Origin of the sequence: Streptomyces sp. CY-1 (genome assembly GCF_047218265.1) — a bacterium.
GTDB lineage: Bacteria > Actinomycetota > Actinomycetes > Streptomycetales > Streptomycetaceae > Streptomyces > Streptomyces niphimycinicus.
This window is the reverse complement of the sequence record NZ_CP178393.1, coordinates 5,419,091-5,476,423: the sequence shown is the minus strand read 5'-3', so window position 1 is coordinate 5,476,423 and position 57,333 is coordinate 5,419,091. Positions and strand designations below refer to the sequence as shown.

At 71.5% G+C, this 57,333-nt stretch carries 49 protein-coding genes, 3 tRNA genes and 1 pseudogene (2 of these 53 only partly in view); 31 read left to right on the top strand and 22 right to left on the bottom strand.

The annotated features are described in order from the left end of the window. The 3 genes in view from nuoL to nuoN are tightly spaced (at most 3 nt apart) and all read left to right on the top strand, a layout consistent with a single transcriptional unit that may run on beyond the window. Positions 1-1,594, top strand: the 3' portion of a protein-coding gene (gene nuoL, locus ACK1X7_RS23455) for an NADH-quinone oxidoreductase subunit L (protein ID WP_382954168.1). Its footprint begins 302 nt before the window's first position; only the last 1,594 of its 1,896 coding nucleotides appear in the window; its start codon lies beyond the left edge, outside the window; its stop codon occupies positions 1,592-1,594. A 3-nt stretch (positions 1,595-1,597) separates the two neighbouring features. Next, positions 1,598-3,262 (top strand): NADH-quinone oxidoreductase subunit M, encoded by a 1,665-nt coding sequence (locus ACK1X7_RS23450; protein ID WP_385141525.1) that lies wholly within the window; start codon positions 1,598-1,600, stop codon positions 3,260-3,262. Continuing rightward, a complete protein-coding gene (gene nuoN / locus ACK1X7_RS23445; protein WP_390794409.1) occupies positions 3,259-4,911 on the top strand; it encodes an NADH-quinone oxidoreductase subunit NuoN in 1,653 nt (550 codons plus the stop codon). Before ACK1X7_RS23450 ends, nuoN begins: the two co-directional genes overlap by 4 nt. A gap of 223 nt (positions 4,912-5,134) precedes the next feature. Here the strand turns inward: nuoN and ACK1X7_RS23440 are convergent, their stop codons facing one another. The 8 genes from ACK1X7_RS23440 to fahA all read right to left on the bottom strand — a co-directional run bounded on the left by ACK1X7_RS23440 (position 5,135) and on the right by fahA (position 14,172). Further along, complete coding sequence (locus ACK1X7_RS23440) at positions 5,135-7,912, bottom strand: fumarate reductase/succinate dehydrogenase flavoprotein subunit (RefSeq protein WP_385147511.1); 2,778 nt, start codon at positions 7,910-7,912, stop codon at positions 5,135-5,137. Between the two features lie 58 nt (positions 7,913-7,970). Next, positions 7,971-8,762: an ABC transporter ATP-binding protein gene (locus ACK1X7_RS23435; RefSeq protein WP_390794410.1), complete on the bottom strand. Its 792-nt coding sequence runs from the start codon at positions 8,760-8,762 to the stop codon at positions 7,971-7,973. Beyond that, entirely contained in the window at positions 8,759-9,670 is a 912-nt protein-coding gene (locus tag ACK1X7_RS23430; protein ID WP_390794411.1) for an ABC transporter permease, read from the bottom strand. Before ACK1X7_RS23430 ends, ACK1X7_RS23435 begins: the two co-directional genes overlap by 4 nt. Further along, positions 9,667-11,025 carry an ABC transporter substrate-binding protein gene (locus tag ACK1X7_RS23425; protein ID WP_413115600.1) on the bottom strand — a complete coding sequence of 453 codons (1,359 nt, stop codon included), beginning with the start codon at positions 11,023-11,025 and terminating at the stop codon, positions 9,667-9,669. The genes ACK1X7_RS23430 and ACK1X7_RS23425 overlap by 4 nt, the downstream gene beginning before the upstream one ends. Before the next feature lie 11 nt (positions 11,026-11,036). Next, positions 11,037-11,264, bottom strand: coding sequence for a 4Fe-4S dicluster domain-containing protein (locus tag ACK1X7_RS23420; RefSeq protein ID WP_362430974.1), 228 nt, complete (start codon positions 11,262-11,264; stop codon positions 11,037-11,039). Between the two features lie 101 nt (positions 11,265-11,365). Further along, entirely contained in the window at positions 11,366-12,136 is a 771-nt protein-coding gene (locus ACK1X7_RS23415; protein WP_390794413.1) for a GntR family transcriptional regulator, read from the bottom strand. Positions 12,137-12,361: 225 nt separating this feature from the next. Beyond that, positions 12,362-12,871, bottom strand: coding sequence for a hypothetical protein (locus tag ACK1X7_RS23410; protein ID WP_413115599.1), 510 nt, complete (start codon positions 12,869-12,871; stop codon positions 12,362-12,364). A 50-nt stretch (positions 12,872-12,921) separates the two neighbouring features. After that, complete coding sequence (gene fahA, locus ACK1X7_RS23405) at positions 12,922-14,172, bottom strand: fumarylacetoacetase (RefSeq protein WP_413115598.1); 1,251 nt, start codon at positions 14,170-14,172, stop codon at positions 12,922-12,924. Positions 14,173-14,390: 218 nt separating this feature from the next. Here fahA and ACK1X7_RS23400 point away from each other — a divergent pair, with 218 nt between their 5' ends. The 6 genes and pseudogenes from ACK1X7_RS23400 (at position 14,391) to ACK1X7_RS23375 (ending at position 22,153) form a co-directional block, all read left to right on the top strand. After that, positions 14,391-15,629, top strand: a complete 1,239-nt coding sequence (locus tag ACK1X7_RS23400; protein ID WP_413115597.1) for an ATP-grasp domain-containing protein — start codon at positions 14,391-14,393, stop codon at positions 15,627-15,629. A gap of 36 nt (positions 15,630-15,665) precedes the next feature. Next, positions 15,666-16,819: pseudogene (locus ACK1X7_RS23395) on the top strand (FAD-dependent oxidoreductase). A gap of 789 nt (positions 16,820-17,608) precedes the next feature. Then, positions 17,609-18,619 carry a polyprenyl synthetase family protein gene (locus ACK1X7_RS23390; RefSeq protein ID WP_390794415.1) on the top strand — a complete coding sequence of 337 codons (1,011 nt, stop codon included), beginning with the start codon at positions 17,609-17,611 and terminating at the stop codon, positions 18,617-18,619. 278 nt (positions 18,620-18,897) lie between these two features. Beyond that, a complete protein-coding gene (locus tag ACK1X7_RS23385) occupies positions 18,898-20,166 on the top strand; it encodes a LolA family protein (protein WP_390794416.1) in 1,269 nt (422 codons plus the stop codon). 48 nt (positions 20,167-20,214) lie between these two features. Beyond that, positions 20,215-21,198 carry an ABC transporter ATP-binding protein gene (locus tag ACK1X7_RS23380; RefSeq protein ID WP_413115596.1) on the top strand — a complete coding sequence of 328 codons (984 nt, stop codon included), beginning with the start codon at positions 20,215-20,217 and terminating at the stop codon, positions 21,196-21,198. Next, complete coding sequence (locus ACK1X7_RS23375) at positions 21,185-22,153, top strand: ABC transporter permease (RefSeq protein WP_385147535.1); 969 nt, start codon at positions 21,185-21,187, stop codon at positions 22,151-22,153. The genes ACK1X7_RS23380 and ACK1X7_RS23375 overlap by 14 nt, the downstream gene beginning before the upstream one ends. A gap of 83 nt (positions 22,154-22,236) precedes the next feature. Here the strand turns inward: ACK1X7_RS23375 and ACK1X7_RS23370 are convergent, their stop codons facing one another. The 9 genes from ACK1X7_RS23370 to ACK1X7_RS23330 form a co-directional block, all read right to left on the bottom strand. Next, positions 22,237-23,184 carry a M28 family metallopeptidase gene (locus tag ACK1X7_RS23370; RefSeq protein WP_385147538.1) on the bottom strand — a complete coding sequence of 316 codons (948 nt, stop codon included), beginning with the start codon at positions 23,182-23,184 and terminating at the stop codon, positions 22,237-22,239. Between the two features lie 242 nt (positions 23,185-23,426). After that, positions 23,427-24,590, bottom strand: a complete 1,164-nt coding sequence (rarD, locus tag ACK1X7_RS23365; protein WP_385147541.1) for an EamA family transporter RarD — start codon at positions 24,588-24,590, stop codon at positions 23,427-23,429. 95 nt (positions 24,591-24,685) lie between these two features. Then, positions 24,686-25,543, bottom strand: coding sequence for an SDR family oxidoreductase (locus ACK1X7_RS23360; protein ID WP_385147544.1), 858 nt, complete (start codon positions 25,541-25,543; stop codon positions 24,686-24,688). Positions 25,544-25,683: 140 nt separating this feature from the next. Then, positions 25,684-27,648, bottom strand: coding sequence for an APC family permease (locus ACK1X7_RS23355; protein WP_385147547.1), 1,965 nt, complete (start codon positions 27,646-27,648; stop codon positions 25,684-25,686). Positions 27,649-27,845: 197 nt separating this feature from the next. Next, the gene (locus ACK1X7_RS23350; RefSeq protein ID WP_385147550.1) at positions 27,846-28,928 is read right to left on the bottom strand and encodes a 2-oxoacid:ferredoxin oxidoreductase subunit beta; all 1,083 of its coding nucleotides are present in this window, start codon (positions 28,926-28,928) and stop codon (positions 27,846-27,848) included. Continuing rightward, on the bottom strand, positions 28,921-30,873 hold the full coding sequence (locus ACK1X7_RS23345) for a 2-oxoacid:acceptor oxidoreductase subunit alpha (protein ID WP_390794419.1): 1,953 nt from the start codon (positions 30,871-30,873) through the stop codon (positions 28,921-28,923). The genes ACK1X7_RS23350 and ACK1X7_RS23345 overlap by 8 nt, the downstream gene beginning before the upstream one ends. A gap of 235 nt (positions 30,874-31,108) precedes the next feature. After that, positions 31,109-31,780, bottom strand: coding sequence for a response regulator transcription factor (locus tag ACK1X7_RS23340; RefSeq protein ID WP_014054096.1), 672 nt, complete (start codon positions 31,778-31,780; stop codon positions 31,109-31,111). A 131-nt stretch (positions 31,781-31,911) separates the two neighbouring features. Next, positions 31,912-33,255 carry a sensor histidine kinase gene (locus ACK1X7_RS23335; RefSeq protein ID WP_413115595.1) on the bottom strand — a complete coding sequence of 448 codons (1,344 nt, stop codon included), beginning with the start codon at positions 33,253-33,255 and terminating at the stop codon, positions 31,912-31,914. 216 nt (positions 33,256-33,471) lie between these two features. Further along, positions 33,472-34,707 carry a sensor histidine kinase gene (locus ACK1X7_RS23330; RefSeq protein ID WP_390794421.1) on the bottom strand — a complete coding sequence of 412 codons (1,236 nt, stop codon included), beginning with the start codon at positions 34,705-34,707 and terminating at the stop codon, positions 33,472-33,474. Between the two features lie 178 nt (positions 34,708-34,885). On the opposite strand from ACK1X7_RS23330, the gene ACK1X7_RS23325 reads away from it, so the two are divergent. The 12 genes from ACK1X7_RS23325 to ACK1X7_RS23270 all read left to right on the top strand — a co-directional run bounded on the left by ACK1X7_RS23325 (position 34,886) and on the right by ACK1X7_RS23270 (position 46,641). Further along, positions 34,886-35,308 (top strand): NADH-quinone oxidoreductase subunit A, encoded by a 423-nt coding sequence (locus ACK1X7_RS23325; protein WP_059149010.1) that lies wholly within the window; start codon positions 34,886-34,888, stop codon positions 35,306-35,308. After that, positions 35,299-35,982 carry an NADH-quinone oxidoreductase subunit B gene (locus ACK1X7_RS23320; RefSeq protein WP_385138388.1) on the top strand — a complete coding sequence of 228 codons (684 nt, stop codon included), beginning with the start codon at positions 35,299-35,301 and terminating at the stop codon, positions 35,980-35,982. Before ACK1X7_RS23325 ends, ACK1X7_RS23320 begins: the two co-directional genes overlap by 10 nt. Further along, positions 35,979-37,328 carry an NADH-quinone oxidoreductase subunit C gene (locus tag ACK1X7_RS23315; RefSeq protein WP_413115594.1) on the top strand — a complete coding sequence of 450 codons (1,350 nt, stop codon included), beginning with the start codon at positions 35,979-35,981 and terminating at the stop codon, positions 37,326-37,328. The genes ACK1X7_RS23320 and ACK1X7_RS23315 overlap by 4 nt, the downstream gene beginning before the upstream one ends. Further along, positions 37,325-38,290 carry a complex I subunit 1/NuoH family protein gene (locus ACK1X7_RS23310; RefSeq protein WP_208515729.1) on the top strand — a complete coding sequence of 322 codons (966 nt, stop codon included), beginning with the start codon at positions 37,325-37,327 and terminating at the stop codon, positions 38,288-38,290. Before ACK1X7_RS23315 ends, ACK1X7_RS23310 begins: the two co-directional genes overlap by 4 nt. Continuing rightward, positions 38,290-38,973, top strand: a complete 684-nt coding sequence (locus tag ACK1X7_RS23305) for a NuoI/complex I 23 kDa subunit family protein (RefSeq protein ID WP_413115593.1) — start codon at positions 38,290-38,292, stop codon at positions 38,971-38,973. The genes ACK1X7_RS23310 and ACK1X7_RS23305 overlap by 1 nt, the downstream gene beginning before the upstream one ends. Continuing rightward, positions 38,970-39,554, top strand: a complete 585-nt coding sequence (locus ACK1X7_RS23300) for an NADH-quinone oxidoreductase subunit J family protein (RefSeq protein ID WP_382954119.1) — start codon at positions 38,970-38,972, stop codon at positions 39,552-39,554. Before ACK1X7_RS23305 ends, ACK1X7_RS23300 begins: the two co-directional genes overlap by 4 nt. Then, positions 39,554-39,955, top strand: coding sequence for an NADH-quinone oxidoreductase subunit NuoK (gene nuoK / locus ACK1X7_RS23295; protein ID WP_059149004.1), 402 nt, complete (start codon positions 39,554-39,556; stop codon positions 39,953-39,955). Before ACK1X7_RS23300 ends, nuoK begins: the two co-directional genes overlap by 1 nt. Continuing rightward, positions 39,952-41,970, top strand: a complete 2,019-nt coding sequence (locus ACK1X7_RS23290) for an NADH-quinone oxidoreductase subunit L (RefSeq protein WP_413115592.1) — start codon at positions 39,952-39,954, stop codon at positions 41,968-41,970. Before nuoK ends, ACK1X7_RS23290 begins: the two co-directional genes overlap by 4 nt. A gap of 3 nt (positions 41,971-41,973) precedes the next feature. After that, complete coding sequence (locus ACK1X7_RS23285; protein WP_385138378.1) at positions 41,974-43,611, top strand: complex I subunit 4 family protein; 1,638 nt, start codon at positions 41,974-41,976, stop codon at positions 43,609-43,611. After that, entirely contained in the window at positions 43,608-45,167 is a 1,560-nt protein-coding gene (locus ACK1X7_RS23280; protein ID WP_385138376.1) for an NADH-quinone oxidoreductase subunit N, read from the top strand. Before ACK1X7_RS23285 ends, ACK1X7_RS23280 begins: the two co-directional genes overlap by 4 nt. A 221-nt stretch (positions 45,168-45,388) precedes the next feature. Beyond that, positions 45,389-46,252 (top strand): zinc metalloprotease HtpX, encoded by an 864-nt coding sequence (gene htpX / locus ACK1X7_RS23275; RefSeq protein ID WP_078642888.1) that lies wholly within the window; start codon positions 45,389-45,391, stop codon positions 46,250-46,252. After that, positions 46,249-46,641 carry a YccF domain-containing protein gene (locus ACK1X7_RS23270; RefSeq protein WP_361495452.1) on the top strand — a complete coding sequence of 131 codons (393 nt, stop codon included), beginning with the start codon at positions 46,249-46,251 and terminating at the stop codon, positions 46,639-46,641. The genes htpX and ACK1X7_RS23270 overlap by 4 nt, the downstream gene beginning before the upstream one ends. 72 nt (positions 46,642-46,713) lie before the next feature. Here the strand turns inward: ACK1X7_RS23270 and ACK1X7_RS23265 are convergent, their stop codons facing one another. Next, positions 46,714-47,202, bottom strand: a complete 489-nt coding sequence (locus tag ACK1X7_RS23265) for a YajQ family cyclic di-GMP-binding protein (RefSeq protein WP_059148998.1) — start codon at positions 47,200-47,202, stop codon at positions 46,714-46,716. A gap of 189 nt (positions 47,203-47,391) precedes the next feature. Between ACK1X7_RS23265 and ACK1X7_RS23260 the strand changes: the two genes are divergently transcribed. Beyond that, positions 47,392-47,473 (top strand) — tRNA-Tyr (locus tag ACK1X7_RS23260). A 91-nt stretch (positions 47,474-47,564) separates the two neighbouring features. Here the strand turns inward: ACK1X7_RS23260 and ACK1X7_RS23255 are convergent. Next, on the bottom strand, positions 47,565-49,076 hold the full coding sequence (locus ACK1X7_RS23255) for a glycoside hydrolase family 30 protein (RefSeq protein WP_390794425.1): 1,512 nt from the start codon (positions 49,074-49,076) through the stop codon (positions 47,565-47,567). 364 nt (positions 49,077-49,440) lie between these two features. On the opposite strand from ACK1X7_RS23255, the gene ACK1X7_RS23250 reads away from it, so the two are divergent. Beyond that, positions 49,441-49,869: an MscL family protein gene (locus tag ACK1X7_RS23250; RefSeq protein ID WP_385138374.1), complete on the top strand. Its 429-nt coding sequence runs from the start codon at positions 49,441-49,443 to the stop codon at positions 49,867-49,869. An 18-nt stretch (positions 49,870-49,887) separates the two neighbouring features. Here ACK1X7_RS23250 and ACK1X7_RS23245 read toward each other — a convergent pair whose 3' ends face one another. Beyond that, positions 49,888-51,108 carry an amidohydrolase family protein gene (locus tag ACK1X7_RS23245; protein WP_390794426.1) on the bottom strand — a complete coding sequence of 407 codons (1,221 nt, stop codon included), beginning with the start codon at positions 51,106-51,108 and terminating at the stop codon, positions 49,888-49,890. A gap of 195 nt (positions 51,109-51,303) precedes the next feature. On the opposite strand from ACK1X7_RS23245, the gene ACK1X7_RS23240 reads away from it, so the two are divergent. Both ACK1X7_RS23240 and ACK1X7_RS23235 read left to right on the top strand, forming a co-directional pair. After that, on the top strand, positions 51,304-52,122 hold the full coding sequence (locus tag ACK1X7_RS23240) for a DUF1206 domain-containing protein (RefSeq protein WP_413116903.1): 819 nt from the start codon (positions 51,304-51,306) through the stop codon (positions 52,120-52,122). A gap of 253 nt (positions 52,123-52,375) precedes the next feature. Continuing rightward, positions 52,376-52,900, top strand: coding sequence for a DUF3574 domain-containing protein (locus tag ACK1X7_RS23235; protein ID WP_413115591.1), 525 nt, complete (start codon positions 52,376-52,378; stop codon positions 52,898-52,900). A 104-nt stretch (positions 52,901-53,004) separates the two neighbouring features. Here the strand turns inward: ACK1X7_RS23235 and ACK1X7_RS23230 are convergent, their stop codons facing one another. Further along, positions 53,005-53,673 (bottom strand): NAD(P)H-binding protein, encoded by a 669-nt coding sequence (locus tag ACK1X7_RS23230; protein WP_390794428.1) that lies wholly within the window; start codon positions 53,671-53,673, stop codon positions 53,005-53,007. Between the two features lie 24 nt (positions 53,674-53,697). Then, positions 53,698-54,984 (bottom strand): hydrolase, encoded by a 1,287-nt coding sequence (locus ACK1X7_RS23225; RefSeq protein WP_390794429.1) that lies wholly within the window; start codon positions 54,982-54,984, stop codon positions 53,698-53,700. Between the two features lie 220 nt (positions 54,985-55,204). Here ACK1X7_RS23225 and ACK1X7_RS23220 point away from each other — a divergent pair. From ACK1X7_RS23220 to ACK1X7_RS23195, 6 genes are all read left to right on the top strand, one after another. Then, positions 55,205-55,277, top strand: a tRNA-Thr gene (locus tag ACK1X7_RS23220). A 60-nt stretch (positions 55,278-55,337) separates the two neighbouring features. Continuing rightward, positions 55,338-55,410 (top strand) — tRNA-Met (locus tag ACK1X7_RS23215). An 86-nt stretch (positions 55,411-55,496) separates the two neighbouring features. Continuing rightward, entirely contained in the window at positions 55,497-55,661 is a 165-nt protein-coding gene (rpmG, locus tag ACK1X7_RS23210) for a 50S ribosomal protein L33 (RefSeq protein ID WP_009715907.1), read from the top strand. Between the two features lie 84 nt (positions 55,662-55,745). After that, positions 55,746-56,216 (top strand): MaoC family dehydratase N-terminal domain-containing protein, encoded by a 471-nt coding sequence (locus ACK1X7_RS23205; protein ID WP_216344726.1) that lies wholly within the window; start codon positions 55,746-55,748, stop codon positions 56,214-56,216. Then, complete coding sequence (locus ACK1X7_RS23200; protein WP_361495474.1) at positions 56,213-56,650, top strand: MaoC family dehydratase; 438 nt, start codon at positions 56,213-56,215, stop codon at positions 56,648-56,650. The genes ACK1X7_RS23205 and ACK1X7_RS23200 overlap by 4 nt, the downstream gene beginning before the upstream one ends. A gap of 165 nt (positions 56,651-56,815) precedes the next feature. Beyond that, positions 56,816-57,333: the 5' portion of a UDP-N-acetylmuramate dehydrogenase gene (locus tag ACK1X7_RS23195; protein WP_385138362.1), read on the top strand. It continues 538 nt past the right edge of the window; only the first 518 of its 1,056 coding nucleotides appear in the window; it begins with the start codon at positions 56,816-56,818; its stop codon lies beyond the right edge, outside the window.

Here is a 57,333-nt window from a genome sequence, read left to right as displayed (position 1 = left end):
CCACATCTATTCGATCGGCTATATGGAGCACGACGAGCGCCGCCGCCGCTTCTTCGGCTATCTCAATCTCTTCCTCGCGGCCATGCTGCTGCTCGTCCTCGCCGACAACTACCTGCTGCTGTACGTCGGCTGGGAGGGCGTCGGCCTCGCCTCGTATCTGCTGATCGGCTTCTGGCAGCACAAGCCCAGCGCGGCGACGGCGGCGAAGAAGGCGTTCATCGTCAACCGCGTCGGCGATGTGGGCCTGTCGATCGCGATCATGCTGATGTTCACGACCTTCGGGACCTTCACCTTCGCCCCGGTGCTGACCAACGTGGACCATGCGAGCGAGGGCAAGCTCACCGCGATCGGGCTGATGCTGCTGCTCGCCGCCTGCGGCAAGTCGGCCCAGGTGCCGCTCCAGTCCTGGCTCGGGGACGCGATGGAGGGCCCGACCCCGGTCTCGGCCCTCATCCACGCGGCGACGATGGTGACCGCGGGCGTGTATCTGATCACCCGCTCCGGCGCGATCTTCAACGCGGCGCCGGACGCACAGACCGCGGTGGTCACGGTCGGCGCGGTCACGCTCCTCTTCGGTGCGATCGTCGGTTGTGCCAAGGACGACATCAAGAAGGCCCTGGCAGGGTCCACCATGTCGCAGATCGGCTATATGATCCTGGCCGCCGGGCTCGGCCCGATCGGCTATGTCTTCGCGATCATGCACCTGGTGACCCACGGCTTCTTCAAGGCGGGGCTCTTCCTCGGCGCCGGTTCGGTCATGCACGCCATGAACGACGAGGTCGACATGCGCAAGTACGGCGGCCTGCGGAAGTACATGCCGGTCACCTTCGTCACCTTCGGGCTCGGCTATCTCGCGATCATCGGCTTCCCGGGGCTCTCCGGCTTCTGGTCCAAGGACAAGATCATCGAGGCGGCCTTCGCCAAGGGCGGCACCGAGGGCTGGATCCTCGGCGGCGCGGCCCTGCTGGGCGCGGCCATCACCGCGTACTACATGACGCGGGTGATGCTGCTGACCTTCTTCGGCGAGAAGCGCTGGGTGCCCGATGAGGCAGGCCAGGAGCCGCATCCGCACGAGTCGCCCTCGTCCATGACCATCCCCATGATGGTCCTGGCCGTGGGATCGGTCTTCGCGGGCGGGCTGTTCAGCCTCAACGACTCGTTCCTGAAGTGGCTGGAGCCGGTCACCGGCCACAGCCACGGCGACTCCCCGCTGAGCGCCGCGGCGGTCACCGGCGGGACGATGGTGGTGCTGCTGATCGGAGTGGCGCTCGCCTGGATGCAGTACGGACGCCGGCCGGTGCCGCGCACCGCCCCCCGCGGCTCCCTGCTCACCCGAGCCGCCCGGCGCGATCTGCTCCAGGACGACTTCAACCATGTCGCGCTCGTCAAACCCGGCCAGTACCTGACCCGCGGGCTGGTCTATGTCGACCACAAGCTGGTCGACGGAGTGGTCAACGGCACCGCGGCCGGAGTCGGCGGACTCTCCGGCCGGCTGCGGAAGCTCCAGAACGGCTACGCCCGAACGTACGCGGTCTCGATGTTCGGCGGTACGGCGGTGCTCATCGCCGCGACCCTGCTGATGAGGGCGGTCTGAGTCATGTCATTTCCCCTGCTGACGGCCACGGCCGTGGTGCCCGCGCTCGGCGCGGTCGTCACCGCCGCCGTGCCCGCCGCCCAGCGCGCCGCCGCCAAGTGGGTGGCGCTGGGCTTCTCCCTGCTCACGCTCGCCCTCGCCGCGGTCGTGCTGGTCCGCTTCGATCCCGGCGGCGCCCGCTTCCAGCTCACCGAATCCCATGCCTGGATCAAGGACTTCGGCGTCCGCTACGAACTGGGCGTGGACGGGATCGCGGTCGCGCTGATCGCGCTCACCGCGGTGCTCATCCCCTTCATCATCCTGGCGGGCTGGCATGACGCCGATCCGCTGGAAAGCGCCCGGCCCAACAGCCGCTGGCGGCCGACCCAGGGCTTCTTCGCCCTGATCCTGATGGTCGAGGCGATGGTGGTGATCTCCTTCGAGGCCACCGATGTCTTCCTCTTCTACATCTTCTTCGAGGCCATGCTGATCCCGATGTACTTCCTCATCGGGGGCTTCGGGGACCGGGCCGGGGGCCGCTCCGAGGAGGAGACGGCCACTCAGCGCTCGTACGCCGCGGTGAAGTTCCTGCTCTACAACCTGGCGGGCGGGCTGATCATGCTGGCCGCGGTGGTCGGGCTGTACGCGGTCACCGCCGATCAGCTCGGCACCGGCACCTTCTCGCTCCAGGAGATCGTCCAGGCGCGGGCGGGCGGCCATCTGGACATGGCATCCAGCACCGAGCGGCTGCTGTTCCTCGGCTTCTTCTTCGCCTTCGCGGTGAAGGCGCCGCTGTGGCCGCTGCACACCTGGCTGCCCAACGCGATGGGGGAGGCCACCGCCCCGGTCGCCGTGCTGATCACCGCGGTCGTCGACAAGGTCGGCACCTTCGCGATGCTCCGCTTCTGCCTCCAGCTCTTCCCGGAGGCCAGCAAGTGGGCCACCCCGGCGATCATGATCCTGGCGCTCATCAGCATCATCTACGGGGCGCTGCTGGCGATCGGCCAGCGGGACATCAAGCGGCTGATCGCCTACGCCTCGATCTCCCACTTCGGCTTCATCATCCTGGGCATCTTCGCGATGACCACCCAGGGCCAGGGCGGCGCCACGCTCTACATGGTCAACCACGGCGTCTCCACGGCCGCGCTGATGCTGGTGGCCGGGTTCCTGATCACCCGGCGCGGTTCACGGCTCATCGAGGACTACGGCGGTGTGCAGAAGGTCGCCCCGGTGCTCGCCGGCACCTTCCTGATCGGCGGCCTCGCCACCCTCTCGCTGCCCGGACTCGCGCCGTTCATCAGCGAATTCCTGGTCCTGGTCGGCACGTTCAGCCGCTACCCGGCCTTCGGCGTGATCGCGACCGTCGGAATAGTGCTGGCGGCGCTCTACGTCCTGATCCTCTACCAACGCACCATGACCGGTCCGGTGAAGGCCGAGGTGCGCTCCATGCCCGATCTGCGGGTGCGTGAGCTGGTCGTCGTGGCCCCGCTCATCGCGCTGCTGATCTTCCTCGGCGTCTATCCGAAGCCGCTGGCCGACATCGTCAACCCGGCGGTCGACCACACGATGTCCGTGGTGGACAAGAAGGATCCCAGGCCCGATCACCCCGTCACCGACGCGGGCTGGTTCAACTACAGCCCGAAGTCCGACGGTGCTTCCCACGACGGTGCTTCCGGAGGTGCCAAGTGACCCACGCGGCCACTGTCCACAGCCTGTGGACAACAGCGGCGGCGGCGCCCGACAAGATCCCGTCGCCCGATATCGAGTACGGCCAGTTGTCGCCCACGCTGATCGTGCTCGGCGCCGCGATCGTCGGCGTCCTGATCGAGGCGCTCCTGCCGCGCCGCCAGCGGTACGTCGCGCAGGTGTTCGTCTCCGTGGTCGCCCTGGCCGCGGCCTTCGCCGCCGTCATCGGTCTCGCCGCCGGGGACTACGGCACCAGCAAGGCCCATGTCGCGGCCATGGGCGCGATCGCGGTCGACGGCCCGGCGCTCTTCCTCCAGGGGACCATTCTCCTGGTGGCGCTGGTGGCGGTGTTCACCTTCGCCGAGCGGCGGCTGGATCCGCTGGTGCACGGCAACCGCGTCGACTCCTTCGCGGCCCAGGCCGCCGCCGTGCCCGGCGGCGACGCCGAAAAGGCCGCGGTCAAGGCGGGCTTCACCACCACCGAGGTCTTTCCGCTGGTCCTCTTCGCGGTCGGCGGCATGCTGGTCTTCCCGTCCGCCAACGATCTGCTGACGCTCTTCGTGGCACTGGAGGTCTTCTCCTTGCCGCTGTACGTGCTGTGCGCCCTCGCCCGGCGCCATCGCGCGCTGTCCCAGGAAGCCGCCGTCAAGTACTTCCTGCTGGGCGCCTTCTCCTCGGCGTTCCTGCTCTTCGGCATCGCCCTGCTGTACGGCTACGCGGGCACGGTCACCTACTCCGGGATCGCCGACGTCGTCGACGGCCAGGTCAGGAACGTCACCCCGGCGCTCGCCGGGACCATGGGCAATGACGCGCTGCTGCTGATCGGCGGGGCGATGGTGCTGATGGGGCTGCTGTTCAAGATCGGCGCCGTGCCGTTCCACATGTGGACCCCGGATGTCTACCAGGGCGCCCCCACCCCGGTGACCGGCTTCATGGCGGCGGCCACCAAGGTCGCTGCCTTCGGCGCGCTGCTGCGGCTGCTGTACGTCGTACTGCCGGGGCTGCGCTGGGACTGGCGCCCGGTGATGTGGGGCGTCGCCATCGTCACCATGCTGGGCGGTGCGATCGTGGCCGTCACCCAGACCGATGTGAAGCGGCTGCTGGCGTACTCGTCGATCGCCCACGCCGGGTTCATCCTGGCCGGTGTCATCGCCACCACCCCCGACGGCATCTCCTCCGTCCTCTTCTACCTCGCCGCGTACTCCTTCGTGACCCTCGGCGCCTTCGCGGTGGTCACCCTGGTGCGCGACGCGGGCGGCGAGGCCACCCACCTGTCCAAGTGGGCCGGACTCGGCCGCCGTTCGCCCCTGGTGGCCGCCGTCTTCGCGGTCTTCCTGCTGGCCTTCGCCGGTATCCCGCTGACCAGCGGCTTCGCCGGGAAGTTCGCGGTCTTCAAGGCGGCGGCCGACGGTGGGGCGGGCGCGCTGGTAGTGATCGGTGTGATCTCCTCGGCGATCGCCGCGTTCTTCTACATCCGGGTGATCGTGCTGATGTTCTTCAGCGAGCCGCGCACGGACGGCCCGTCCGTGGCCGTGCCCAGCCCGCTCACCTCGTCGGCCATCGCGATCGGCGTGGCAGTCACGCTGGTCCTGGGCGTCGCCCCGCAGTACTTCCTGGACCTCGCAAGCCAGGCGGGCGTCTTCGTCCGCTAGCCCTCGCCCATCCCGCCCCCCGGCCGGGCACGGACACCACGACGGTGCCGTGCCCGGCCGGAGCGTTTCCAGCGCCTCCGGCGTTTGAGGAGCGGGGTCCGGGGCGGAGCAATTCCAGCCCCTCCGGCGATTGAGGAGCGGGGTTCGGGGCGGAGCCCCGGTGGGGGCTGGGGGCGCAGCCCCCGGTTCGGGAAGGGGCGGGGTGGGGTGGGGTGGGGGAAGGCTAGGCCCTTGCCGCGTAGGCCCGTACGTCCGCGTCCGGGTCGGACCGAACCGAGGACAGCGCCTCCCGCGCCCCCACCTCCCGCTCCGCCAGGGGCAGCAACGCCAGCACCGCCGCCTTCCGCACATCGGCATGCGGGTCGGCCAGGGCGCGCGCCAGCGCCGGGACGCCGAGCTCCGGCGCGGCAGCGGACAGCGCCGTAGCCGCCCCCTTGCGCACCTGCCAGGCGGCGTCGCCGAGCGCCGCCACCACCTCCGCGTCCAGCGGCGCGGGACACCCCGCGGAGGCCAGGGCCTCCAGGGCGGCGGCCCGTACGAGGACGTCCGGGTCCCGCAGCAGCGGCGTGAGCAGCCGCCGGGCGGCGGACGCCCGGCCGCCGCCGGGGGCCAGGGTGCCCAGCGCCCCCGCCGTCGCCACCCGCACCTCTCGCGCCGCGTCCGCGGCCCCCGGTTCCAGCGCGGTGAGCGCGTCCACCGACACCAGCCCCCGTACGGCCTGGATACGGACCCCGATGGCCGCGTCCGTCAGCGCCCGGGCGAACAGTTCCGCGTCGCCGAGGCCCAGCGCCCGCAGGACGTCCAGCGCCGCCGCCCGTACCACCGGATCGGCCACGGCCAGACCCTGGACCAGGGGGGCACGCAGAGCCGCTTCCGGAGGCAGCACCTCGACCAGCTCCCGCAGCGAGGCCGCCGCATCGGCGCGTACGCCGCCGTCCGTGTCGGCCAGGGCCGCCGCGAGGGCCGGGCCGGTGCCCGGCGGTGCGGTCTCGGTGAGGGTGGCGACGGCGGCCCGGCGCACCGCGGGGTCGGGGTCGGCCAGATAGGGCCGGAGAGCGGGGAGTTCCGGCTGCTCCTCGGCGAGGGCGAGCAGTTCGAGGATGCGCGGGGAGGCGGCGGTGAGGGCCTTACGGACGTCGGGGGCGCCCGTGCCCTCCTTAAGGTCGTCATCCAGCCGTCCCGCCGGCGCCCCCGCCCGCGGAGCGCTCTCACGCGGCCCCGCCGTAGCCACCTGCTCCGGCCACACCTCGCCCAGCGGCCGGGACGGCCCGCCCGTCGGCACGTACTCCGCCACCGGGACGAGATACGGCGCGACCGGACGCGCCGTGAACTCCATCGCCCCCGAAGCCGACTTGCGCAGATCCAGATGGTGCAGCCAGCCCTCGTCGTCGCGCAGCGGATGGTCCGTGCGCTCGTGATAGAGCCCCCACCGGCTCTCCGTCCTGGCCAGCGAGGAGCGTGCGGCCATCTCCGCGCAGTCGCGGATGAAGGTCACCTCGGCGCAGCGCATCAGCTCATGGGGCGTAGCGGCGCCCATCGTGGCGAGGTCCCCGCGCATCCGCTCGAACGCCTCGATGGCGAGCGAGAGCCGGGCGCCGCTCTTGGGCGGGGCCACATAGTCGTTGACCAGGCGCCGGAGCTTGTACTCGACCTGCGGCTGCGGCGGCCCCTCGGGGTTCCGCAGCGGGGCGTAGATCAGCTCATGCGCGTCGGCGAGCTGATCCGGGGGCAGTTCGCCCTGATACGCCTGGTGCGCCTGGTACCGGGCGGCGTCCGCGCCCGCCAGGTCGCCGAAGACAAAGGCGCCGATCATGTAGTTGTGCGGTACGCAGGCCAGGTCACCGGCCGCGTACAGCCCCGGGACGGTGGTCCGGGCGTGGGCGTCGACCCGTACCCCCGAGGCCGAGTGGCCGCCGCACAGCCCGATCTCGGAGATGTGCATCTCCACGTCATGGGTGCGGTAGTCATGGCCGCGCCCCGCGTGGAAGGTGGCGCGGGTGGGGCGTTCGGTGGAGTGCAGGATGGACTCCAGCGCGGCCACCGACTCCTCCGGAAGATGGCTGAGCTTGAGGTAGACCGGGCCGCGTTCGCTCGCCACCTCGGCCGCGAACTCCGACATCATCTGCCCCGACCAGTAGTCGGAGTCGACGAACCGCTCACCGTGCCGGTTGACCTGGTAGCCGCCGAAGGGATTGGCGACATAGGCACAGGCCGGGCCGTTGTAGTCCTTGATCAGCGGATTGATCTGGAAGCATTCGATCCCGGTCAGCTCGGCCCCGGCGTGATACGCCATGGCGTAGCCGTCGCCCGCGTTGGTGGGGTTCTCGTACGTCCCGTACAGATAGCCGCTCGCGGGCAGGCCGAGCCGGCCGCAGGCGCCGGTGGCCAGGATCACCGCACCGGCGCGCACGGTCACGAAGTGGCCGGTACGGGTGTGGAATCCGGCGGCGCCGACGGCCCGGCCGCCGGCGGTCAGGACCCGGACCGGCATCACCCGGTTCTCGATGCGGATCCGCTCGCGCATCTCACGCCGCCGCAACTGCCGGTACAGGACCTTCTTGACGTCCTTGCCCTCGGGCATCGGCAGGACGTACGAGCCGGAGCGGTGCACCTGGCGGACCGCGTACTGGCCGTGCTCGTCCTTCTCGAACTTCACGCCGTACCGCTCCAGCCGCTGGACCATGGCGAAGCCGCGGGTCGCGGTCTGGCGGACGGTGGACTGGTCGACGATGCCGTCGTTGGCGCGGGTGATCTCGGCGACGTAGTCATCGGGTTCGGCCCGGCCGGGGATGACCGCGTTGTTGACGCCGTCCATGCCCATGGCGAGCGCGCCCGAGTGGCGGACATGCGCCTTTTCCAGGAGGAGGACGGAGGAACCGTGCTCGGCGGCGGTGAGCGCCGCCATGGTGCCGGCCGTGCCGCCGCCGATGACGAGGACGTCGCAGGACAGCTCCTCGGCCGCGCCGAGGGCGGGGATCTCCATGGGCGCGGAGGGCGTCATGTGCTCCCCGCGCTCCCTGTCTTCCCTGTGCTCCCTTGTGTTCACGGAGTCGGGCCTTTCACATACCGAGGGATTCGAGGACCTGACGGCGCAGCGTGACGGTCGCCGCCGCGTCATGGGCGGCGCGCTCGCGCGGATGCGGTACGTCCAGCACCCGGCCGCCGCCCTCCGCGCCGCCCAGCAGCGCCACCCGGTCGCCGAGGAACAGCGCCTCGTCCACGTCGTGGGTGACGAAGACGACGGTGGCGCGGGTGCCCGCCAGCACCTCGACCAGCAGCCGCTGCATCCCGGCGCGGGTCTGTGCGTCGAGGGCGCCGAACGGCTCGTCCATGAGGACGGCGCGTGGCGTGCCGACGAGCGCCCGGGCGAGCTGGGCCCGCTGCCGCTGGCCGCCCGAGACCCGGTGCGGAAGCCGCCCGGTGTGCTCGGCGAGCCCGACGCGCTCCAGCCAGGCCGCGGCCCGTTCGCGCCGCGCCGTGCGCGATACGCCCCTTATGGCGAGCGGGAGTTCGACATTGGCGCGCAGGGTGCGCCAGGGCAGCAGCGCGTCCTCCTGGAAGATCAGCGCCCGGTCGGCGTCCGGCCGGGTGATCGGCGTGCCGTCCTGGGTGACTCGCCCGCCGAGCGCCGGCAGCAGCCCGGCGAGCGTGCGCAGCAGGGTGGATTTGCCGCATCCGGACGGGCCGACGACCGTAAGGATGTCACCGGGCGCGACCTCCAGATCGAGACCGTGGAGGACGGGCGCGCCCGGGCGGCCGAGGACGGTGTCCTCCAGGCGCAGCCGTACGCCCGGCGGGGCGGCTTCGGCGGTCGGCGGGGCCGGGGTGGTGGTGACGTCGGATGTGCTCACGGGGTGGCCGCCTCCTTGCGCGAGGGCGCCGGCCGGCCGGTGGCCTCCGTACGGGGCAGCCAACGGGTCAGCCGCCGTCCGGCCAGCTCGACCGCCGTGGAGGTGAGCCAGCCGAGCACGCCGATGGTGGTCATGCCGACGAAGACGCCCGGGTAGTCGACGATCGTGTAGTCCTGCCAGGTGCGGTAGCCGACCCCGTAGGCGCCGGAGATCATCTCGGCGGAGATCACACAGATCCATGAGACGCCGATGCCGACGGAGAGCCCGCCGAGGATCCCGGGCAGCGCCCCCGGCAGGACGACCGAGACCAGGACGCGCCCGCGCCCGCCGCCCATGGTCAGCACCGCCTCCTCCCAGACGGGGGTCAGCGCGCGCACCGCGTGCCGGGTGCTCACCATGACCGGGAAGAAGGCGGCGGTGAAGGTGATGAAGACGATGCCCTGCTCATTGCTGGGGAACAGCAGGATCGCCACCGGCACCAGCGCGATGGCCGGGATCGGACGGCACACCTCGAGGACGGGGCCGAGCAGATCGGAGACCAGAGGGGAGCGGGCGATGGCGGTGCCGACCGCCACGCCGAGGACGGCGGCGAGGGCGAAACCGGTGAGGATGCGGGTGAGGGAGTCGGTGAGGTCCTGCCAGTAGGCGCCGGTGCCGAGGCGGTCGGCGAACTCCCGGACCACATCGGTGGCGGAGGGGAACTGCGCGAAACGCAGCCACAGATCGATGTCGAGGGTGGTGAGCACCTGCCACAGGCCGAGGGCGGCCAGCAGCGAACCGGTGCGCAGGGCGTAGCGGACCCAGGGACGGCGCCGCAGCGGCCTGCGCGCGGCGGCGGTCCCGGCTCCGGGGGCACCGGGTGCTCCCGGGGCCGGGCGGGTCCTTACGGGCGAGGCGGGCGCGCTCATCGGGCCGCCGCCAGTGCCGCGGTGTAGCTGATGGTGCGGGCGCCGGGGTGGGCGGCGACCCAGGTGTGGGCGTTGTCCGGGGTGACGAAGGCTCGCAGATCGCGGCCGTCGCGGACCCAGATCGCCCGGTCCGCGAACCACCGGGTGCCGGTGGTCGCGTCGGGCACATAGGCGGCCCGGACGCGGTCGCGGTGGCTTGCGGCGAAGCGCAGCAGTTCGGCGGGGGTCGCGAAGGTGCGGAGCCGGTCCTCGCCCTTGAGCCAGAGCTGGTTCGGCGAGGCGGGCGGGGTGGCGCGCAGCGCCTTCGCATAGGCGTCGGCGCTTCCGTACGCCCGTTTGAGATAGCGGTCGTCGACAAAGGACGGCACATCGACCGGGCCCACCAGTTTGGCGGCGCGCAGCACCGGGACGTCCTTCTCGAGCGCGGCGGTCAGCCGTGGCTTGAGGGTGGGGTCGAAGGTCGCGATGCCCCCGGTGCCGTTGTAGAGATAGACCACTTCGGGCGGCAGCCCGGTCGCGGTGGCGACCTTACGGGTGGCGTCGAGCGGATGGGCGCGCAGATAGCGGGTGGCGTCGATCTGGGCGGCGAGGAACGCCTGGACGACGGCCGGGCGCTGCTCGGCGAACGCCTTGCGGGTGGTGACCCCGTGGAAGGTGGGGAGGTTCAGCCGGGCGCCGTCGTACAGCGCCCTGGCCTTGCCCTGGAAGGCGAGCAGCCCCGGCCAGGCCACGAACTGCGAGAGGGCGTCCGCGCTGCCCGCTTCGAGGGCCGAGGCCCCCACCGCGGGCTGCTGGTTGAGCTTGTGGATACCGCCCTCGGGGTCGATGCCCGCCTGCTGGAGAGCCCGTACGAGCGTGCCGTCCGCGGCGGAGCCGACGCTGGTGGAGACGTTCTTGCCACGCAGCCCGGACAGGGCGCGCAGCTTGGAGCCGGGTGCGGTGAGGACCGTATTGAGGCCGCCGCGCAGGTTGTAGCCGGTGACCGAGACGAGGCGGGTCGGCGCGTTGAGCTGGGTGCCGCGCCCGGAGTTGATCAGGAGCGGGAAGTCGCCCATCGAGCCGATGTCGACCTTGCCGGCGATCATCTGGGCGGTGATGGGCGCTCCGGTGGCGTAGTCCTCCCACTTCACCTTGTACGTATGGCCGTCGCGGCGGCCCAGGGCGCGCAGCTCGCGTTCGAAGGAGCCGAGCGAGCGCAGCAGGGTGCCCGCGGTCACGGTGTTGATGGTCTTGGACTGGTAGCCGATGGTGACGGTCACGGTCTTGCCGCCCGCTTCCGCGTTCCCGCCGCAGCCCGTGAGGGACAGCAGCAGGGCGCCGGCGGCGAGGGCCGACGGGAGGGTCGTGCGTTGCATCGAGGGGCCTTTCACCTCAGGAGATAGGGCATGTTGACCGTGACCGCGCCGGTGGGACAGCGGGCGGCGCACGGGCCGCAGTACCAGCACTCGTCGACGTGCATGAACGCCTTACCGCTGTCGGGGTGGATCGCCAGGGAGTCGAGGGGGCACATGTCCACGCACAGGGTGCAGCCGTCGATGCACTTGGACTCGTCGATCGTCACCGGCACATCGGCACGTTGGGGCGCCAGAGGCATGGCTGTCTCCATAAAGGGCGTGAAGGGGCGAAAGGTGGTCGCGGGGAAGGCGGTCGTCGCGGGGGAGGTGATCGTTCGCGGGGGAGGCGGTCGGGGAGGGCTCAGGCGGCGCGGCGCAACTGGCCGCTCATGGTGATCCGGTCGCCGCGGAACCGGATGAACTCCAGGTCCACCGGGCGGCCATCGCACAGATGGGTGAGCCGCTCCAGCATCAGGACCGCCGCACCGCGCGGGGCCTGTAGAACGGCGGCCGAGTGGGCGTCGGCGTTGACGGCCTCGAGGGTGATCTCGGCGGTGCCCAGGGCCTGTCCGGTGATCTTCTCGATCAGCCGGAAGACATCGGTGTTCTCCAGGTCGGCGCCGATCAGCTCGGCGCCGATGTCCATCGGGAGGTAGGTGAGGTCGAGGGAGAGCGGGAGTCCGCCGAGCCGGCGCAGCCGCTCGACGTAGAGGACATCGGTACGGGCGGGAACGCACAGCCGGTCGGCGACGCAGGCGGGCGCGGGGACGGGGCCGACGGTGCGCACCTCATTGGTCACCCGGCCGTGTTCGTGAAGGGTCTCGGCCAGGCCCATCAGCCGGTCGAGGCCGTGCGGGTACTTCTCCGCGACGACGACCGTGCCCACCCCGGGCTGCCGCTCCACCAGGCGCTCGGCGCGCAGCAGGTCGAGCGCCTGGCGCACGGTGTTGCGGGAGGCGCCGTAGTCCTGGCCGAGCGCGTCCTCCAGGGGGAGTACACCGCTGGGGAAGCCGCCGGTGAGGACCTGGTGGCGGAGGAGATCGGCGAGCTGCCGGGCCCGGTCGGCGCGGAGCCGCCGGCGGCGCGCGGCGGCGACCGGCGGGGCGTGCTCGCGGGGGCGTTCGGCTGGCATCGGCCGGCTCCGGGGTTGCTGGTCGGCGGGGTCGTACGGGGACCATACCGACGGGGCCGGGCCGATGGTGTTGCCGAAGTGTTGCGCCACCTGACGGCGGCTTTCGTACCGCCGCCGCCTGCGGTTTCGCCGTCGCGGCGGCAAGATCTGCCACTGTGCGCGGCGGGCCCCCGGCGCGGTGGCGCACCAGGGGCCCGGGGCGCCGGACGGGGCCGGCGCCGTGGTTCAGCCGGTCGGGAGGTCGGTCGGGATGGCGCTCGCCAGATCGGTGGGGATGCCGGAGGGGAGCGACGTCGGCAGGCCCGAGGGAAGGTCGCTGGGCGAGGTCGCCTTGACGAAGGTGTCGTTCTTGGCGAGCGCGTCCCAGTCGACCGTGAGGGTCTTGCCGTCCGCGCCCAGGCTGACCTTGCCCGCGCTGCGATCGGTGTTGCCGTCGGCGCACTTGAGCATGAGCATCTTCCCGCCCATGTCGGCGTATTCGCCGTTGCAGATGTGCTTGCCGGCCATCAGGACGGCCTGCTTGCCGCTGATGGACAGGATGACGGCCTCGTCACCGGACTTCGCCACATAGGTGCCGGAGACCTTCGCGTCCGCGCCCCCCTCCGCCGGGGCGCTCGACGCGGAGGAGGGGTCCTTGGAGGTGTCCTTCTTGTCGTCGCCTCCGTCACTGCCACATGCGGTCAGTAGCAGGGCGGCCGCCGCCACCGTGCCGACGATGCCCACTGCCTTGTTCACGTGTCTCTCCTCGATCGTCAGGGCGGGAGCACGACAAATTAGCAGCCGGGTCAGGGCGTGGCCGGGACGACCTGGCCGGTCACCTCGCCCAGGCCGATACGGACCCCCTGCGGGCCCGGCGCCCAGGCCGTGATGGTCACTTCGTCACCGTCCTCCAGGAACGTCCGGGTGGCGTCGGGGAGACGCAGGGGCCGGCGGCCGCCCCAGGTGAGTTCGAGGAGACAGCCGAGCTCGTCCGGGCGCGGACCGCTGACCGTGCCGGAGGCGAAGACGTCGCCGGTGCGCAGCGAGGCGCCGTTGACCGTCAGATGCGCGAGCTGCTGGGCCGCGGTCCAGTACATGGCGGAGAAGGGCGGGCGGGAGACCGTGTGGCCGTTGAGGGCGACCTCGAGGCGCAGATCGAGCCCGCCGGGCTCGGCGGCGCTGTCGTCCAGGTAGGGGAGGAGCGGGACGTCGCGGATGGGCGGGCTGGTACGGGCCGCGGTGAGGGCCTCCAGCGGGGTGACCCACGCGGCGAGGGAGGTGGCGAAGGACTTGCCGAGGAACGGGCCGAGCGGGCGGTACTCCCATGCCTGGATGTCGCGTGCGGACCAGTCGTTGAGCAGACAGACGCCGAAGACGTGGTCGTGGAACCCGGCGAGGGGCACCGGTGTATTAACAGTGGAAGGGGCGCCGACGACGAAGGCCACCTCCGCTTCGAAGTCGAGGCGCAGGGAGGGGCCGAAGACCGGAGTGGGGGAGGAAGCGTGTGGTGCGGAGGTATCGGCCGGGGGCAGACGCTGGCCCTGCGGGCGGACGATGGGCGTGCCCGAGACGAGGAGGGTGCCGGCCCGGCCGTGGTAGCCGATCGGCATGTGCTTCCAGTTGGGGGTGAGCGCGTCGCCGTCGGGGCGGAAGACCTTGCCCGCGTTGGTGGCGTGGTGCTCGCTCGCAAAGAAGTCGGCGTAGTCGGCCACCTCGAAGGGGAGATGGAGCGCCACGGTGGGGAGGGGGTGCATCAGCGGCTCGATGGTCGACCGGTGGGCCGGGTCGGTGAGCCAGTCGAGCACCTCGGCGCGGACGGCCTGCCAGACCGGGCGGCCCGCGGCCATCAGCGGGTTGAGGGTGTCGGCGCCCAGTTGCTCGGCGTGCGGAGAGGCGGCGGCAGCAGCGGCGGCGCCGGCGTCCAGCACATGGTTTCCGTAGCGCACCCCGATTTTCCGCAGATGCGGAGCGTGCGGCGTGGTGAAGACGCCATAGGGGAGGTTGTGCGGGCCGAAGGGGTCTCCTTCGGGCAGGTCCAGCGGGGATCGCTGCGGCATCGGGGCTGCCTCGCCTTCTCCTGGTCACTGCTGGGGGTGCAGCACACCCTAAGGCGAGGGGAGTGCGGGGAAGGAAGGTGGCACCGTGTCGGCTACCCCCTAAAGAGATGGCAATGTCCGGAAAGTCCTTGCTGGAGGCGGCGATTCCGAAGTAGCGTCCATTCTCGGGGTCACGCACAGTGGGGGGGCCACTGCGCTGCGGTGACCAAGGGGGGCTCGTGGCGAGCAGTGCCGTGCCGTTCGCGGTGGACCGTTCCGTACCCGCTCTGGTCGTGAAGATCGGCCACTATCCGCTGCATCACGGTGGCGTCGGCGCCATCCGGTCCCTGGGGCGTCTCGGTGTCCCCATGTACGCGGTCACCGAGGACCGCTGGACCCCGGCGGCGCTCTCGCGCTATCTGGCGAGGGCCTTCATCTGGCCGACCACCGGCAGCGAGCGGCCGGAGCGGCTGGTGGAGGGGCTGCTGCGGATGGGGCGGGCGATCGGCCGGCCGACGGTTCTGCTGCCGACGGACGAGGAAGCGGCGGTGCTGATCGCCGAGCACGCGGATCGGCTCGCCGGGGAGGGCGGCTTCCTCTTCCCGCGCGCCGAGCCCGAGTTGCCCAGGCGGCTGGCGAGCAAGCGGGGGCTGCATGAGCTGTGCGTCAAGCACGGGGTGCCCACGCCAGAGGCCGCCTTCCCGGACACCTACGCCGACGTCAAGGCGTTCGCGGCGAGCGCGCGGTTTCCGGTGGTCGCCAAGAACCGGGAGGCGTTCGAGCGGCGGAAGAAGCCCGCGGTGGGCGGCACCACCCGGATCGAGGGCCCGCGGGAGCTGATGGAGCTGGCGCGGCGGTGGGGGCCGCGGCCCGGGGTGGTCCTCCAGGAGTATCTGCCGCGCGAGGACGCCGAGGACTGGATCGTGCATGGGTACTTCGACTCCCGGAGCACACCGCTGGCGATGTTCACCGGGGTCGAGGTGCGGTCCTGGCCGCCGCACGCGGGGATGACGGCATGCGCCTATGCCGTGGCGAACGAGGAGCTGGCCCGGATGGCGGCCCAGTTCGTCCAGCGGATCGGCTTCAGCGGCATCGTCGATCTGGACTGGCGCTTCGACCGGCGCGACGGACGGTACAAGCTGCTGGACTTCAATCCGCGGATGGGCGCCCAGTTCCGGCTCTTCGAGAGCGCTGCGGGGATCGATGTCGTGCGGGCCCAGCATCTCGATCTGACGGGGCGCGCGGTCCCCGGGGCCGGGCAGCGGCCGGACCGCCGGTTCACGGTCGAGAACATCGACCTGCCCGCACTGCTCGCCTATCGCCGCAGTGGATACACCACTCCGCACGCCCCGGCCAGGGCGAGCGGGACAGAGCTCGCCTGGGCCGCGCGGGACGACATGAAGCCGTTCTTCACCATGCTGGCCCGCTCGCTGCGGCCCGGCGCTGCCCAGTTGTACCGGCTGTGGCGCGCCAAGTGAACGCTGAACACCGTGGCTGAACACCTTGGGGGATTCATGAACGATCCGGTAGTGGTCATCGGGGCCGGTCCCTACGGTCTGTCGACCGCGGCTCATCTGCGCGCCCGCGGGCTGCCGGTCCGTGTCTTCGGGGATCCGATACCGGTCGCCTCGAACATCGACGCACCCCAGCCGGGCCACACCCTGCTGGACTTCTGCCATGCGATGGGCGGCCCGCGCTATGAGTCGGACTGGGACATCATCCCCGTCGAGACCTTCTCGGCTACGGCCTGTGGTTCCAGGAGCGGCTGGTGCCGGAGCTGGAGCGGGTGCGGGTGGTCTCGGTCGACCGGCGGGGCGGCCGGTTCGAGCTGAAGCTGGACTCGGGGGAGCAGTTCACGGCGCGCGCCGTCGTCGTCGCCAGCGGGCTCAGCGGGCTCGCTCACCTCCCCCATGAGCTGGCCGCCGCCGTACCGGACGGGCCCGCTCCCGGCGGCCCCGTCTCGCACAGTTCGCAACACCGTGACCTGGGGCGCTTCCAGGGGCGTGAGGTGGTGGTCGTCGGGGCCGGGCAGTCGGCGCTGGAGAGCGCGGTGCTGCTGGCCGAGTCGGGCGCCGCCGCCGTGCGGGTGGTGGCCCGCGGCCCGCGCGCGGTCGCCTTCGGCTCCCCGCCGGACCACCAGCCCAGGCTGCGGCCCGAGTCCCCGTTCGGCCGCGCCTGGTCGCTGTACGCGCTGACGTACCACGCCGTGGGCTTCCGGCGGCTGCCCGCACCGACCCGGGAGTACCTGGTGCGCAGGGTGCTTGGGCCCAAGGGTGCCTGGTGGCTGAGGGATCGGTTCGCCGGGCGGGTGCGGGTCACCCAGGGGCGCCGGATCAGCCGGGTCACGGTGCGGGCCGACGGCCGACCGATGGTCGGCCTGCACGGGGGCGGCCGGGTCGGTGAGCTGGCCGCCGACCATGTGATGGCCGCGACGGGCTACCGGATGAGCGTCGCCGCGCTGGACTTCCTGGGGCCCGGGCTCCGCTCCGAGTTGGTCACCGGCGCCGGCGGCCCCTGGCTCGACGCCGGATACGGCTCCTCGGTCCCCGGGCTGTACTTCACCGGCCTGCCCGCGGCGGCGAGCTTCGGCCCGGTGATGCGGTTCGTCTGCGGCACGGAGTACGCGTCGCCCCGCCTGGCGAAGGCGGTGGCCACCACCCACGGATAAGCGCCCACCGACCCCCCGGCCATCGGCCTGCCCCGGCCATCGGCCTGCCCCGGCCATCGGTCTGCTCCGGCTATCGGTCTGCTCCGGCTATCGGCCCGCCTCGGTCATCGGCCCGCCCGGCCGATGGCCGCCTTGGCTGACGGCTGCCCAGGCCCCGGTCGCCCCGGGGCCTCTGGCCCGCCCCGGTCGATGGCCTGCCCGGGCCTCTGGCCGTCCCGGCCGATGATCCGTCCCGGCCGATGGTCCGCCATGGCCCCTGGCCTGCCCTGGCCGATGCCCGTCCCGGTCGATGGCCTGCCCTGGCCCCTGGCCCGTCCAGGCTGATGGCCGTTCCCGGCCCGTGGGCTGCCCCGGCCCGTGGGCTGCCCCGGCCCGTGGCGGCGTTGGTCGACCGGGCGGGGGTCGGGACGGCTGACCGCCCATTGACCGGGCCCGTTGACCAGTCGGCGGGCCGAGCCCCGTTGACCGGTCGGCAGGTCGGGCCCGGTCGACCCGTTGGCGGGTCGGGTTGGCAGGCGGCCGTGCCCGGGTCGGTTGACCGGTCGGTGGGTCGGGTTGGCTGATCGGTCGGCGGGTCGGGCTGGTCGACGTGTGGGGGGCCGGGGGATGAATGATCTGCTGCGATCGCGGTACTGCGATGTGAAGTAGCCGGTTCGGGAGAGAACGGTGAGAGGCGCACAAGGCGGGAAGGCGCCCACAGTGATCGATACCCGACCGGATACGCTGCCTGTTGGTGGAGGCAGCGACACAGCGACATTCGCGTCATTCGTAGGCAGACAGGAGTACCCCGTGAGCTTCGTCGGGCCCTTGGGGCTGAGCGTGCGGGACCGGACTCTGGAAGCCGACACCCAGGCCGGGCTGACGGCGGTCGAAGAGGGCCTGCTGGAGGCCACCAAGAGCGAAGTGCCCTTCATCACCGAGGCCGCCCAGCATCTGGTGCGGGCCGGTGGGAAGCGGTTCCGGCCCCTGCTGGTGCTGCTGGCCGCGCAGTTCGGCGATCCCCACGCACCCGGAGTGGTGCCCTCGGCCGTGGTCGTCGAGCTCACCCATCTGGCGACGCTGTACCACGACGATGTGATGGACGAGGCGGAGGTGCGGCGTGGCGTCTCCAGCGCCAACGTCCGCTGGGGCAACTCGGTGGCGGTCCTCACCGGCGACTTCCTCTTCGCCCGGGCCTCGCACATCCTGGCCGATCTCGGCCCGGAGGCGGTGCGGATCCAGGCCGAGGCGTTCGAGCGGCTGGTCACCGGCCAGATCCTGGAGACGGCGGGCCCCCGCGACGGCCGTGACCCGGTCGACCACTATCTGGATGTGCTGGCCGGTAAGACGGGCTCGCTGATCGCCGTTTCCGGCCGGTTCGGCGCGATGATGTCGGGCGCCGACGAGGCCATCGTCAGCATCCTCACCCAGTACGGCGAGCGGCTCGGCATGGCCTTCCAGCTCGCCGACGACGTGCTGGACATCGCCAGCGACAGCCATGAGTCCGGCAAGACCCCCGGCACCGATCTGCGCGAGGGCGTTGCCACCCTGCCCGTGCTCTATGTGCGGGAGCGGGCCGAGGCGACCGGTTCGGCCGAGGACCGCGAGCTGTGCGAGCTGCTCGCGGGCGATCTCACGGATGACGCACGCCATGCCGAGGTGCTGCGGCGGCTGCGCGCCCATCCGGCGCTGGAGCAGGCCCGCCGGGTCACGGTCCGTTACGCGGCGGAGGCCCGTTCGATGTTGGCGCCGCTGCCCGAGGGTCCGGCGAAGGTGGCTCTTGAGGGGCTGTGCGACGCGGTGGTCCACCGGGCCGGCTGACGCCGCCCACCCAGCGCCCCGCCCAGCCCCCGCTCACCGGTCGGCCGACGTCCCGCCCGGCGTCCGTTCCCGCTCCCACCACCAGCCGACCCTGACTCCCGGGGGAGCGGTGTCATCCCCGAGCAGTACACCTAGGTGATCCTGCGGGCTGACGCGCCACGTCACACGATTTGGTGGGATGAAAAGACCACCACATGGCGGGATCGGGTGACAATGGCCCGAGAGGGTGGACGAGTGCAAGCTGACGAACCGCCGCCGACGACGGAGGTAGAGCACATATGGCACGGATCCGACCGACACAGGTCGCCGACGACGGCTTCTGGGATGACGAGCGGCCATCCCGGGGGAAGAAGGCCGCCCGGTACGCCGCCCCGGTCGCGGTCGCGGGCATCGCGGCGGCGACGATAGGGCTGGTCCCGGCGCTGGCCAGCACCGGTGACCCCGACCTGCCGAAGATCTCGGCAAAAGAGCTGATCAGCAAGATGGCGGCATCGGACGCCCAGCAGATGTCCGGTTCGGTGAAGATCACCACCGATCTGGGCATCCCCTCGCTCCCCGGCGGCGGCTCCCTCGCCGACCTCGGCGGGGCGCAGGGCGGCGAGGCGTCCGCCTCGCCCGACTCCCGGCTGATGGAGCTGGTCTCCGGCTCCCACACCCTGCGGGTGGCCACCGATGGCCCCGACAAGCAGCGGGTGTCGATCGTCGAGAACGCCGCCGAGTACAGCATGATCCACAACGGCGACGAGATCTGGGCGTACGACAGCGGGAGCAACTCCGCCTACCACGCCACCGCCCCCAAGGAGGCGAAGGCCAAGGGCGGCCACCGGCACGAGCTGCCGAAGGACCTGCGGGGCGCCACGCCCCAGGAGATCGCCAAGACCGTGCTCACATCCGTGGACAACACCACGGATGTGACGGTCGACGGCACCTCCCGGGTCGCCGGACGGGACGCCTACGACCTGCTGATCAAGCCCAAGGCGGACAGCCACTCCACGATCGGATCCGTCCGTATCGCGGTGGACGCGGACAACGGGGTCCCGCTGAAGTTCACGCTCTCCCCGAAGAGCGGCGGCAAGGCGGCCATCGACGTCGGCTACACCAAGGTCGACTTCGGCAAGCCCAAGGCCAGCACCTTCGACTTCACCCCGCCCAAGGGCGCCAAGGTCACCGAGGAGCCCAAGGCCGACCGGCCCGAGGCCAAGGACTTCGGCGGCAAGGACTTCGGCTCCAAGGACTTCGGCGGCAAGGACTTCAAGGACGCCCAGGGTGCCCTGTCCGGGCTGAAGGTCGTCGGTAAGGGCTGGGACTCGATCGCCCGGCTCGACACCCCCGGCGGCGCGGCGTCCACGAACCCCGGCGGCGACAGCGGGCCGGGTGCCGCGTCCGGACTCCTCGGCGGTTTCGGCAAGGAGGTCAAGGGCGACTTCGGTTCCGGCACGGTGGTCAGCACCCGTCTGGTCAACGCGCTGCTGACCAACGACGGCAAGGTGTTCGTCGGCGCGGTCGACAAGGACGCCCTGGTCAAGGCCGCCAACGCGGCCAAGTGAGGCGCGGCGCGCACGGCGTAGAACACGACGCATGACGAAGGGGAGCCCGTGGAGCAGCGGTCCACCGAGGGGGACGACGCCGCGGTGAAGACCCGCGGGCTCACCAAGCGCTACCGGGGCGGACAGCTCGCGGTCGACGCACTCGACCTGTCCGTGCCGCGTGGCAGCGTCTTCGGCTTCCTCGGGCCCAACGGCTCGGGGAAGACGACGACGATCCGCATGCTCATGGGCCTGATCGAGCCCACCTCGGGCCGGGCCAGACTGCTCGGCGAGCCCATGCCGCGGGCCGCCCGGAGCGTGCTGCCCAGGGTGGGCGCCCTCATCGAGGGGCCCGCCCTCTACCCCTTTCTGACCGGCCGCGACAATCTGCTGCGCTTCGACGCCGCCGACCCCACGGCCGACCCGCGCACCCGCGTGCCCCGTGTCGAGGCCGCCCTGGACCGGGTCGGGCTGGCCGCGGCGGCTGGGAAGAAGGCGCGCGCCTACTCGCTCGGCATGAAGCAGCGTCTGGGCCTGGCCGCGGCGCTGCTCCAGCCGCGTGAGCTGCTGGTCCTGGACGAGCCGACCAACGGCCTCGATCCGCAGGGCATGCGCGAGATCCGTTCCCTGGTACGCGAACTGGCCGAGGAGGGCACCACCGTCTTCCTCTCCTCGCATCTCCTCGACGAGATCGAACAGGTGTGCACGCATGCCGCCGTGATGGCCCAGGGCCGTCTGATCGCCCAGGGCACGGTGGCCGAGCTGGCGGCGGGCAGCCGGGGCAGGCTGGTCGTCACCACCCCGGACCCGGCGGACGCGGTCCGGATCCTGAAGGAGCACGGCGTGACGGATCTGGTGATCCTGGACGAGCGGGTCTCCGGCGAGCTGCCGGTGCCCGGCCCCGGCGCGGACGACGCACCGCTGGAGCTGGCCGATCTCAACGCCGCCCTCGTCCGCGCCGGGGTGCGGGTCCGGGCCTTCGGGGCCGAGCGCGCCTCGCTCGAGGACGCCTTTGTCGCGCTGACCGGGGAGGGCTTCGATGTCGCGGGCTGAGGAACTGGGCCCGCGGGCCGAGCGAGCAGGAACGGTTGACCTCGGCGCACCGGCCACCCACGCGGGCGAGAGAACGGGCGACAGAGCCCCGAACGCGCCCCGCCCGAACCCCCTCTGGGCCCTGGCGCTCTTCCGCTCCGAGCTGACCACCACCCTCCGCCGCTGGCGGACCCTGGCCCTGCTCGGAGTGCTCGCGCTGATCCCGATCCTCATCGGCGCCGCCGTGAAGATCGAGACGAGCGACGGCGGCAGCCTCGGCGGCGGCCGTGGCGCGGACGGGCAGGGCCCCGCCTTCTTCTCCCAGATCACCAACAACGGGATCTTCCTGGTCTTCGCGTCACTGGCGGCGACGCTGCCCGTCTTCCTGCCGATGGTGATCGGCGTGATCACTGGTGACGCCATCGCCGGTGAGGCGGGCGCCGGAACGCTGCGCTATCTGCTGGTCGCCCCCGCCGGGCGGACCCGTCTGCTGCTGGCCAAATTCACCACGTCCATGGCGTTCTGCCTGATCGCGACCCTGATCGTGGCGCTCTCGGGCCTGGTGACGGGGGCGCTGCTGTTCCCGCTCGGCGATGTCACGCTGATCTCGGGCATCACCGTCTCGTTCGAGGAAGCGCTGCTCCGGGCCCTCGGCGTGGCGGCCCTGGTGGCCCTGTCGCTGGTGGGGATCGCGACGGTGGGGCTGTTCATCTCCACCCTCACCAACAGCGGGATCGCGGCCATGGCCACGACCGTGGGGCTGGTGGTCACCGCGCAGATCCTCGACAGCATCCCGCAACTGCACGCGATCCACCCGTATCTCTTCCCGCACTACTGGCTCAGCTTCGCCGATCTCCTGCGCGAGCCGGTCTACTGGGACGAGCTGGTCAAGAATCTGGGACTGCAAGGGCTGTACGTCGCCGTGTTCGGCTCGGCGGCCTGGGCCCGGTTCACCGCGAAGGACATCACGGCCTGAGCCGGTTGGGGCCGGACATCCAGCCGAAGATCCAGCCGGACACCGAGCCGAGCATCGAGCCGAACACGGCACGTCAGCCGGGATCAGGCGCCGCCGAGCGTCCAGACCGCGTATGCGATGGCATCGCTGTTGCGGTCCAGGGCGGTGTCGTTGATGTTGCTGATGGTGTCGCAGGAGCGGTGGTAGCAACTGTCGAACGCCCGGCCGGAGGTGCCGCCCCACTTCTGGGCCTGGGCGGAGGTCTTGATGTAGTCGGCGCCGCTGAAGAGGCCACCCACCGGGATGCCCACGTTCTTGAACGGCGCGTGGTCGGAGCGGCCGTCGCCCTCGGTCTCGATCTCGGTGGGAACGCCCTTGGCGGAGAAGAACGCCTTGAACACCGACTCGATCCCGGGGTCGTCGTCATAGACGAAGTAGCCGGGGTTGGGCGAGCCGATCATGTCGAAGTTGAGATAGCCGTCGATCTTCGCCCGTTCGGATGACGGCAGGTTGTTGACGTAGTAGCGGGAGCCGACCATCCCCAGCTCCTCGGCGCCCCACCAGGCGAACCGCAGATGCTTGGTGGGCTTCGCCCCCTGGCGGGCGACGGTGAGCGCGGTCTCCAGGATTCCGGCGGAGCCCGAGCCGTTGTCGTTGATCCCGGGGCCCGCGGTGACCGAGTCGAGATGGGCGCCGGAGAACACCACGTTGTTGGTGTCGCCGCCGGGCCAGTCGGCGATGAGGTTGTAGCCGGTGGAACCGCTGGAGGTGAACTGCTGCACGGTGGTGGTGAATCCGGCGGCGTCCAGCTTGCCCTTGATGTAGTCGAGCGACGCCTTGTAGCCGGGGCGGCCATGGGCGCGGTTGCCGCCGTTGGCGGTGGCGATCGACTGGAGCTGGGTCAGATGGGCCTTCACATTGGCCACGGAGATGTCCGGCACCGCGAGGGCGGTACGGGCGTCCGCCGCGGGCCGGGCCGATGCGGCGGCAGCGGCGGAGGTGGCCGGGGCGGCCGAGACCAGGGCGGCGACGGCCGTACCGGCGGCGGCCATGGCGGCCGTCCGGCGTATCAGGGATCTTCGGGGGCGGCGCTCAGCACATGACGACATGGGGGGCTCCGGTTCCGAACGGTGACAGGACGGAATGACGTGACGCTGTGTGGTGCACGTGCCCGTGGGGGCGATGGAGCGGTGAAACCTGCGGTGCGGTGAACCTGCGGTTCGGTGAAGCGGCGATGACGCGAGGCTGATGCTCCGGGTGTGGCTGACTCCGCGTCAAGGGCGGGAACCGGACATCAGCCGCCGGATATCGATCCCGGCCGGGCATCGGGCACGGCGACATCCGGTACAGCGGCATCCGCTGTGGCCACATCCGAGATGACGGTCTCCGGAACGAGACCGGCCTCCGGAACGACACCGCCCTCCACTGTCGCCGACAGCGCGGCCGCCCGCGCGGTGGCGTCTGCCAGCTCGCGCCGCGCCCGCCGCGCGGTGCGCAGCGCGTCCCAGGTGAGCAGCGCGAGGGCGAGCCAGACGAGGGAGAAGCCTGCCCACCGTTCGGGTGGCATCGTCTCGTGGAAGACGGTGATGCCGAGGGCGAACTGGAAGGTCGGCGCCACGTACTGGAGCATCCCGATCGTCGACAGCGGCAGCCGCACCGCCGAGGCCCCGAAGCAGATGAGCGGCAGCGCCGTGACGAAGCCACAGCTCGCCAGCAGCGCCGCATGTCCGGCGCCCTCGCTCGCGAACGTGCTGTCGCCGCGCGCCCCGAGCCAGATCAGGAAGCCCAGCGCGGGCAGGAACTGTACGGCGGTCTCGGCGGCCAGCGACTCCAGCCCGTCCAGCCCCACCCGCTTCTTGGCCAGGCTGTACGTCGCGAAGCTGAAGGCGAGCGTGAGCGCGATCCACGGCAGCTTGCCGTAACCCACCGCCAGCACGGCCACGGCCACCGCCCCCACGCCGACCGCCGCCCACTGCGCGGGCCGCAGCCGCTCACGCAGCAGCAGTACCCCGAAGGCGATGCTGACCAGCGGGTTGATGAAGTATCCGAGCGCGGCCTCCACCACATGGCCGCTGTTGACGCCCCAGATGTACAGGCCCCAGTTGATCGAGATCACGGTCGCGGCGAGCGCGATCATGCCCAGCCGTCGGGGCTCCCGCAGCAGCGGCCGTATCCAGCTCCAGCGGCGCAGCGCCAGCAGCACAAGACCGACGGCCGCCAGCGACCACACCATCCGGTGGGCGAGGATCTCCACCGCGCCGGCGGGCTCCAGCAGCGGCCAGAAGAGCGGCACCAGCCCCCAGAAGGCGTATGCCGCGAAGCCGTAGAGGAGACCGGCGCGATCGGCGCGGTCCTGCTGGTCCTGCGGCGTCACGGCACCCTCCCCGACGGCATGGCGAGCCCAGGGCGGGCCCGTTCCGAGGGTCCGAAGGTAGCGCTGGTGAGGCCCGCCTGTCATTCCCGTATCGCATGACGGTCATGACAGGTCGGCCGGCGGTCATGACGGGTCGGCCGGCGGTGATGACAGGCGGGCCGTGGTGCGTACGGGGCGGGTCAGCCCTTCAGCGCGGCCGCGACCGAGTCCGCGATGGGCGTGGTCGGGCGGCCGATGAGCCGGGACAGATCGCCCGGGGTGGCGGCCAGCCGGCCGCGCTCGATGGCCGTCTCGACATCGGAGAGGATCGCGGCGAGCGGCTCGGGGACGCCCGCGCCGGTGAGGATGGCCTGGTACTCCGCCGCGGGGACGGCGCCGTAGACGATCTCCTTGCCGGTCTGCCCCGCGACCACCTCGGCGTACTCGGCGAAGCTCCAGGCGGTGTCGCCGGACAGCTCGTACGCCTTGCCCTCGTGGCCCTCACCGGTCAGCACGGCGACGGCGGCCGCGGCGTAGTCGGCGCGCGAGGCGGAGGCGACCCGGCCCTCGCCCGCGGCGCCCACGACGGCGCCGTGTTCCAGGACCGGGGCGAGGTTCTCGGTGTAGTTCTCGTTGTACCAGCCGTTGCGCAGCAGGGTGTACGGCAGACCGGAGTCGGTGATCGCCTTCTCGGTGACCTGGTGCTCCTCGGCCAGGGTGTAGTCGGCGGCGGGACCGCCCAGGATGCTGGTGTAGGCGAGCAGCGCGACACCGGCCTCCTTGGCGGCGTCAATGACCGCCTGGTGCTGCGGACCGCGCTGCCCGACCTCGCTGCCGGAGATCAGCAGCACCTTGTCGCCCGCGGCGAAGGCACCGGCCAGCGTCTCGGGCCGGTTGTAATCGGCCTCATGCAGCCGTACCCCGCGGTCGGCGAATTCGGCGGCCTTCGCGGTGTCGCGCACGACCGCGGTGATCTGGTCGGCGGGAACCTTCTCCAGCAGCCCCTCGACGACGAGACGGCCGAGGTGGCCGGTGGCTCCGGTGACGACAATGCTCATGGGTGTGACTCTCTCCTGTTGGGCCGGTTCGGGGTCGGCACGCCTACCTTATGGGAAGCGCTAACCAAAAGAAAGGTACTTCCGGTTAAGTAAGTGTGTTCATCCGGAGCCGGGTCCGGAAACTGGAACCGGAAACCGCGTCACTCCGTGGCCTCGCTCTCCCGCGCCGCGACGCTGACCGCGAACGGCAGGATCGTCACCGCGACACCCGGCAGATGCTCCAGCACCTTCGCCAGCGACTCCGCCGTCCCCCGGTGCAGCAGCTTGCCCAGCGGTGAGGTGTAGGTGCGGCGCGGCACCAGCAGGGTCAGCGCGGTCTGCCCGTCCTCGGTGGTACGGGCCGCCAGCTCCATCACCGCATGGCGCAGCCGCCGGTCCGGGCAGGCCACCACCTCCAGCGCCACCGTCACCCCCGCCGTCGCCTCCCACCGTGCCATCAGCCGGCGGGCGTGGCTCTCGTCCACCATGAAGTGCACCGCGCGGACCTCGTCGGGCCGCAGCTCATGGGCGTAGCGCAGCGCCTTGACCGTCGCGAGGTCGATGGTGTCCGCCAGGACGAAGACGACATGGCGCCGCCAGCGCGGGACGTCGTCCCCCGGGCGCTCCACCGCCTCCAGGGCGGCCGCCTCCGCGCGGTACTCGCGGTTGATCCGGATCAGCGCCCAGACCCCCAGCGGGAAGACCACCACGACCAGCCAGGCGCCCTCGGTGAACTTGGTGATCCCGAAGATCAGCACCACGGCGGCGGAGACGGCCGCGGTGGTGAGGTTGACCGCGACCTTCCAGCCCCGGCCCGGCTCCCGGCGCCGCAGGTGATAGGCGGTCAGCCCGGCACCGGCCATGGTGAAGGCGGTGAACACCCCGATCGCGTACAGCGCCACCAGCCGGTCCACATTGGCCCCGGTGACCACCAGCAGCGCCAGCGCCACCACGGCCAGCGCGATGATCCCGTTGGAGAAGGCCAGCCGGTGGCCGCGCCGGGTGAGCTGCCGGGGCAGAAAGCGGTCCTCGGCCACGAAGCTGGCCAGGAAGGGGAAGCCGGTGAACGGCGTGTTGGCGCCGGTGTAGAGGATGAGCGCGGTCGCCAGTTGGACGAACGCCAGCCCCAGGGCGCCCACCACCCCGTCGCCGAAGACCAGATGGGCCTCCTGCGCGAGGACGGTCGGGGTGCCGTCCCGGTACGGGATGGCGTGGGTGAAGTGGGCGAGGGCGGAGACCCCGAGGACCAGCGTGCCCAGGATGCAGCTCATCGTGATCAGCGTGCGGCGGGCGTTGTGGCCCTTGGGATCGCGGAAGACCGAGACGCTGTTGGAGATCGCCTCCAGACCGGTCAGCGAGGAGCCGCCGTTGGCGAACGAGCGCAGCACGATGAAGAGCGAGGCGCCGTAGAGCCAGCCGCTGCCCGAGGTGCCGAGGGGCACGGCGCCCGCGGCGTGCACATCGGCGTGCGGAAGCCGCCCGGTGAGCCCGCGGACCACGCCGACGACCAGCATCAGGCCGACGGCGACGATGAACAGATAGGCGGGCACCATGAAGACCCGCCCGGCCTCGCGCAGTCCGCGCAGATTGCCGTAGGCGAGGATCAGGATCACCAGGGCGCTGAGGGGCAGTTGGAGATGGTCGATACCGGTCCAGGTGCCGCCGACGAGATGGGCGAACGAGATGATCGCGTTGGTGCCCGCCGAGACCTGGACCGCGACGGTGACGATGTAGTCCACCAGCAGTGCCACGGAGGCGATCTGGGCGATGTCCGGGCCGAAGTTCTCCCGCGCCACCACATAGGAGCCGCCCGCCCGGGTGTAGATCATCACCACATCGCTGTAGCAGAGCGTGACCAGCAGCAGCACCAGCAGAATCGCCCCGGTCACCGGGAGGATCAGGGAGAACGCCGCGACCCCGATGACCGGCACCAGCACCCGCAGCATCTCCTCGCTGCCGTACGCCGTCGACGAGATGCAGTCGGAGGCCAGCACGCCCAGGGCGGCCGGGTTGCCCAGCTTCTCGCGCCGGATCCGCTCGGTGACCAGGGGCGGGCCGAGCAGCAGCCGCTTGAGGCGGTAGGCGGGGCGGTCGGGGGGCTGGATGGGGGCGGCGGGGTCGGCCATGCGGACAGCAGAGCGGGTACCCGGCCGGGGCGTGGTCAGACGCTCCGGCCGGGCACCCGCCTGTGCCCGGATGTACGAATGTGCCCGCCGCCGTACGAAGGTGCCTGCCGACCGTACGAAGGCGCCCGCCGACTGTACGAAGCTGCCCGTCGGCGGGGCGGGGCGGGTGCCCGTCGGCGGGGCGGGGCCCGCTGGGGTCAGCCCACGACGGTCCAGGTGTCGCCGCCCGCGAGCAGCGCGCCGAGGTCGCCCTTGCCCTTCAGCTCCACGGCGTTGTCGAGCTGGTGGGACATCAGGGTGTCGTAGACCGGCCGGTCCACATCGCGCAGCACCCCGATGGGGGTGTGGTGGAGCGTATCGGCGTCGGCGAGCCGGGTCAGCGCGAACGCGGTGGTGGGCGAGGTGGCGTGGGCGTCGTGCACCAGCACCTGGTGCTCGTTCTCGGCGGTGACGGTGACCACTTCGAGGTCGCCGGTGTTCTGGTCGCGGATGACACCCTTGGCCTGGTCGACGCCGAAGCGGATCGGCTGCCCGTGCTCCAGCCGGATCACCGCCTCCTGGGCCTGCTCCTTGTCCTTCAGGGCCTCGAAGGCGCCGTCGTTGAAGATATTGCAGTTCTGGTAGATCTCCACCAGCGCGGTGCCCGGATGGGCCGCCGCCTGCCGCAGCACCTCGGTCAGGTGCTTGCGGTCGGAGTCGATGGTGCGGGCCACGAAGCCCGCCTCGGCGCCGAGCGCGAGCGACAGCGGGTTGAACGGCGCGTCCAGGGAGCCCATCGGGGTCGACTTGGTGATCTTGCCGACCTCGGAGGTGGGGCTGTACTGCCCCTTGGTCAGGCCGTAGATGCGGTTGTTGAAGAGCAGGATCTTCAGGTTCACATTGCGGCGCAGCGCGTGGATCAGGTGGTTGCCGCCGATGGACAGCGCGTCGCCGTCACCGGTGACGACCCACACCGACAGATCCTGTCGCGAGGCGGCCAGACCGGTGGCGATGGCCGGGGCGCGGCCATGGATGGAGTGCATCCCGTAGGTGTTCATGTAGTACGGGAAGCGCGAGGAGCAGCCGATGCCGGAGACGAAGACGATGTTCTCCTTCGCCAGGCCCAGTTCGGGCATGAAGCCCTGGACGGCGGCGAGGATCGCGTAGTCACCGCAGCCGGGGCACCAGCGGACCTCCTGGTCGGACTTGAAGTCCTTCATCGTCTGCTTGGTGTCGCTCTTGGGCACCAGGGAGAGCGCGCTTCGAGCCGATGCCGCGCCCTCGGCGAGGGTGTCAGTCATCGATGGCCTCCTTGAGGGCGGTGGCGAGCTGTTCGGCCTTGAAGGGCAGCCCGCGGACCTGGGTGAAGGAGCGGGTGTCGACCAGATAGCGGGCGCGCAGCAGTGTCGCGAGCTGACCCAGGTTCATCTCCGGCACCACCACCTTCTGGTAACCCTCCAGCACCTTGCCGAGGTTGGCGGGGAAGGGGTTGAGATGGCGCAGATGGGCCTGGGCGATGCGGTCGCCCGCGGCGCGGACGCGGCGCACCGCGGCGGTGATCGGGCCGTATGTCGAACCCCACCCCAGGACCAGGGTGCGGGCGTCGCCGGTCGGGTCGTCCACCTCGATGTCCGGCACGGTGATGCCGTCCACCTTGGCCTGGCGGATGCGGACCATGTGCTCGTGGTTGGCCGGGTCGTAGGAGATGTTCCCCGAGCCGTCCTGCTTCTCGATGCCGCCGATCCGGTGCTCAAGACCGGGCGTTCCCGGCACGGCCCAGGGGCGGGCCAAGGTCTTGGGGTCGCGCTTGTACGGCCAGAAGACCTCGGTGCCGTCGGCCAGCACATGGTTGGCGCCGGTCGCGAACTGGACGCGGAGGTCGGGCAGCTCGTCGACGTCCGGCACCCGCCAGGGCTCCGAGCCGTTGGCCAGATAGCCGTCCGACAGCAGGAAGACCGGGGTGCGGTAGGTCAGGGCGATCCGGGCGGCGTCGAGCGCGGCGTCGAAGCAGTCGGCCGGGGTCTTCGGGGCCACGATCGGCACCGGGGCCTCGCCGTTGCGCCCGTACATGGCCTGGAGCAGATCGGCCTGCTCGGTCTTGGTGGGCAGCCCGGTGGAGGGGCCGCCGCGCTGGATGTCGATCACCAGCAGCGGCAGCTCCAGCGACACCGCGAGCCCGATGGTCTCCGACTTCAGCGCCACGCCGGGGCCGGAGGTGGTGGTCACGGCGAGGGAGCCGCCGAAGGCCGCGCCCAGCGCGGCGCCGATCCCGGCGATCTCGTCCTCGGCCTGGAAGCTGCGCACACCGAAGTTCTTGTGCTTGGACAGCTCATGCAGGATGTCCGAGGCCGGGGTGATCGGATACGACCCCAGGAACAGCGGCAGATCCGCCTGGCGGGAGGCCGCGATCAGCCCGTACGACAGCGCCAGGTTCCCGGAGATGTTCCGGTAGGTGCCGGTCGGGAAGGCCCGGGTGGCCGGGGCGACCTCGTAGGAGACGGCGAAGTCCTCGGTGGTCTCGCCGAAGTTCCAGCCCGCCCGGAAGGCCGCCACGTTCGCCTCGGCGATCTGCGGCTTCTTCGCGAACTTCTGCCGCAGGAACTTCTCGGTGCCCTCGGTCGGCCGGTGGTACATCCACGACAGCAGCCCGAGCGCGAACATGTTCTTGCTGCGCTCGGCCTCCTTGCGGGACAGGCCGAATTCCTTCAGGGCCTCGATGGTCAGCGTGGTGAGCGGCACCGGGTGGACGTGATAGCCGTCCAGCGAGCCGTCCTCCAGGGGGCTTTGGTCATAGCCGACCTTGGCCATCGGGCGCTTGGTGAACTCGTCGGTGTTGACGATGATTTCCGCCCCGCGCGGCACATCGGGGAGGTTGGCCTTGAGCGCGGCCGGGTTCATCGCCACCAGCACGTTCGGCGCGTCACCTGGTGTGAGGATGTCGTGATCGGCGAAGTGGAGCTGGAAGCTCGACACTCCGGGCAGGGTGCCGGCGGGCGCGCGGATCTCCGCCGGGAAGTTCGGCAGGGTCGAGAGGTCGTTTCCGAACGACGCCGTCTCCGAGGTGAACCGGTCGCCCGTGAGCTGCATACCGTCACCCGAGTCACCCGCGAACCGGATGATCACCCGGTCCAGGCGGCGGACCTCTTTGCCGCCCTCCGCTGTTCGCTGCCCCCCGGCGGGCGTCTGCCCGCCCTGCTGATCGGCTGGTTCGGCCTGCTCGGCCGGGCTACTGACCTGGCTGGTCACTGCTTCGGACCTCCCTTGAGGCGGCGCTCCTGGACAGTCGGTGCCGACCGGTTGTTGTCCCATGACCATCGTACGTCGGTAAGGGTGGCCTTCCTTGGCCGGATCACATGGTGGACGTCCAAAGAAGAACCATATATGTCACGGTTTGGCATGACGTGTCCCATCCCCCGTGCTGTCGTTTCCGCTGATCCCCCGTTCAGCCTTTGGCCCGGCTTTGGCCCGCGGAAGTCTGCTTTCAGGAATTGAGGTACGTGAGCACGGCGAGCACCCGACGGTGATCCCCGTCACTCGGCGACAGGCCCAGCTTCAAGAAGATGTTGCTCACATGCTTCTCGACCGCGCCATCGCTCACCACGAGCTGCCGGGCGATGGCCGAATTCGTACGCCCCTCGGCCATCAGCCCCAGGACCTCCCGCTCCCTCGGGGTGAGCCCGGCCAGCACATCCTGCTTGCGGCTGCGGCCCAGCAACTGGGCGACCACCTCCGGGTCGAGCGCCGTACCGCCCTCGGCGACCCGCACCACCGCGTCCACGAACTCGCGCACCTCGGCCACCCGGTCCTTGAGCAGATAGCCGATGCCCCGGCTGTTCCCGGCCAGCAGCTCCGTGGCGTACTGCTCCTCCACATACTGCGACAGGACCAGCACGCCGAGGCCCGGATGGTCACGGCGGAGCCGGATGGCCGCCCGCACCCCCTCGTCGGTGTGCGTCGGCGGCATCCTTACGTCGGCCACCACCACATCCGGCAGCACGCCCTCGTCGGCCAGCTCCCGCACCGACTTGATCAGCGCTTCCGCGTCCCCGACGCCCGCGACCACCTCATGGCCCCGGTCGGTCAGCAGCCGGGTCAGCCCCTCCCGGAGCAGCACCGAATCCTCGGCGATGACCACCCGTACTCTGTCCGGCACGATGCTCGGCCCCTGATTCACTCGGCCCCCGTTTCGCTTGTTTCCGTGGGGACCAGCATCCCAGGGTTGGGCCGCCCGCGTCGCGCAGAACCGGCCGACGCCGAAGGGCGTACGGCCGGTGGGATCGCGAGTCAGCGCCAGGGCAGCTCGGCGGTCACGGTGGTCGGACCGCCCGCCGGGGAGTTGACGACGAGGATCCCGTCCACCGCGTCGATCCGCTCGGACAGCCCGGCCAGCCCCGAACCGGCGGAGGTGCCGGCCCCGCCCCGCCCGTCGTCCGTGATCTGAAGCATCACCCGGTCCTCGGTACGCCAGACATCGACCTCGGCGGTGCGGGCGCCGCTGTGCTTGCTGATGTTCTGGAGCAGTTCGGAGACGGTGAAGTAGGCGATTCCCTCGATCGCGGGCGCGGGCCGCTGCGGAAGGTCGACGGTCACCGTGACGGGGACGGTGCAGCGGGCCGAGAGCGCGGAGAGGGCCGGGCCGAGGCCGCGGTCGGTGAGGATCGCGGGGTGGATGCCGCGGGCGAGGTCGCGCAGCTCCTGGAGGGCGAGCTTCACCTCGCCGTGGGCCTCGTCGACCATCTTGGCGGCGGCCTCCGGATCCTCCTCCAGCTTCTCCTTCGCCAGGCCCAGGTCCATGGCGAGGGCGACCAGCCGGGCCTGGGCGCCGTCGTGGAGGTCGCGTTCGATGCGGCGCAGATCCGCGGCGGCGGTGTCGACCACCGTGCCCCGGTCCGACTCCAGCTCCCAGACCCGGCTGGCCAGCCGCGACGGACCGAGCAGCCCGGCCACCATGATCCGGTCGACCGAGGTCAGCGCCCGCATCACCCACGGGGTCAGCAGCAGGACCAGCACCCCCACGACACAGGTCGCGGTGATCTCGAACGGGGTGTCCAGATAGAACGCGCGCCCGTGGTCGTCCCCGAAGACCTGAAGGCCCGGCTCGTCCACGTACCGGGGGAAGACCCAGCGCCACAGCGGATAGGTCGCGAAGCCCCAGCCGTAGCAGGTGAAGGCGATCGCGAAGGTGAAGGAGAAGACCGCCCACGGCAGATGGATCAGCGCGTAGATCACATGACGCCAGGAGGTGCCGCTTCTGAGCAGCGCCCCCACCCAGGCGACCGGCCCGCGCCTGCCCTCGCGGCCGCCCTTCCGGCCGAGGACGGGCTCGGGCTCGGCCACGTCCAGCCGCAGCAGCGCACGGGCGCGGGCCCGCTCGACGACGCCGAGCGCCCGGCAGCCCGCGAGGGCGGCGCCGAGCACCGGGACGCCGAGGAAGGTGATCAGCAGCCCGGCGCCGAGCGCGATCATCGTGATCGTGTAGACGAAGGTGAGGATGGCCATCGGCAGGCTGATCACGAGATAGAGGAACTCACGCCAGACCCGGGCCTGGAACGGCGCCTTCAGTGCCGCGGGCACCAGATGGCCACGGGGCTCGGTCCCCGGCTCGTAGGGTCGGTATGCGGTGGCCATCGTCTCGTCCGTCCTCCGGGAGCCTGGTGGGTCACGCGATCCCCGGTGAGGTGGTCGCGTCGTCTGCGTACACCCAAGAGTCCCGGAGCGCGGTCGGCGCGACCATCGGGCGGATCGGCCTCTTCACCGGGGGGTTAGCCCTACCTTCGGGGGCCGGGGGCCTTGCCGGGGGCCGGCTCTGCCTTCCGGCGTCAGCCGGCTGCGGGGAGGGGCGCCCTACCGGGAACGTGCCACCGCCGTGCCCGCCGCCGACCCCGTCCGGTGGCGCCAGGGCAGCTCGGCGGTCACGGAGGTCGGCCCGCCGGGCGGCGAGTCCACCGCGAACAGCCCGTCGACCGAGCCCAGCCGCTCCGTCAGCCCCGCGAGCCCCGTGCCCCCCTCGGTGGAGGCCCCGCCGTGTCCGTCGTCCCGTACCTGGATCAGCAGCCGGTCCTCGGTGCGCCACAGGTCGACCTCGGCGGTGCGGGCGCCGCTGTGCTTGCTGATGTTCTGGAGCAGTTCGGAGACGGTGAAGTAGGCGATTCCCTCGATCGCGGGCGCCGGGCGTTCGGGCAGCTCGACCGTCACCGTGACCGGGACCGTGCAGCGGGCCGAGAGCGCGGAGAGGGCCGGGCCGAGGCCGCGGTCGGTGAGGATCGCGGGGTGGATGCCGCGGGCGAGGTCGCGCAGCTCCTGGAGGGCCAGTTTCACCTCGCCGTGGGCCTCGTCGACCATCTTCGCGGCGGCCTCCGGATCCTCCTCCAGCTTCTCCTTCGCCAGACCGAGCCCCATGGCGAGGGCGACCAGCCGGGCCTGGGCGCCGTCGTGCAGATCGCGCTCGATGCGGCGCAGATCCGCGGCGGCGGTGTCGACCACCGTGCCCCGGTCCGACTCCAGCTCGGCGATCCGCCGCTCCAGCTCATCGGAGGGGAACAGCAGCCCGCGCACCATCGCCCGGTCCACATGCGTCAGCCCCCGGGCGATCCACGGCAGCACCGGCCAGGCGACGAACAGCGAGGTCAGGGTGAGGGCGAAGGTGACCACCGACCAGGGCAGCCGGATCAGGGCGTACAGCGTGGCGCGCCAGCCCACCGGATCCCGCAGACTCGTCCACAACCGGCTGAGGAGGCCGCTGTCCGGCCGGTACGGCAGGGGGCTTGGCTCATCGATGCGCATCGAGAGCAGCGACCTGGCGCGGTTCCGCTCGAGCCGGCCGAGGAGGCGGCTGAAGCGCAGCCCCAGGGCCAGCAGCGGCAGCCCCACCACCGTGACGGACAGCCCCATGCCCACGGCCAGCCAGACCAGCGTGAGCACGAAGCAGACGATGCCCACCGGCAGATTGGCCAGGAGATGGGCGATCTCCTTCCAGGTCTGCGCGGGAAAGGCGAACGCGGGCGGCCGCGGCAGCCGCTCGTCGCCGCGGTCACGGCCGCCGCCGCCGTCGGGGCCGTGGACGGGGGAACTGGAGGTCATGGCAGCAAGACTGCCCGGCCCGGCGGGGGGACCGCCATGGGGGTAGCCCTACCGCATGGCGGACGGGCCGTCCGGGCGGGCGGCGGCAGGGCCTAGACTTCCCGTCCGTACGGATCGTCGAACACGCGAGGTCGACGAGGAGCGGGCAGGGACCACGAGACCAGGGAGCGAGGCGGACGTGCCGGAGGCGACGACCGTACACACCACGAGTGGCGCCGGCGTCCAGCTCGCGGACGGCTACTTCCAGGGCTATGCGGTGGTCGGACTGCTGGCGGCGATCGGCGTGATCTTCGTCGCCGTGGCCTTCGGGGCCGGGCGGCTGCTGCGGCCCGTCGTGCCGACGCCCGAGAAGCTGCTGACCTACGAGTGCGGAGTGGACCCGGTGGGCGAGGGCTGGGCCCACACCCAGGTCCGCTACTACGTCTACGCTTTTCTGTATGTGATTTTCGCCGTGGACTCGATCTTCTTGTTCCCGTGGGCGACGGTCTTCGCGGCACCCGGCTTCGGGGCCGCCACGCTGGTGGAGATGTTCATCTTCCTCGGGTTCCTCGCCGTAGGTCTGCTGTACGCATGGAAGAAGGGCGTCCTGGAGTGGACGTGACACCGAACCCGACGCCGACACCGCCCGCCGCGGCGGTCCCGGCATCGGTCCCCGCATCCGTCCCCGCCTCCGCTCCGGTGGACCTGCCGGAGCCGCGCCGTCTCGGCACGCTGGCCCGGCTGGCTCCCGAGCCGATGAAGGTGGTCCTGAACTGGGGCCGCCGCTACAGCCTGTGGGTCTTCAACTTCGGGCTCGCCTGCTGCGCCATCGAATTCATCGCGGCGTCGATGGCCCGCCACGACTTCATCCGGCTCGGCGTGATCCCCTTCGCGCCGGGGCCGCGCCAGGCCGACCTGATGGTCGTCTCCGGCACGGTCACGGACAAGATGGCGCCCGCGGTCAAGCGGCTGTACGAGCAGATGCCGGAGCCGAAGTACGTGATCTCTTTCGGGGCCTGCTCGAACTGCGGCGGCCCCTACTGGGACTCGTACGCCGTGACGAAGGGCGTCGACCAGATCATCCCCGTGGACGTCTACGTCCCCGGCTGCCCGCCCCGGCCCGAGGCGCTGCTCCAGGGCATCCTCAAGCTCCAGGAGAAGATCGCGCGCGAGTCGCTGGGCGAGCGCTACGGGACGCCGGGGCGCGGTGCCGAATCCACGGCCTCGGGCCGCCCGTCCGCGGCCGCGCTGCGCAGCGGGCTGGTCACGCCTCCGGGGCGGGAAGACACGACATGACCGAGCCGAACGAGCCGAACGAGACGCCGGAGCGGACCGGTGCGGCGCAGGCCGCCGGTGCGGCGGAGCCAGCCGGTGCGGCGGGGCCAGCCGGTGCGGCGGAGGCCGCAGAGGTCGAGCCCGCGGAGGTGGCGCAGCCCACTGCGGCGGCGGAGTCCGCTGCGGCGGCGGAGCCCGCTGCGGTGGCCGCCCCGCCCGTGGGCTGGCTGCCGCGTTCCGCCACCGAGCTGTTCGGCGAGGGCGCCGCGGCGGAGGAGGCGTACGACCTGCTCACCGTCGACGTCCCCGCCGACTCCTGGATCGCGTCGCTGGAGACGGCCCGCGACACCCTCGGCTGCACCTACTTCGACTGGCTGAGCGCGGTCGACGAGCCGGGCACCGGCTTCCGGGTGGCCGCGTACGTCGTCGCCCTCGGCGGGAGCGGGAGCGGGGGTGCGGCCGGGCGCGCGGTGCGCGGTCTGCTGGTGCGCACCACCGTGCCGCACGACGCGCCCGCACTGCCGACCGCGACCGGCGTCTACGCCGGGGCGGCCTGGCATGAGCGCGAGACCCACGAGATGTTCGGCGTCGGCTTCACCGGCCACCCCGGTCTCGCGCCGCTGCTGCTCCCCGACGGCTTCGAGGGGCATCCGCTGCGCAAGGACTTCGTGCTGGCGGCCCGGGTCGTCAAGGCGTGGCCGGGCGCGAAGGAGCCAGGGGAGTCCGAACACGGCGGCCCCAAGCGACGGCAGATGCTGCCGCCGGGCGTCCCGGACCCCAACGAGTGGGGCCCCCTCAAGGGCCAGCTACCCCCCGCCCCGGCCCGCCCGGCCCGCGCCGGCGCCCGCGCCGCGGGCGAGCGCCCCGCCCGCCGCACCCGCACCGCAACGGCTGGCTCGGCGAGTCAGCGCCCGGCGGGCGCGGAGCCAACGGCGGACGCTGCGACTCCGGCGGCTGAACGCCCGCCCCGACGCTCCCGCAGCGTGAGCGAGGGCTCGGCGAGTCAGCGCCCGGCGGGCGCGGAGCCAACGGCGGACGCTGCGACTCCGGCGGCTGAGCGCCCGCCCCGACGCTCCCGCAGTGTGAGCGAGGGCTCGGCGAGTCAGCGCCCGGCCGGTACGGAGCCGACAGCGGACACCCAGCCCCCAGCGGCCGAACGCCCCGCGCCTCGGACGCGATCGTCCGACGCTCCCTGGCATCATGCTCGTCCCGCGCGGGACGAGGACGCCGAGACCCCGCGTGAGCCGGAGGCACCGGAGGCCGAGGGAGACGGGGACGAACGCGGCGGCGAGAAACCGGGCCCCGCCTCCGGCACGCCCGACGCCCCCGAGACCAACTCCGACGATCAGCCAGGAGGCACCGCGTGAACGACGTCCTCGACGTCGCGCTGCGACTGCTCGCCCTCCTGCTCGCCTTTCTCGTACTGCCCCTGCTCGTGGGGCAGACCGAGCACAAGGTCATGGCCCATATGCAGGGCCGCCTCGGGCCGATGTACGCGGGCGGGTTCCACGGTTGGGCCCAACTGGTCGCGGACGGGGTGAAGTTCGCGCAGAAGGAAGACGTCGTACCCACCGGCGCCGACCGGCGGATCTTCCAGCTCGCGCCCGCCGTCGCCCTGCTGCCGTACCTGCTCGTCCTCGTCGCGATCCCGGTCGGCCCCGCCGAGGGGGCCGTCGGCCAGGTCGTGGACGCGGGCATCTTCTTCGTGCTCGCCGTGATGGGCGTCGGGGTGCTGGGTTCGCTGATGGCGGGCTGGGCCTCGGCGAACAAGTTCTCCCTCCTCGGGGGGTTGCGTACGGCCGCCCAGCTCATGGCGTACGAGCTGCCGATGCTGCTCACCGCCGCCTCCGTGGCGATGGCGGCGGGCACGGTCTCGCTGCCCGGCATCCTCGAGGCGTTCGAGTGGTGGTGGGTGCCGTGGCAGATCGTCGGCGGGGTGGTGTTCTTCACCGCCGGTCTCGCCGAGCTTCAGCGCCCGCCGTTCGACGCGCCGATCGCCGACTCCGAGATCATCTTCGGTGCGTACACCGAGTACACCGGGCTGCGGTTCGCGCTCTTCCTGCTCGCCGAGTACGCGGGCATCGTCATCCTGTGCGGGCTGACCACCGTCCTCTTCCTCGGTGGCTGGCACGGTCCGTTCGCCGACGGCCTCGGCTGGCTGTGGACGCTGCTGAAGACGGCCGTCCTCGCCTTCGTCGTGATCTGGCTGCGGGTCAGCTATCCGCGGCTGCGCGAGGACCAGCTCCAGCGGTTCGCCTGGACCTGCCTCATTCCGCTCTCACTGGCCCAGATCGCCCTCACCGGCGTCGTCAAGGTGGTGATCTCCTGATGGGCATCCCCGGATCCGGCCTGGCCAAGGGCCTGGCCGTCACCCTCCGCACGATGACCCGGAAGTCGCACACCGCGCAGTATCCGGACGCGCAGCCCGAGCTGCCGCCCCGTACCCGCGGGGTGATCGGGCTGTTCGAGGAGAACTGCACGGTCTGCATGCTGTGCGCCCGCGAATGCCCGGACTGGTGCATCTATATCGACTCGCACAAGGAGACCGTCCCCCCGGCCGCCCCGGGCGGGCGCGAGCGCAGCCGCAATGTGCTGGACCGGTTCGCGATCGACTTCGCCCTGTGCATGTACTGCGGTATCTGCATCGAGGTGTGTCCTTTCGACGCGCTCTTCTGGTCGCCGGAGTTCGAGTACGCGGAGGAGGACATCCGCGATCTCACCCATGAGCGGGACAAGCTCCGCGAGTGGATGTGGACGGTGCCCGCGCCGCCCGCGCTCGACCCGCGCGCGGAGGAGCCCAAGGAGATCGGCGCCGCCCGTAAGGCCGCCGACAAGCTCGCGGCCGCGGAGGCCGCGGCCGCCGCCGAGGCCGCGCAGGCCGAGACGGAGCGCGCCTCCGACACCAGCGACGGGACCAACGGGCCCAACGCCGGCGACGGGCCCAGCGCCGGCAGCGGGGCCGACAGGCCCAACCGCACCGACGGATCCGACGGAAACGGAGCCGCCACGTGAGCCCCGCGGTCCACCTGGCCGCCACCGGCCACGGGTTCCTGTCGCCGTCCGGCGTCGAGATCGCCTTCCTGCTGGTGGGCATCGCGACCCTCGGCGCGGCCGTCCTGACCGTCACCACCAAGCAACTGGTGCACGCCGCCCTCTGGCTGGTGGTGGCGCTCGGCGGCATCGCCGTGGAGTACCTCCTGCTCACGGCGGAGTTCATCGCCTGGGTGCAGGTGCTGATCTACGTCGGCTCCGTCGTCGTCCTCCTCCTCTTCGGGCTGATGCTCACCAAGGCGCCCATCGGCCCCTCCCCGGACGCCGATTCGGGCAACCGCCCGGCCGCGCTCGCGGTGGCCGTGGCCGCCGCGGGCCTCCTGGTGTGGGTGGTCGTGGACGCCTTCCGGACCACCTGGATCGAGCTGGACAAGGGCGTCCAGGGCTCCACCGCCGTCTCCGGTGAGAGCCTCTTCCGCCACTGGGTGCTGCCGTTCGAGGCGCTGTCCGTGCTGCTCCTCGCCGCGCTCGTCGGCGCGATCGTCCTGTCCCGTAAGACCGCCGAACCGCGGGACGCCCAGAGCGGCAAGGAGAAGCGCTGATGCACCTCGCCTACCCCGCCGTGCTCGCCGTCCTCCTCTTCTGCACCGGCCTGTACGGCGTCCTCGCCCGCCGCAACGCGATCCTGGTGCTGATGTCGGTCGAGCTGATGCTCAACGCCGTCAACCTCAACCTCGTCGCCTTCGATGTCTGGCTCCGCGACACCCTGCACGCGGGCCAGGCCCTGACCCTCTTCACCATCGCCATCGCCGCCGCCGAGATCGGCATCGGCCTCGCCATCGTCCTCCTCGTCCACCGCAACCGCGGCACCGCCGACGTCGACAAGCTCCGGGACCTGGCCGACCCCCCGTCGGACGGCCAGGACCCGATGGACGACAGCATGGCAGCCCCCACTGACAACGACGCCGACCAGGCACGACGCGCCCGGAGGCAGACCGCGTGACGACCACGACCGCCGCCGTTCTCGTCCCCCTCCTGCCCTTCCTCGGCGCCGTCGCCGGGCTGCTGCTGGGCCGCCGCGCCCCCGGTTTCGTCCGCCCCCTCGCGGTGCTGCCGACCCTCGCCGCGGCCGGGCTCGCCGTGCTCGTCGCCGTACGGCAGGGCGGGGGAGCGGGCGGCGGTACGGCCCCGCTCACCGCCGCGACCCGGCTCGCCGACACCGGCTCGGTCCCCATCGATCTCGCCCTCCAGGTCGACGGCTTCGCCGCCCTGGTCGCGGTCCTCGTCTCCGTCGTCGCCTGCTGTGTGCAGATCTACTCGACCGGCTATCTGCGGGACGACCCCCGCTACCCCTCCTACGCCGCGCTCGTCTCCCTCTTCACCGCCGCGATGCTCCTGGTCGTCTACGCCGACGACCTGATCGTGCTGCTCGTCGGCTGGGAGATCATGGGCATCTGCTCGTACTTCCTGGTGGGCCACTACTGGGAGACCGCGGCCGCGCGCTCGGCGTCCCTGAAGGCGTTCCTGGTCACCAAGCTCGGCGACGTCCCGTTCCTGATCGGCATCTTCGCGCTCGCGGGCGACACCGGCACGTTCCGGATCAGCGAGATCCACACCCGGCTGACCTCCGAGACCGCCGGGGTGCCGCTGGACCACCCCACCCTGATCGCGCTGCTGCTGCTGGCCGGGGTCGCGGGCAAGTCCGCGCAGTTCCCGCTGCACACCTGGCTGCCGGACGCGATGGCCGGCCCCACCCCGGTCTCCGCGCTGATCCACGCGGCCACCATGGTCGCCGCCGGTGTCTTTGTCGTGGCCCGGCTGCTGCCCGTCTTCGCCTCCTCCGCCGCCGCGCTCGCCGTCCTGGCCGCCATGGCGGCCGTGACGATGGTCGGCTCGGCGCTCGCCGCGCTCGCCCAGGACGACATCAAACGCGTCCTCGCCTACTCGACCGTCGGCCAACTCGGCTATATGACGGGCGCGCTGGCCGTCGACGACCGCGGCGCCGCCGTCTTCCACCTCATCACCCACGGCGCGTTCAAGGCGCTGCTCTTCCTCGGCGCGGGCGTGGTGATCCACGCCGCGGGCAGCAACTCCCTCGCGGCCATGTCCCGGATGAGCGGCCTGGCCCAGCGCATCCCCGACGCCTTCTGGACGATGACGGTCGCGCTGCTCGCGCTCGCCGCCATCCCGCCCTTCGCGGGCTTCTTCTCCAAGGAGGCTGTCCTCGGCACCGCCGAGCACGCCGCGACCGGCCACACCCCCGGCGTCCCCGAGGGCGTCGGCTGGACCGTGCTCCTCGCCGGACTCCTCACCGCGCTCCTCACCGCCGGATACGCGGCCCGGCTGTGGCTGCTCGCCTTCCGCGGCCGGGGCGAACCCGTCCCCGACCACGGCAAGCAGCCGGTGGCCATGAACGCCGTCCTATGGGCGCTGTTCATCCCCACCGCCGCCCTCGGCCTCGCCTACGGCACGCTGCCCGACTGGTTCGACGGCGAGACGCTCACCCCGACCCTCACCACCTCCGTCCTCGGCACCGGGCTGGCCCTGGTCGGCGCCCTCGTCATGTACGGCGCGTGGCGGCACAGCTCGGCCCGGGCCGCCCGCATCCCGCTCGGCGCGGTGGCCGCCCACCCCGAAGCCGCCGACGCCGTCTCCGAGGCCGAGGCCATCGCCACCCACGAGGCGGCCTACGGCTCCATCGCGGGCGCCAGCGACCCCGCCGACCCCGGGCGGCTGCTCCTGGGCCCGCTGCACCGCCACGCGGCCGTCGGCTTCCACCTCGACGCCGTCTACAGCGCCCTGTTCGTCCGGCCCGTGGCCGCCGCCGCCCGGCTCGTCCGCTTCCTCGACCGCGAGGTCGTCGAGACGTACGTACGCGGCGCGGGCGGTGCGCCCCGGCTGCTCGGCGCGGCCGTCCGCCGCGCCCAGACCGGCAATGTGCAGACCTACCTCGGCGCGCTGCTCGCGGGCTCCCTCGTCCTGGCCGTGGCCGCCGTCCTCGTCGCAGCGGGAGCCTGACCCGTGAACCACACCGTCCAGCAACTCCTCCTCGCCGCTCTGGTCGTGCTCCCCCTGCTCGGCAGCGCCGCCGCCCTGCTCCCGGCCCCGCCCGGGCTGCGCGGCCGCGGACCCGACCAGGCCGTACTGCGCCACGGCGTGACCGTCACCGCAGTGGTGCTCGCCGCCGCCATCGCGCTGGCCGCCGGATTCGACCACGACCACCCGGCCAGGATGCAGGCCCAGACGGACATCGGCTGGATCCCGGCGCTGGACATCCGCATCCACCTCGGCGTGGACGGCGTCTCGCTGCCGCTGCTCGTGCTGACCGCGCTGCTGACCTTCCTCAGCGCGCTCTACGCCTACTTCAACCGGCCCGCCGGGCCGTCCCCCAGGGCCTTCGTCGCGCTGCTGCTGCTCCTCGAGTCCGGCACCCTGGCCAGCTTCGCGGTGCTGGACCTGATGCTGTTCTTCCTGGCCTTCGAGATGGTCCTCATCCCGATGTACTTCCTCATCAACCGGTGGGGCAGCGGCGAACGGGAGCGCGCCGCCTGGCGGTTCATCCTCTACACACTGCTCGGCTCCGTCGTCATGCTGCTCGGCCTCCTCCTCGTCGGACTCAAGGGCGGCACCTTCGACATGGTGGCACTCGCCACCGACAAGGGCTCCGGGCTCAGCCACACCACCCAGTTGACCGCGGCCCTCGCCATCATCGTCGGACTCGCCGTCAAGGCCCCCATGTGGCCGCTGCACAGTTGGCTGCCCGACGCCCACACCGCCGCCCCCACCGTCGGCTCGGTGCTGCTGGCGGGCGTGCTGCTCAAGATGGGCACCTACGGGCTGGTCCGCATCGTGCTGCCGATGACCCCCGGGGCGGCCCACACCTACGCGCCCTACCTCGCCGCGTTCGCCGTGGTCGGCATCATCTACGGATCCCTCGCCTGCCTCGCCCTGGCCCTCCCGTCTCCCACCACCACCCTCAACGGAGGCTTCGCGCCTTTTGAACGCAGCGGCGCCAAGGGCGACCTCAAGCGGCTGATCGCCTACTCCTCCGTCGGCCATATGGGCTTCGTACTGCTGGGCATCGCGACCCTCACCCCCACCGGCGTGAACGGCGCGCTCTTCGCCAACATCGCCCACGGCCTGATCACCGGGCTGCTCTTCTTCCTCGTCGGCGCCCTCAAGGACCGCTCCGGCACCACCGACCTCGACCAGCTCGCGGGCACCAGCGGCGCCGCCCTGTACGGCAGGGCGCCGCGCCTGGGCGGACTGCTCGCCTTCGGCGCCGTGGCCTCCCTGGGGCTGCCCGGACTCGCCGGGTTCTGGGGCGAGATGCTCGCCATGTTCGGCGCCTTCGACCCCGCCGACGGGCTCAGCCGCCCGGCGTATCTCACCTATATGGCGCTCGCCGGCTTCGGCACCCTGCTCACCGCCGCCTACATGCTCATCGTCGTACGGCGCGTCTGCATGGGCGACCATCCGATCGAGCCCCGCGTCGGGACCGAGCCCGAGCGGCCCGCCCTCGCCGACGTCCACGGCCATGAATTCGCCGCCTGGAGCCCCCTGGTGGTCCTCACCGTCCTCGCCGGACTGTGGCCCGCGGCCCTCCTCGGCCTCACCGACCCGGCCGTGCAGCAGCTCCTCGCGGGAGGCAACCGATGACTGCGAACGCCACGAGCCTGGCCACCAGCCTCGTCCAGTCCGTCGACTGGCTCGCCGTCGCACCGCCCACCATCGCGGCCCTGGCCGGCCTCGCCGTCCTCGTCGCGGACCTCTTCCTGCCCGAGCACAGGAAGCATCTGCTGGGCTGGGGAGCGATAGCGGGACTGGCCCTGGCCGCACTCGCCCTGCTGCCGCTGCTGGACGGCGACCGCTCCACCTTCTGCCTGACCAGCGGCGCCCACGCGTGCAGCTACACGGCCGACACCTTCGCCCTCGTCATCCAGTTCCTCGTGCTCGGCGGGGCGCTGCTCACCGGGCTGCTGTCCTTCAGCGCCCTCGACGATCTCAAACTCCCCGCGGGCGAGTTCTGGTTCCTGCTGCTGTCCTCCGCCGCCGGGGCCGCCCTGCTGCCCGCCTCCCGCGATCTGGCGACCCTGGTCATCGCCCTCGAAGTGGCCTCGCTCCCGGCCTTCGCCCTGGTGGGCCTGCGCCGCGGCGACCGCCTGTCCTCCGAGGCCGCGCTGAAGTTCTTCCTCTCCTCGGTCACCGCGACCGCCGTGATGCTGCTCGGCGTCAGCTTCGTCTACGCCGCCACCGGCAGCCTCCATCTGACCCGGATCGCCGACGCCCTCACCCATGTCGACCCGCGGCTCGACACGCTCGCCCAGGCGGGCGTCGTGCTCACCCTGGTGGGCTTCGCGTTCAAGACCGCCGCCGTGCCCTTCCACTTCTGGGTGCCCGACACCTACGTCGGCGCCCCCGTGCCCGTCGCGGCGTATCTATCGGTCGTCGGTAAGGCGGTCGGGTTCTCCGGCCTCATCCTGGTGACCGTCCTCGCCTTCCCCTCCTACGCCGATGTGTGGGGCCCGGCCGTCGCCGTCCTGGCCGCCCTCACCATGACCGCGGGGAACGCCGCGGCACTGCGCCAGCGCCCCGAGCGCGCCTTCAGCGCCGTACGGCTGCTCGCCTGGTCCTCCGTCGCCCAGGCGGGCTATCTGCTGGTCCCGATCGCCGCGGCCGGCTACGCCGACTCGGCCAAGGACGCCTCCCGCGCCATCGGCTCCACCGTCGCGTACGCCCTGATGTACGCGGCCGTGAACCTCGGCGCCTTCGCGGTGGCCGCCCTGGTGGCCCGTACCAGCCCGGCCAACCGCCTCACCGACTACCGCGGGCTGTACGCGGCCCGCCCGGCCGCCGCCCTGGCACTCGGCTTCTTCCTGCTGTGCCTGGCCGGGCTGCCCCCGGGCGTCATCGGGCTCTTCGCCAAGGTGACCGTCTTCTCGGCGGCCGTGGACGCGGGGCTGGGCTGGCTCGCGGTGGTGATGGCGCTCAACGTGGTCGTGGCGCTCTACTACTACCTCCAGTGGACGGCGGTGCTCTTCCGCGCACCCGAGCCCGCCGCAGGGGCGGAGCCCGCACCCGCGGACGGGGCGGCCGCCGCCCGCCCGCGCGCCGTTCCCCTTACGGCCGCCATCGGCCTCACCGCGGTCGTCGGCATCGCCCTGTCCGGCGCCCCGCAGCTCGTCCTGCGGTTCGCCTCGGACACCCTGCTGTAACCGCTCCCGCGACCGCCGCACCGGCCGCGCGATCCGTCGCCACCGGCCGCGCGACCTGTCGCCACCGGCCGCGCGATCCGTGGTCACCGGCCGCGCGCCCGCACCCGTGTGCACAAGGGAACTGGTGCCCTTCGCCTGGCGTTGACTTTTTCAGGAGGGTCCACTGGAAGGTGGAGACACCAGGCAAAGCGTTCCCCTGCGGCACAACGGGAGGGCACACAGTGCACCGCCGGCACAACGGGCTGAAGACCGCAGTACTCCTCGGTGGTCTGTCCGCGATCATCATCCTCATCGGCAGCCTCTTCGGCCGCACCGGGCTGATCATCGCGGTCGTCGTCGCACTCGGGACCAACGCATACGCCTACTGGAACAGTGACAAGCTGGCCCTGCGCGCGATGCGCGCCCGCCCCGTCAGCGAGTTCGAGGCACCGGGGCTGTACCGCATGGTGCGCGAGCTCTCCACGGCCGCGCGCCAGCCGATGCCCCGGCTCTACATCTCACCGACCGAGGCTCCCAACGCCTTCGCCACCGGCCGCAACCCCCGTAACGCGGCGGTCTGCTGCACCGACGGCATTCTGCGGCTGCTGGACGAGCGCGAGCTGCGCGGGGTCCTCGGCCATGAGCTCAGCCATGTCTACAACCGCGACATCCTGATCTCCTCGATCGCGGGCGCGCTCGCCAGCGTCGTCATGTTCCTGGTGAACTTCGCCTGGCTGATCCCGATGGGCCGGTCCGACGACGACGAGGGCCCCGGCTTCGTCGGCATGCTGCTGATCATGCTTCTCGGCCCGCTCGCGGCCTCCATCATCCAGCTCGCCGTGAGCCGCTCCCGCGAATACGAGGCCGACGCCTCCGGCGCCCAGCTCACCGGCGACCCCCTGGCGCTCGCCAGCGCCCTGCGTAAGCTGGAAGCGGGCACGAAACAGCTTCCGCTGCCGCCCGAGCCCCGCCTGGAGACCGCCAGTCACCTGATGATCGCCAACCCGTTCCGCGCCGGTGAGGGCATGGCCAAGCTCTTCTCGACCCACCCGCCCATGCGGGAGCGCATCGCACGACTCGAGCAGATGGCAGGACACCAACCGTGAAAACCCTCCTGAACCTCATCTGGCTGATCTTCGCCGGCCTGTGGATGGCGATCCTCTACGTGCTCGCCGGGGTCCTGCTCTGCCTCACGATCATCGGCATCCCCCTCGCGCTCGCCTCCTGGCGCATCGCCGGCTTCGCCCTGTGGCCCTTCGGCCGCACCACCGTCCCCCGCCCCGACGCCGGAGCCGCCTCCTGCGTCGGCAACGTCCTGTGGCTCATCCTCGCGGGCTGGTGGCTGGCGCTCGGCCACCTGATCACCGGCATCGCCCTCTGCCTGACGATCATCGGCATCCCCCTGGGCCTGGCCAACTTCAAGCTCATCCCGATCTCCCTGGCCCCCCTCGGCGTCGAGATCGTCCCCACCGACCAGCCCTTCGGCCACCGCTGACCCGCCCGCCGACAACGCCAGGGGCGGCACGGCCACGCCGCACCGCCCCTGCCGCACCGGTCCGAGTGCCGGCTACCGGTAGTTCACGAACTGCACCGCGAAGTCCAGGTCCTTGCCCTTGAGCAGGGCGATCACGGCCTGTAGATCATCCCGGCTCTTGGACGTCACCCGCAGCTCCTCGCCCTGCACCTGCGCCTTGACGCCCTTGGGCCCCTCATCGCGGATGATCTTGGCGACCTTCTTCGCGTTCTCCTGCGAGATCCCCTCCTGAAGCGAGGCGAAGATCTTGTACTCCTTGCCCGACGCCTGGGGCTCGCCCGCGTCCAGGGCCTTCAGCGAGATCCCGCGCTTGACCAGCTTGGACTGGAAGACGTCGAGGATCGCCTTGACCCGCTCCTCGGAGTTGGCTCGCATCTCGATCCGCTCGCCCGACCACTCGATCGAGGCGCCGACGTTTTTGAAGTCGTAGCGCTGGGAGATCTCGCGGCTCGCCTGGTTCAGAGCGTTGTCGACCTCCTGCCGCTCGACCTTCGAGACGATGTCGAAACTGGAGTCGGCCATCTTGAGTTGGCTCCTCGTACGTAGATCCGTCAGTGGCACGGCCCAGCGGACCGCTCCAGCCAGCCTAGCGATCTCGGCCATGATCCAGAGGCGATCAACCGGGTGGCGAAGCACCCCCGCGCATCAGGTATTGTTTACGTCGTTGCCAGGGAGCAGCACCGCGAGAGCGGGGCACCTGGCCACATCCCAGGCGGTGTGCCCGAGTGGCCAATGGGAGCGGACTGTAAATCCGTCGGCTTAGCCTACCCAGGTTCGAATCCTGGCGCCGCCACACGAGGGAAACGGCCCCTGAACTGCGGAAACGCGGTCAGGGGCCGTTTGCTGTGTTCAGGGTGGAGCGGGGACGCGGCCGTGCGCCGGGCCTAGGACTGGGTGCCGGTCCAGGTGAAGGTGGCGGAGGCCCGGGCGGGAAGCTGGTAGCTGAAGGACTGGCTGCCCCAGTTGACCCTCAGGGTCTGCTGGCTGCCGGTGTCGTTGTAGGCGATCAGCGCCTTGGAGCCGTCCGGGTTCTTCCAGGCCACGTTCGGCACCGTGGAGCTGGCGCTGGAGTCGATGCGGCGGGCTCCGGGCTTCACGAACTTCGTGAGGTGGCCCATCGTGTAGTACTCGACGGTGTAGTCGACCCGGCCGCTCTGGCCGTCGCCGTTGTGCACGGTGACCAGTCCGGTGCAGGTGCCGCAGCCGCCGTTGTGCGGGCCCTTGTTCTGGTCGACGGCGAGGCTCCACTTGATCCAGCTCTTGCCCCAGTTGCGGGTGTAGTCGATCAGGTTGTGCATGTCCTCCTGCTGCTGATCGGCGATCCAGGTGCCGCCGGAGTGCTCGGTGTCGAAGGCGTCCACATTCGGGTACTGGTTGTGGACGGTCGTCTGCTGGCCGACGTTGCCGCCGTAGCCGTGCCAGGCGATGCCGCCGAAGTTCGGGTGGTTGCGGATGGCGGCGTCGTCCACGACGGGCGCGCCATAGCCCGCCCACTGGTCCCAGTTCCAGTCGAGGGCGAGCACCTTGGTCTTCAGGCCCGCGTTCGCCAGCTTGGGCAGCAGCTCACTCTTGGTGAAGTAGTTGAGCCCGGAGCCGTTCCACTGCATCGACGGGTAGCCGGGGCAGCAGGTGGGCTCGTTCTGCACGGTCACGTAGTCGATCGGCACACCCCGGCTCTGGTACTCCTGGAGGTACTTCACGAAGTAGTTCGCGTAGGTGCCGTAGTACTGCGCCTCCAGCCAGCCCTGGTTGAGCTGGTCGTTGTCCTTCATCCAGGCCGGGGCGGTCCAGGGCGAGGCCATGACCTTCAGCGCCGGGTTGAGCTGCCTGGCCTGCTTGGTCAGCGGCAGGACGTCGGCGAGGTCGTGGTTGATGGAGAACCTGGTGAGGCCGGGGTCGGTCTGCCCGGCCGGTACATCGTCGAAGGTGTAGCCGAAGCGGGCCAGGTCGGAGCCGCCGAGCGGGTTGCGCAGAAAGCTCACCCCGATGCCGTCCGTGGGCGAGAAGAGCTTGCGCATCACCTCGTCACGGGTGCTCTGGCTCAGTGCGCCGCTGCTGTTGAACAGCCATGCGGCGGTGTCCGTGAACGACGCCCCGGCGCCCGAGAACTCCTGGTACGTCCGGGATTCGTCGACGGTGACACTGCCGCCCCCGCCCGAGCCGAACCGGATGGGCGCCTGCTGCTCCAGGCCCTTCACGACGGTGCGGCCGTCGGAGCCGGAGGTGGTGGTCAGATAGACGTCGACGCTCTCGCCGGCCCTGACCGGGCCGGTGCCGGCGGCCGTGGCGCCGGCCGGGGAGGTCAGCCATGGGCCGGCGGCCACGGCGACCGCGGCCAGGGCGGTCACCAGGGCGGTGCGCGCGGTACGAGGGGATCTGGATCTGACGGATCTCATGAAACCGATGCCTTTCCTGTGCGGGCAGGCTCGGGCCGGTGCGGTCACGGCCGGAGAGAAGGAAGGGAAGACTCCGGTGACCGGTGTGTTCACGGCAACGGAGATGCGGAGCGGCTGAGCAGCGGAGCGGCTGAGCGGCTGAGCGGCTGAGCTGCGAAGCACCGGTGTGTTCACGGTGCTCGGTGACTGTGATGATCCGAGGCGCGCCGCCGGGCGTCAAGCCTCGCGGACGACTTACCTCATGACGTGGATTAAGTGCGCCCCTGCCGCCGTACGGGCGGCCGTCCGTCGTGGCGCGCCCGGGGCTCCGCGGGACCGCTCCTAGGGTGGTGATTCCCCCGTATCAGGACAGAGAGGGCGGATCGTGCTCAGGGGCTTCAAGAACTTCCTCATGCGCGGTGATGTCATTGTTGTCGCCATCGGCCTGGTCACAGCGCTGGCGTTCTCGACGCTGATCAAGGTGTTCACCGACTCCGTGATCAACCCGATCATCGCCCGGCTCCAGGGCGGCAAGGCGGTCGGGCTCGGCTGGCAGCTCGGCCAGGCGGGGAACAAGGCGACCTACATCAACATCGGGTCGTTCATCGGCGCCCTGATCTACTTCATCATCTTCATGGCCGTCATCTACTTCCTGATCGTCATGCCGTACAAGTACACCCAGGCCCGCCGGGGCGCGGAGGTCTTCGGGGAGCCGGGCCCGGTCAAGACCTGCCCGGAATGCCTCGCCGATGACATCCTCGAGGCGGCGCGCAAATGCCGTTACTGCGGCTCGGATCAGCCGCGTACGGAGTAACCCACTGGCCGCCGTTGCCTAGCGCGCCCCGTCGAGGTCCAGCTCCAGCATGCGGATCGCGTTGCCGCGCAGGATCTTGTACGTGGTCTCGGGGGAGAGCCCGGCCACATGCTCGGCGGCGATGCGGCGGGTGTGCGGCCAGGTGGAGTCGACGTGGGGGTAGTCGGTCTCGAAGGTGGCGTTGTCCACGCCGACCGTGTCCAGCGAGGCGACCCCGTGCTTGTCGCGGAAGAAGCAGCAGTAGATCTGCCGGTAGTAGTACGTGGACGGCGGCTCGGGGATGAGGTCGCGGACGCCGCCCCAGGCGCGGTGCTCCTCCCAGACGTCGTCGGCGCGCTCCAGGGCGTAGGGGATCCAGCCCATCTGTCCCTCGGCGTAGGCCAGCTTGAGGCGCGGGAAGGAGACCAGGACGCCGCTGAAGAGGAAGTCCATCATCGAGGCCATGGCGTTGTTGAAGCTGAGGGCGGCCTGGACGGCGGGCGGGGCGTCGGGGGAGGCGGCGGGCATCTGGGAGGAGGAGCCGATGTGCATGCAGACGACCGTCCCCGTGGCCTCGCACTCGGCGAAGAAGGGGTCCCAGTAGCCGCTGTGGATGCTGGGGAGCCCGAGGTAGGTGGGGATCTCGCTGAAGGTCACCGCGCGGACGCCGCGGGCCGCGTTGCGGCGGATCTCCTGGACGGCGAGATCGACGTCCCACAGGGGGATCAGGCAGAGCGGGATGAGACGGCCGCCGCTGTCGCCGCACCACTCCTCGACCATCCAGTCGTTGTACGCCCGGACGCACGCCAGCCCGACCTCCTTGTCGTTCGCTTCGGCGAAGGTCTGGCCGCAGAAGCGGGGGAAGGTCGGGAAGCACAGTGACGCCTCGACATGGTTGAGGTCCATGTCGGCGAGGCGGTCCTTGGGGTCCCAGCAGCCGCGGCGCATCTGCTCGCGGGTGATGCCGTCGAGAGTCATCTCGTCGCGGGTGAAGCCGACGGCGGCGATGATCCGCTTGTACGGGAAGAGGTCGCCCTCGTAACTCCACCAGTCGGTGAGCTGGCCGTCCGGGTCGGTGGTGAACTTGTACTTGCCGCCGACGTAGGCCAGTTCGCCGATCCCGGCCGTCAGCGGCTTGGGGCCGCGGTCCCGGTACTTGGCCGGGAGCCAGGTCTCGAAGAGGTGCGCGGGCTCGATCACATGGTCATCGACGCTGATGACCCGAGGCAGCTCGGTCGTGCCGTTCGTCTCGTCGGCCATCTCGCCATCTCCCCGGTCTTCTCGTGGTGCTCCTGTGGCTCCGTCTCGATCTGACGGTTCGTCAGATTCTGGCGGCAGAGTAGGGCGGATCGCTTCAACCAACAAGAGAAAGCCCCGTTTCCGCACTTACGTTCAGGGCACCCGAGGTGCGACAACCGGGAGGAAACGGTGAACGCATCGTCGATCGCACGCGGACTGGGTTCGGCACCGCGCACACGTACCCCACGCCAGGCGGGCAGCCGGGCCATCGAGGCGGCGGCCCGCTGGGGGCTGGCCACCCGGGGGGTGCTCTATCTGCTCATCGGCGTCCTGGCGCTGCGCATCGCCCTGGGCGACCGCGGCGAGCAGGCCGACCGGGGCGGGGCCCTCCAGGTCCTCGCCCAGCAGCCGTTCGGCGCCGCGCTGGTCTGGGCGGTCGGCATCGGGCTGGTCTGCATGGCGCTGTGGCGGCTGTCCGAGGCGGTCTTCGGGGCCGCGGGGCCGGACGGTGGCGCGGCACGGAAGCGGCTGGCGGGGGCGGCCCGTGCGGTCTTCTACGGCGTCGTCGCCTACTCCGTGCTCTCCTTCGCCACCGGCGAGCAGGGCAGCGGCTCCAGCGACCGGCAGTCCCAGGACGTGACGGCCCGCGCGCTCGACCTGCCGTACGGCCGGTGGCTGGTCGCCGCCGCCGGGACCGCGGTGGCCGCGGCCGGGGTGTGGATCGCCGTACGGGCGCTGCGGCGCGGCTTCCGCAAGCACCTCAAGGTGGGCGCGATGTCCCGGCGGACGCGGCGGACCGTGGAGGCGCTGGGGGTCTGCGGCGGGGTGGCCCGCGGGGCCGTGTTCGCGGTGGCGGGCGGCTTCGCGCTCTCGGCCGCCGTGCGCTACGACCCGGGCGAGGCGAAGGGCATCGACGACACCCTGCGGACCTTCGCCGGGACGGCGGCGGGGCCGTGGCTGCTGATGGCGGTGGCGCTGGGGCTGGCGCTCTTCGGGGCGTTCTCGTTCGCGATGGCGCGGTGGCGCCGGGTCTGAGCGCGCTGCTCGTGCCTGGGGCTCGGGCCTGGCTCTGTCCCTGCGCTCGTGGGGCCGGGGCTGAGCGCGGTCCCTGTGCCGGGGGGCTCGGGTTCGGCCTCCTACCTCCCGTGCCGGGTGGCACCGGGCCCGATCTCGCCGCCTGCCCCTCTGCCCCCGGCGCCGGGCCCCGCCCCGCGCCTCGCGCGTCTCGCACGGATGTGCTCCGTAAGGCGGTCTTCCCCGGGGTTCCGGGCGCCGGGACCATCGGACGATGCCGACCATCGAGCCCCGCGTGCCGACCCTCGAGCTCCGCGTGCCGACCGTGAAGCCACGCGCCCGTATCGCCGCCTTAGGGGCGGCCTTCGTCCTCGCCGCCGCCACCCCCGTCGCCGCGTACGCCGCGCTGGACGACCCGCCCGCCGCGACGCCCTCCGGTGCCGTGGCCTCCGGTGCCGTGGACCGGGGCAAGCCGTACGTCGAGACCCGGCTCTTCTTCGGCACCGAGCGCCCCGACGGCGGGCCGCCCGTCACCGAGAAGCAGTTCCTGGCCTTCGTGGACCGGCAGATCACCCCGCGCTTCCCCTCCGGCCTGACGATCCACGACGGCCGGGGGCAGTGGCGGGACCAGAGCGGGACGATCGAGCGGGAGCGCTCGTACGAGGTGATCCTGCTCTATCCGACGTCCGAGGCCCCGACGCAGGACCCGCGGATCGAACGGATCCGGACGGCCTACGAGCGGCAGTACCCCCAGGAGTCCGTGGCCCGGGCCGATGCCCCGGCCCGGGTGGACTTCTGAGCCATCGGGCCGGAACCGGCCACCCTGACCACTCCGAGCACCCCGGCCACTCCGACCACTCCAGCCGAACCGACCACTCCAGCCGCCCCGGCCGCCCCGGCGTCTCAGCCCCGCTCGGCCGCGACCGCCGCCACCGCGTCCGCCACCGCCGTGTCGCCGTTGATCAGCTCCAGCGTGCGGCCCGCCGTACGAGGCTCGTCCAGCAGGGCGGTCAGGACCGCCGCCACATCGTCGCGGGTGATCTCGGCCCGGCCCGTGTGTTCGGCCAGCTTCACCCGGCCCGTACCCGGCTCGTTCGTCAGCCGTCCCGGGCGCAGCACGGTCCAGTCGAGGCCGTCCCGGGCGCGGATGTCGTCGTCGGCCGCGGCCTTGGCGCGCAGATAGGCGGCGAAGACCGGGTCGGTGTCCGGCGGCGGCTCGTGGGACGCGCCCATGGAGGAGACGATCAAGAACCGCCGGGCCCCCGCCCGTTCGGCCGCGTCCGCGAAGAGCACCGCGGACCGGTGGTCGACGGTGTCCTTACGGGCGGCACCGCTGCCGGGGCCCGCGCCGGCCGCGAAGACGGCCGCGTCCGCGTCCTCCAGATGCTTGACCACGTCCTCCAGCGAGGCCGATTCGAGGTCGCAGACGACGGGTTCGGTGCCCGACGCCAGCAGGTCGCCCGCCTGTTCGGGCTTGCGGATGATGCCCGCCACTTCGTCTCCGCGCGCGGTGAGCAACTGCTCCAGCCGCAGCGCGATCTGTCCATGTCCACCAGCGATCACAATGCGCATGATCCCGACCGTACGCCGTGCGGCCTACTGTTGCTCGCCGCCGCTCTGCGACCGCGCCTGCCGGGGCAGGTCCAGCGCCGCCGCGGCCGCCGAGTCGCAGTACTCCCGCACCGCGCTGGTACGGGCCACCACCCGGCCCCGGTGCACCACGACCCTGCTGTACGCGAGCGAGAGCACCCCCGCGAGCCCGTCCCCGCGCACCGCGAGCAGCTCCGCCGGGAACCCGGCCTCCACCCGCACCTCGGCGAGCCCCATGGCGGCCCGCGCCCGCCCGCACACCGCCTCGTACGCCTCGTCCGGCCGCAGCTCGCCCCGGGACGCCAGCAGAAAGGCGGCCTCCAGGGGATCGCCCCGGCCCACCGGGTTGACCGCGTCCCGCAGCGCCCCGCTGCCCGCGGCCACCCGGACGCCCGCGGCGCGCAGCAGCCGCACCGGCGCGCAGGCGCAGGGGCGCGCTCCCCGCATGCCCTGGTGCTCCAGCCCGGCGCAGTCGCCCTGGGGGAGGGAGACGACGGTCACCCCGGCCGCCGCCAGCCGCTCGGCGATCCTCCCCGCGCTCTCCAGGGGCAGCCGGGACAGTCCGCCGCAAGGGCCGATGGCCACGCCCGGCCGCAGGCCCCCGGCCATCGCCGCGAGCCGGGCGAGGCGGGCCGGGTCGTCACCGTCCGTATGCAGATCGACGGCGCAGCCATGGCGGGCGGCGAGGTCGAGGACGGCCTCGGCGTGGCCGGTGGGATCCGGGTCGAGGTCGGGGCAGCCGCCGATGACCGCCGCGCCCATCTCCATCGCGTCCCGCAGCATCGCCAGGCCGTCCGCCCCGGCGGCGCCGGTCAGCACCCGGGGCACCGCCACCGCGCTCAGCTCGGTGAGCCCGCGCAGGGTACGGCCGGCCTCCAGGACCGCCTCCAGGGAGCGCAGCCCGTGCACCCCGCCGATGCGGACATGGGTGCGCAGCGCGGTCGCCCCGTGGCCGAGCTGGAGCAGCGCGGCCTCGACGGTGCGGCGCTGGATGTCCCCGGGGGCGTACGGGACCGGGCCCGCCATGTCGGCCGTAAGGGCGGTGTCGCAGTGGGCGTGGGGTTCGGCGGGGGCGGGCAGCAGCAGATAGCCGCCGAGGTCCAGCCGGGTGCCGGGGACGAGGCTGCCCGCCGTGCCCACGGCCTCGATCCGCCCACCGCTGAGCCGGACGTCCACGGTGCGCCCGTCGGCGAGCCGGACGCCGCCGAGCACCAGAGCGGTGGGCTCGGGGCCCGCGCCGCCGTTCCTGGGCGGCTGCTGAGGCGGCTGCGGCTGCTGCTGGCTCTCGGGCATCGCACTCCTGGGATTCGCAGGGCGTACGCGGGGCGCACAGGGGCGCGCGACGGTTGCGCAGCCAAGATCACGCGGGTGCGATCCGAAGCCTAGGACGCGGTGGCGGCGGCTTCGCGGAGGAGCCGAATAGTCGTACCGGTGTGGTGCCCGAGCCCAGGGTGACGAGGGGGCGATACGGATTTCACCTTCGGCGGCCGACCGTGTAATGTCTTCATCGCTCGCCCCAATAGCTCAGTCGGCAGAGCGTCTCCATGGTAAGGAGAAGGTCTACGGTTCGATTCCGTATTGGGGCTCTGATGTGTGAGGTTTCCCGTTCGGCTACGCTGAGTCGAGCGGGGAGTCACTCGCATCACAGCGGTGTAGCTCAGTCGGTAGAGCAAGCGGCTCATAATCGCTGTGTCACCGGTTCAAGTCCGGTCACCGCTACTGACAGTAGCCGATTGCGGGGTCGGTCCTTCGATCGGCTACTCTTTCTGCGTTAATCCTTTATCCGTTCGTCAAGGAGCACTCACGTGGCTGCCACCGACGTCCGCCCGAAGATCACGCTGGCCTGCGTGGAGTGCAAGGAGCGGAACTACATCACCAAGAAGAACCGGCGCAACGACCCGGATCGTCTTGAGATCAAGAAGCACTGCCCGCGTTGCAACGCGCACACCGCGCACCGTGAGACGCGATAGCAATAAGCTCTCATTCGAGGCCGCCCCCACTCGCGGGGGGCGGCCTCGTTTCGTTGGTAATTCAATCGCAGGAGGTGTGCGCCGATGGCGCTCGACCAGTCCTTCGTGGGGCGGACCTACCCGCCCACCGCGGCCTACGAGGTCGGCCGGGAGAAGATCCGCGAATTCGCCGAGTCCCTGGGTGACACCAATCCGGTCTACACCGACCCCGAGGCGGCCCGGGCCCTCGGCTACCCCGACGTGATCGCCCCGCCGACGTTCATTTTCACGATCACCTTCAAGGCGGCCGGGAAGCAGGTTGTCGAGGACCCGCAACTGGGGCTGGACTACAGCCGGGTGGTCCATGGCGACCAGCGGTTCGAGTACACCCGCCCGGTCCGCGCGGGGGACCTGCTGTCGGTCACCTCGATCATCGATTCGATCAAGTCGCTGGCCGGCAACGACATCCTGTCCGTCCGCGGTGAGGTCCACGACAAGGCGGGTGATCATGTAGCGACGTCGTTCACGACGCTGGTGGCCCGCGCCGCCGACGCAGAGGTGGAGGAGAGCAGATGACGACGGCCAAGATCTCGTACGACGACGTGGAGGTCGGCACCGAGGTGCCGATGCGCGAGTTCCGGGTGAACCGCGCCGACCTCGTGCGGTACGCGGGCGCGTCCGGCGACTTCAATCCGATCCACTGGAACGAGAAGTTCGCCAAGGAGGTCGGCCTCCCCGACGTCATCGCCCACGGCGCCTACACCATGGCCCAGGCGGCCCGCGTAGTGACCGAGTGGGCCGGCGACCCCGGCGCCCTCGTCGAGTACGGCGTCCGCTTCACCAGGCCGGTCGTGGTCCCCAACGACGACAAGGGCGCGCTCATCGAGATCGGCGCCAAGGTCACCGCCAAGCTGGACGACGAGGCCCGTACGGTGCGCCTCGACATCATGGCGACCAGCGCCGGCCAGAAGGTGCTGGGCCGGGCCCGCGCCGTGGTACGGCTCGCCTGAGCCCTCGACCGCGCCCGAGCGGCCCCCAGCCGGATGAGAGCACGCCACAGCGTGTGAAGCCCGCCTGAGCCCCATACGGGCCGCACGCCCCGTCGGCCCCCGGACTCCCCACACCGGGGGCGGCCACCCCAGGGCCCCAGGGGGCGCCCCCGTACTCTTGAGCGCGTGCAGGAACTCCACGACGCCCCTCTCGCGCCCCTCACCACCTTCCGCCTCGGCGGACCGGCCAACCGGCTGATCACGGCCACGACCGACGACGAGGTCATCGCCGCGGTCCGGGCGGCCGACGCGGCCGGCACCCCGCTGCTGGTGATCGGCGGCGGCAGCAATCTGGTCATCGCCGACAAGGGCTTCGACGGCACCGCCCTGGAGATCGCGACCAGCGGCTTCACACTCGACGGCACCCGCCTGGAGCTCGCCGCGGGCGAGAACTGGTCGGACGCCGTGGCCCGTACCGTCCGGGCCGGGCTCGCGGGCATCGAATGCCTCGCCGGAATCCCCGGCTCCGCGGGGGCCACGCCGATACAGAACGTCGGCGCCTACGGCCAGGAGGTCTCCGCCACGATCACCGAGGTGATCGCCTACGACCGCCGCGCCGACGAGGTCGTCACGATCCCGAACGCCGACTGCGCCTTCTCCTACCGCCACAGCCGCTTCAAGGCCGACCCCGACCGCCATGTGGT

Coding starts and splice junctions, on each gene's coding strand:
- ACK1X7_RS23450 (WP_385141525.1), top strand. CDS start 1,598: ATGTCATTTCCCCTGCTGACGGCCACGGCCGTGGTGCCCGCGCTCGGC.
- ACK1X7_RS23255 (WP_390794425.1), bottom strand. CDS start 49,076: ATGAGATCCGTCAGATCCAGATCCCCTCGTACCGCGCGCACCGCCCTG.
- ACK1X7_RS23280 (WP_385138376.1), top strand. CDS start 43,608: ATGACTGCGAACGCCACGAGCCTGGCCACCAGCCTCGTCCAGTCCGTC.
- ACK1X7_RS23265 (WP_059148998.1), bottom strand. CDS start 47,202: ATGGCCGACTCCAGTTTCGACATCGTCTCGAAGGTCGAGCGGCAGGAG.
- ACK1X7_RS23440 (WP_385147511.1), bottom strand. CDS start 7,912: ATGACGCCCTCCGCGCCCATGGAGATCCCCGCCCTCGGCGCGGCCGAG.
- fahA (WP_413115598.1), bottom strand. CDS start 14,172: ATGCCGCAGCGATCCCCGCTGGACCTGCCCGAAGGAGACCCCTTCGGC.
- ACK1X7_RS23330 (WP_390794421.1), bottom strand. CDS start 34,707: ATGACCTCCAGTTCCCCCGTCCACGGCCCCGACGGCGGCGGCGGCCGT.
- ACK1X7_RS23335 (WP_413115595.1), bottom strand. CDS start 33,255: ATGGCCACCGCATACCGACCCTACGAGCCGGGGACCGAGCCCCGTGGC.
- nuoK (WP_059149004.1), top strand. CDS start 39,554: ATGCACCTCGCCTACCCCGCCGTGCTCGCCGTCCTCCTCTTCTGCACC.
- ACK1X7_RS23225 (WP_390794429.1), bottom strand. CDS start 54,984: ATGCCCGAGAGCCAGCAGCAGCCGCAGCCGCCTCAGCAGCCGCCCAGG.
- ACK1X7_RS23430 (WP_390794411.1), bottom strand. CDS start 9,670: ATGAGCGCGCCCGCCTCGCCCGTAAGGACCCGCCCGGCCCCGGGAGCA.
- ACK1X7_RS23420 (WP_362430974.1), bottom strand. CDS start 11,264: ATGCCTCTGGCGCCCCAACGTGCCGATGTGCCGGTGACGATCGACGAG.
- ACK1X7_RS23425 (WP_413115600.1), bottom strand. CDS start 11,025: ATGCAACGCACGACCCTCCCGTCGGCCCTCGCCGCCGGCGCCCTGCTG.
- ACK1X7_RS23235 (WP_413115591.1), top strand. CDS start 52,376: ATGCCGACCATCGAGCCCCGCGTGCCGACCCTCGAGCTCCGCGTGCCG.
- ACK1X7_RS23360 (WP_385147544.1), bottom strand. CDS start 25,543: ATGAGCATTGTCGTCACCGGAGCCACCGGCCACCTCGGCCGTCTCGTC.
- ACK1X7_RS23230 (WP_390794428.1), bottom strand. CDS start 53,673: ATGCGCATTGTGATCGCTGGTGGACATGGACAGATCGCGCTGCGGCTG.
- ACK1X7_RS23355 (WP_385147547.1), bottom strand. CDS start 27,648: ATGGCCGACCCCGCCGCCCCCATCCAGCCCCCCGACCGCCCCGCCTAC.
- ACK1X7_RS23385 (WP_390794416.1), top strand. CDS start 18,898: ATGGCACGGATCCGACCGACACAGGTCGCCGACGACGGCTTCTGGGAT.
- ACK1X7_RS23305 (WP_413115593.1), top strand. CDS start 38,290: ATGGGCATCCCCGGATCCGGCCTGGCCAAGGGCCTGGCCGTCACCCTC.
- rarD (WP_385147541.1), bottom strand. CDS start 24,590: ATGACAGGCGGGCCTCACCAGCGCTACCTTCGGACCCTCGGAACGGGC.
- ACK1X7_RS23200 (WP_361495474.1), top strand. CDS start 56,213: ATGACGACGGCCAAGATCTCGTACGACGACGTGGAGGTCGGCACCGAG.
- ACK1X7_RS23415 (WP_390794413.1), bottom strand. CDS start 12,136: ATGCCAGCCGAACGCCCCCGCGAGCACGCCCCGCCGGTCGCCGCCGCG.
- ACK1X7_RS23245 (WP_390794426.1), bottom strand. CDS start 51,108: ATGGCCGACGAGACGAACGGCACGACCGAGCTGCCTCGGGTCATCAGC.
- ACK1X7_RS23375 (WP_385147535.1), top strand. CDS start 21,185: ATGTCGCGGGCTGAGGAACTGGGCCCGCGGGCCGAGCGAGCAGGAACG.
- ACK1X7_RS23350 (WP_385147550.1), bottom strand. CDS start 28,928: ATGACTGACACCCTCGCCGAGGGCGCGGCATCGGCTCGAAGCGCGCTC.
- ACK1X7_RS23370 (WP_385147538.1), bottom strand. CDS start 23,184: ATGGCCGCCGCCGGTACGGCCGTCGCCGCCCTGGTCTCGGCCGCCCCG.
- ACK1X7_RS23315 (WP_413115594.1), top strand. CDS start 35,979: ATGACCGAGCCGAACGAGCCGAACGAGACGCCGGAGCGGACCGGTGCG.
- ACK1X7_RS23205 (WP_216344726.1), top strand. CDS start 55,746: ATGGCGCTCGACCAGTCCTTCGTGGGGCGGACCTACCCGCCCACCGCG.